Below are 57,245 nucleotides of genomic sequence, written 5' to 3' on the forward strand. Positions count from 1 at the left end.
AGGGCAGTAGGGCAGTAAGGCAGTATGTTAAGGGAATAGGGGAATAAGGGAGTAGGGGAGTATGTTTTGGTTGCGCATGACCGCGACCACCATATTCTTCACTGCCCTACTGCCCTACTGCCCTACTGCCCTACTGCCCTACTGCCCTACTGCCCTACTGCCCTACTGCCCTAATCAGCTATAGAAACCGCCCCGCAATCCCCGGCTTCCGAGCCAAACACGAGGCGGTGGCCTTCATTGTCCCAGCCCATGCTGGTGATGGCGCCCTTGCCGGGGCGGCGCAGGAGAACTTCCTTGCTGTCGGCGAAGCGTGCGATCAGGATCATGCCGTCGCTGTAGCCGATGGCCACGATGTCCTCGGCCGGATGGCAGGCAACCGATGTCACCATGCTGTCGCCGCGAAGGCCAAGCTCCAGCGGGGCCTTGCCCATCGGGCCGTCCTTGCCCGCAAAAGGCCAGACGATGGCCGCAGGCGCGCCCGACGTCGCAAGCCACTTGGCCTTGGCGCTCCACGACCAATCCTTCACCTTCGCCGGATAGCCGGTCATGCGCATGTGTTTCGCATCTTCAAGACGCCAGCCATGCAGGGCATTCTCCTGCATCGAGGTGATGAGAAAGCGGCCATCGGGCGAAAAGATCACGCCGATATGCGCGCCCTTCCATTCCAGTTCGACAGGCTTTGCCGCCGTGCCGGTCCAGATCAGCGTCGCGCCATTATAGCGCGCAATGGCAAGCCGCTGGCCCTTCGGCGCAAAGGCAATGCCCTCGACGCTGCGTTCCTGCGCAAATTCCTGCATCTTGCCGTCGCAGGTGCGCACCCAGGCCGTGCGGCCCGATGCAAAGCCGACAGTTCCGCCGGGGCCCGCCGCAACAGCCGTCATCCATTTGCGCGGGATATTGGCAAGTTCGGTCACTGTTCCGTCGGCGTCGGTACGGCACACACGGCCATCCTCGCCGCCGGTGACAAGCGATTTTCCGTCAGCCGAAACAGCCGCGCTCAACAGCCCGTCATGGGCCGCCGAGGTTTTGCTGCCATTGTTCAGCTGATGGATCGCGCCGTCAGCCATGGCGAAAAAAGGAATGCCGCCGACAAAGCGCGCATAAAGACAATGACCCTCAAGGTCGAGCGGAGCTACTGTAGGCATCGGCTTCCGGTATTTCTTGTTTTACTTGGCTGTTTTATTGGGCTGTTTTACTTGACCTGGCAGTTTTCGAAACCGGCCTTCAGGGCGGCGGGGTCGAGTTCGCGGCCAATGAAGACGAGGCGGCTTTCGCGCTTCTCATCTTCCTTCCAGGCGCGCTGGTGGTCGCCCTCGATAATCATGTGCACGCCCTGCACCACATAGCGGTCCGGGTCGTCCTTGAAAGCGATGATGCCCTTGAGGCGCAGGATATTCGGCCCCTGCGTCTGGGTGATGTTCTGTATCCACGGGAAGAATTTCGCCGGGTCGACTTCGCCGCCCCTCAGCGATACGGACTTCACCGTCACATCATGGATCGGCGAGGCATGATCGTGGTGGTGGTCATGATCGCAATCGGGGCCGCATACGTGGTCATGATCATGATGATCGTGCGCATGATGGTGGTGATGGTCATGGCCATGAGCGTGGCCATGATCGTGGTGATGATCGTGGTCGCAGTCCGGCCCGCAGACATGATCGGGATGATCATGGTCGAGGAAGTGCGGATCATTGTCCAGCACGCGCTTCAGGTCGAAGGCGCCGCGATCCAGCACGCGGTCGAGCGGGATGGAAGCGCGCTCGGTGCGATGGATGATGGCATGCGGATTGATGGCGCGCACCGTCGCCTCGATGGCCGCCAGTTCATCCGGCGTCACGAGGTCGGTCTTGTTGATGAGCACCACATCGGCAAAGGCGATCTGGTCTTCCGCCTCGCGGCTGTCCTTCAGGCGCAGCGGCAGGTGCTTGGCATCCACAAGGGCGACAACGGCGTCGAGGCCGGTCTTGGCGCGCACGTCGTCATCCATGAAGAAGGTCTGCGCCACCGGAACCGGATCGGCAAGGCCGGTGGTTTCCACGATGATGGCGTCGAAACGGCCCGGACGGCGCATCAGACCCTCCACCACGCGGATCAGGTCGCCGCGCACGGTGCAGCAGATGCAGCCATTGTTCATTTCGTAGATTTCTTCGTCCGACTCGACGATCAGGTCGTTGTCGATGCCGATCTCGCCGAATTCATTGACGATCACGGCATAACGCTTGCCGTGATTCTCGGTCAGGATACGGTTGAGAAGGGTGGTCTTGCCCGAGCCCAGATAACCGGTCAGAACGGTCACGGGAATGCGGCCAGCTTCAGTGGTCGTCTCGGTTGCAGACGCGGCTTCGTTTTGGGCTTCAGCCTGGCTCATGGTTATGCCTCTTGAAGTTGTGGCCTTTTTGAAGTCGGGGTTCAGAACGGCCAGCGCAAAGCGGCACAGCACCGAAACCCCGGATAGGACAATTCATATAAGGGAAGGGCGGCGTGAATGCCATATGCAATGCTATAATATTACATCGTTGCCTTTCACGATGACGACAGATGCGCTTGGCTTGAACCGTGGCCGCATTTGGCATATGTTTGGAATATATGTCAAAGGAGTTGGGCCAATGCCACACAAATCGCGGCTCAAATCACGGGAAGTCCGGCTTTTCCGCAATAATCGCAATCAGGCAATCCGGATTCCGGTCGAATTCGAGTTGCCGGGCGATCGGGCATTGATTACGCGCGATGGCGACCGGCTGATTGTCGAGCCGCTTCGCCAGGGCGGCTTGCTGGCCCTGCTCGATAGCTGGAAGCCTCTGGATGAAGCCCTGCCTGATGTTGCGGACCGCCCGGTCGAGCCGAAAGACATTTTCTGATGCGCTATATGCTCGACACCAACATCATCAGTGATCTGGTGAAAAATCCAGCCGGTTCTGTTGCCGGGCATATCAGGCGGGTGGGGGCGGATGCCGTTTGCACCAGCGTCATCGTTGCTGCCGAACTGCGTTATGGTGTCCTGAAAAAAGCTTCGCCTGTCCTGGCGGCGCGTGTCGAGGCTATTCTGCGGGCGATAGCTGTCCTGCCGTTCGACCTTCCAGCCGATGCAAAATACGGGGCGCTTCGGGCTGCGCTTGAGGCAAAAGGGCAGCCGATTGGCGGCAATGATCTTCTGATCGCGGCCCATGCCGCCACGCTTGGAATAACCATGGTGACGGCCAATGTTTCGGAGTTCGGACGGGTTGGCGAATTGTCGGTTGAAAACTGGCTCGACCAGCCAAGTCGTCAGCCCGCCTGATTGGCGAGGCGTTGCGACTCGAACCGGGCAAGGTCGAACCTGTCCACATCGCGCAGCAGTTCGATGAAGCCGGATACCGCATTGGCGATCAGTTTTTCGCCGGCTTCCGCCGTTGCGGCCGCCGCGTTGCCTGCAACGCCTTCCGGGTTGAGGTCGTGCATCTTCCAGCCAAAGGCGTGCGGGCCATAGGCGCGCAGGAACTTGAATTCCTCGGCATGGCGTGACTGGGCGTTGGAGAAGTTGCGCGCCTTCGACATATCCACCAGATCGGGGCGCAGCGCCAGCATCATCGATGTCTCGATAAAGCCGCCATGAATGTCGAGCGCCTTCTCCTCCGGCGTAATCAGCCCTTCCGGCAGGCCGAAGCGGGTCCAGCTTGTGGCGACCGCCAGCATGTCGAGCCTCGTGCGCAGTTCCGTCGCAACAATCGTCATCAGGGGCGAGTTTCCGCCATGCGCGTTCAGCATGACCAGTTTGCGAATGCCGCCCGCGTGAAGGTTCTCGCCGATGCCGATCCACTGGTTCACGGCCTCGGCGAAGGCGAGGCTCTGCGTTCCTTCCGTGTCCATGTGCTCGATGGAATAGCCGACCGGCTGCGCAGGCAGGAAATTGACGTTCAGCTCAGGCGGCAGCGCATCGCTGACGCGCGCGACAATGCCTTCGGCGATGATCGTATCCGTTTCAAACGGCAGGTGAGGCCCATGCTGTTCGTGTGCGCCAAGGGGCAGGACGACAATCATGTCGCTGTTCTGATCGCGCAGATCGGTCATGTTTTCCTCACTTTATTCATTTCATCGAAGCATGAACCGTAACGTCCATTGGCCGTGACAGCAACCGGAGCTTGTTGTTTCATAAGTCGGACAATATTTTACGATATAGGAATGTATGGGACTATCGATCCGGCGACAGCGAGACGTCGCATTAAAACCCTAACAAGGCCGAGGTGGCGATGAGCAAGGACAATAAGGCGGTTGTACTCTACCGGCTGCAATCCGTGGCGCGATTGTCGCGGACGGTGCTGGCCACGCGGCTTCTGGAACAGGGGCTTTATGCAGGGCAGGATGCGGTCATGCTGCAACTGGCCGCGGAAGACGGGCTGACGCCGGGCGTCCTTGCGCAGCGGCTGGGCGTGCGCCCGCCCACCATCACCAAAACCATTGCGCGGCTGCAAGGCCAGGGATTCGTCGCCAAGCGCGCCTCGGAAACCGATCAGCGCCAGTCGCATGTCTATCTGACGCAGACGGGGCTGGAGACCATCAAGGCGATCGAGAAATCCATTCGCAAGACCGAAAAGGACATGCTGAAGGGCCTCGACAAGAAAGACCGCAAGACCTTCCTCAAGATGCTGGCCCGGATGGAGAGCAATCTTGCGCTTCGCGGCGTCGCGCGCATTCCAGATGAACCCGATGCGGATGTGCTTGAAGAGGAGGAGGCGGAATAAGCCTGTCGGCCATCCGGCTCTAACTCTTTGTTTTGACGCGCATCTTGACGGGACAGCGTGAAACATTTTTCACAATGCGTGCTATCGAAAATGCTTCCAATTCAAGGTTTGCAATGGCATAACCGTTCGCAGGACGAATGGCTGCGTCTCACCTTGTCAGGTTGCGGCCGCGTCTCCGAGTGCGGCACGGACCATTTTGGGGAGGCGACTTGGCCCAGAAAATAAAGCTATCGACCATTGCTGATGCGCTTGGCGTTTCGACAGCCACAGTTTCGCTCGCTTTGCGCGACAGCCCCCTCGTTGCCGACCAGACCCGCGAGAAGATCAAGGAACATGCCCGCGCCATCGGTTATATCTATAACCGGCGCGCCGCGAGCCTGCGCACTTCGCGCTCCGGCATTGTCGGCGTCGTGGTGCATGACATCATGAACCCGTTCTTCGCGGAAATTCTCAAATCCATCGAAACGGAACTCGACCGTTCGCGCCAGACCTTCATCCTGTCCAATCATTACGACCAGCTCGAAAAGCAGCGCACCTTCATGGATACGCTGTTGCAGCTGGGCGCGGACGGGGTGATCATGTCGCCGGCCATCGGCACGCCGCCGGAAGATATCCAGCTTGCGGAAGACAACGGCCTGCCGGTCGTGCTGATCGCGCGCAGTGTCGAGGGTGTTCACGCGCCGGTTTTCCGGGGCGATGATGCCTACGGGATCGGCCTTGCCACCAATCACCTGATTTCGCTGGGGCACACGCGCATCGCCATGATCGGCGGCACGGACCAGACCTCGACGGGCCGCGACCGGTATCGCGGCTATGTGCAGGCGATGGAAAAGGCCGGGCTTGAGGTTCGTCCCGACTGGCGCATTGCCGGGCCACGCACGAAGCAGGGCGGCTTTGAGGTCGCGCCGCAGTTTCTGGCGTTAAAGGACAAGCCGACGGCTGCGGTCTGCTGGAACGACCTGACGGCCATCGGCCTGATGAACGGCATTGCGCGCGCCGGGCTGGTGCCGGGCGAGGACATTTCCGTGACCGGCTATGACGATCTTGAGGAAGCGGCGATTGCCACGCCTGCGCTCACGACCGTCTGGAACGGACAGCGTGAAGTGGGACGCCGGGCGGCCCGCGCGCTGCTCGACCAGCTGAACGGCGTCGAGGTTTCCTCGATGCAGGAACTCATCAAGCCGGAACTCCATATCCGTCAATCGACGTCCAAGCCGAAACACGGCTGATTTTCCCGCACCGGACGCCTTTCCTGCGGGCTGGTTTCTGTTCACGCATTATCCGACGCAAAGCGGCTGCGCACTTTTGCTGGAAATGTTTTACGCATGAGGAATGCCATGACAAAACGCGACGCGACAATTCTGGTGCTCGGAAACTTCAATGAATATGCCGTGCAGCGGCTTTCGGGCGAGTTTAATATCCGGCGTATCGCGCGCGGTGACACGGCACTTCTGGATGCGGCCTGGGCAAAGGAGGTGAAGGGCATTGCCAGCATGTCGAGCGTCGATGCGGCGCTGATCGACGCTTTGCCCAATCTTCAAATCATCGGCAATTTCGGTGTCGGCTACGATGCGGTGGATGCAAGACATGCTGCTAGCCGCAATGTGATGGTCACGAACACGCCGGACGTGCTGACCGAAGAAGTGGCGGACACGACCATCGGCCTCCTGATCGACACGGTGCGCGAATTGTCGAAATCGCAGGCATTCCTGCGCGCGGGCGACTGGGTGAAGGAGGGCCGCTATCCGCTGTCGCGGCTTTCGCTGCGCGGACGCAAGGTCGGCATTTTCGGGCTTGGCCGCATCGGCAAGGCGGTTGCCCATCGCATTGAGGCCTTCGGCCTGCCGATTGCCTATCACAATCGCCGTCAGGCAACCGACGTGAACTATGATTATTATCCGAGCCTCAAGGCGCTTGCCGAGGCTGTCGACACGCTCATTCTGGTCGCGCCGGGCGGGGCGGAAACCGCGAAGGCCGTCAATGCCGAAATATTGCAGGCGCTTGGGCCGGAAGGTGTGCTTATCAATATCGGGCGCGGCTCGGTGGTGGATGAAGAGGCGCTTGCCGAAGCGCTGCAAAAGGGCACGATTGCCGCTGCCGGTCTCGATGTCTTTGCAAACGAGCCGCATGTGCCGCAGGCGCTCCTCGACGCGCCGAACACGGTTCTCCTGCCGCATATCGGCTCTGCCTCGGTCCAGACCCGCCGCGCCATGGCCGATCTGGTGATCGACAATCTCATCGCGTGGTTCGACACCGGCTCGGCGCTGACGCCGGTGCCGGAGACGGTGCAGGTGAAGAAGTTAAGGCAATAAGGCAGTAGGGCAGTAAGGCAGTATGTTAAGGGAATAGGGGAATAAGGGAGTAGGGGAGTATGTTTTGGTTGCGCATGACCGCGCCCACCATATTCTTCACTGCCCTACTGCCCTACTGCCCTACTGCCCTACTGCCCTACTGCCCTACTGCCCTACTGCCCTACTGCCCTACTGCCCTACTGCCCTAAACTATGCTCCCGCACGGCATTTCCAAACGCCTCGAATATCCTGCGGGAAGGGGCATCGGAATGCACCCAATATTCCGGGTGCCACTGGACGCCGACGACAAATCCCTTTGCGTTTTTGACGGACACGGCTTCGATCGTGCCGTCTTCGGCCACGGCCTCGACTTCCAGCCGCGGGGCCAGCTTGTCGATGGCCTGACGGTGGACGGAGTTCACCCGCACGCTTTCTTCCTTCAGGATTCCGGCAAGGCATGAGTTCGGGTTGAGCTTGATCGGATGCTGGATTGCGAAGCGCTCGGCCTGGCTTTCGGATTCCGGTGCGCGGTGATCCATCCGGCCTTCGAGGTTCTGGATTTCGGTGGCGAGCGTGCCGCCCAGCGCGACGTTCAGCTCCTGTATGCCGCGGCAGATCGCCAGCACCGGAACGCCCCTTTCGATTGCCGCGCGGATCAGCGGCAGCGATGTGGCGTCACGGGCATTGTCATAAGGCTCGAAAGCAGGGCCCGGCTCGACACCGTAGAGGGCAGGATGGACATTTGATTTGGAACCCGTGACAAGAACGCCGTCCACGGCATCCAGAATGGCGTCGAGGTCCATTCTGTCGCCGAAACTCGGCACCAGCAGCGGCGTTACGCCCGCAACATCGATTGCCGCCGACAGATATTGCTGGGGTGCGGCGTGCCAGGTGTAGTTTTCAAACGGCTTCACATCGGTCGGCACGGCGACGAGAGGGCGAGAGATCTTGGGCATACTGTTCGTTTCCACCAGTCGGATAATGCGCTTGTCTGCGTTGACACTTACTTCTCCGCAATGGGCCGCGCAATCACGAACAGGTGTCGTCTTTCGGTCCGGTTTGTCTTCCTTCTGTGTATTGTGTCGATTTGAACCGATTTTTGCGTTCCGGCATGGTTCAAATGCTGCTTCCGATAATCTAGCAATGACAAAGACGGATTGGCAGTTGGGGGGGTAAATGACTGACGATCAGCTTTTCTCCGTCAGGGGCAAGGTTATTGCCGTGACGGGCGGGTCTTCGGGGTTGGGGCTCAGAATGGTTCATGTGCTGGCCCGGCATGGCGCGCGGGTGATTTCAATCTCGCGCACACATGCGGGCGACAGCCTTTGTCCATCCGGCGGCGAAGTGCTGGAAATCATGGCCGATGTCACCGAGCCCGATGCAATCACAAGCGCTTTCGACGAGGCGGAAGCGCGCTTCGGGCCGATAACGACATTGTTCAACAATGCCGGCGTCGCCCGCATGGCGCGCGCGCTCGACACGACGCGCGACATGCTGGAACATATATTCGAGGTCAATGTCGCGGGCGCCTTTTTCGTGGCGCAGGAGGCCGCGCGCCGCATGATCGGGCGCGGCAGGGGCGGCTCCATCGTCAATACGACCAGCATTCTGGGCGAGCGTCCGCAGAAGGGTGCGGCCGCCTATTCCATGTCCAAGGCCTGCATGACTCAGATGACCAAGGCGCTGGCGCTGGAATGGGCCGCGCACGATATTCGCGTCAATGCAATCTCGCCGGGGTGGTTTCCGACCCGAATCAACGAGGAACATCTGCAAGGCCCGGCTGGCGGCTATTTCAGGGGGCGAAACCCGATGCGGCGCCTCGGCGAGCCGCAGGATCTCGACGGGATCGTGCTGATGCTGGCATCCGATGCAAGCCGCTACATGACCGGTTCCATCATCACCGTCGATGGGGGGCATCAACTCTGACCGTTAATTTCCGTGGGCCGGGCTGGCAGAACAGGGGTTTCCTCCGGCAGGAGAGGGGGCTGGCGGGGGAATGTCCATTTCGGCTGATCCGGATCAATTCTCCAGGCCGCAAAAACTAACCTGCCTCTGTTCTGCGTCTGACGCAATTTCACTAATATTGGGGCGCTTGCGCCATGTATGTCCGTGGCTTTCATTGCATTTCGGGGGGATGTATCTGTGGTTTTCCTTGAAAATTATCTGAACAATTCTTGCGCTGGTCGTCATCACAGCTTGCGGGACGATGGGCCTTCCGGTCTGATCGAATCGGATTGGTGCATCTCAACCTTTTGTTTTTACGCGCATCTTATCCGAAAACCGTTTCGCACTTTTCGAGATATGCTCTCATATCCCGAAAGATATTTTTAAATCATTAGTGCGATAGTGCCTCCCCATATAAGGGATGAATGCATCGAATGTGGCAAAGCCGTAAACCTGAGATACCTGCGGATGTGCGGCTATCTTTTCTCAGAGCGCTGTATGGCAATCGTACGACGCTCTGGTTCGGTTTGCTTGCGCATGTCGTCGCCTGCGTCGTCATCTATGTGAAAACCGAAAACTGGTGTTATCTGGCCTTTGCCGGTGTCTTCACGGTCATCGCGGTCGTGCGCATTTTCGACATGCACAAGTTCGATCAGGCAAGGCAGCAGTCGCTTTCCCATGCCGATCTGGCCCGCTGGGAAACGCGCTATCTGATCGGCGCTTCCGCCGTCTGCCTGACGCTCGGCATGCTGTGCTTCTTTTCAAGCTTCGTGCTTCGGGATTCCTTCGCCGAACTTGCCAGCCTGACCGTGCTGCTTGCTTCGGTCGTCTCCATCGTGGGCCGCAACTATGCATCGGCAAAAGCCGTCATCCTGATGTCGGCCTGCACGCTCATCCCGGTTCTGGCCGGGCTCATTCTGGCGGGCACGCCGTTCCATGTCATCATCGGCCTGCTGCTGATCCCGTATTTCCTGTCCAATATCCAGATGGCCAACGGCCTGCGCGAGTTCCTCTTTGCCGCGGTCATGGGCAAGCGGCGCCTGTCCATCGTGGCCGGGCGTTTCGATGCGGCGCTCAACAACATGCCGCAGGGCCTTTTGATGTTCGACAGCCAGCAGCGCATCGCGGTCATCAACAACAAGGCCAAGGCGATGCTCAAGATCGCCGAGCATACCAAGCTGCATGGCCGCAAGCTCGATGTGCTGCTGCGCTATTGCGCCAAGAAGGGCCTGTTTCCGCAGAACGACCTGAAAAGCGTGCATGTGCGCATGCAGGATCTTCTGCTCGGCAAACGCACCCGCGATATTTTCCATCTCGCCAATCACCGTTACATCGAATGTATCGGCAACCAGACCCTCAATGAGGGCGCGGTGCTGATGTTCGAGGATGTGACGCAGCGCGTGGAAGCGGAAGCCCGCATCCAGCACATGGCGCGCTATGACGGCCTGACCGGCCTGCCGAACCGCACCTATTTCGAGACGATGGTGCGCTCCATCCGGGCCCAGCAGGAAAAGAACACGCTGGCCGCGCTCATCGTCATCGACATCAACCATTTCAAGCATGTCAACGACACGCTCGGCCACCATACCGGCGACGTGCTGCTGCGCCTGTTTGCGGAGCGGCTCAGCTCGATCGAGCCGCAGCGCTTCATCGCATCGCGCTTCGGCGGCGACGAGTTCGTGGTGTTTGTGTTCAACCTGGCGAGCGAGGCCGATATTGCCGGCGTCATGGACCATATCATCGCCGTTGCGACCGGCGTTTACGATCTCGACGGCGATCAGGTGCATATCGATATCAGCGCGGGCGTCGCGATTGAAAATATCGAAAAATGCGATGTCGGCAGCATGCATATCAAGGCCGACCTGGCGCTCTACGAAGCCAAGATGAGGGAGGACCAGCCCTGGTCCGTCTTCGTCGATGCGATGGACACCCGTTATCGCGGACGCCAGAAGCTCAAGGCCGATTTGCGCCTTGCCATCAGGCATGGCGAGATCAAGGTCGTCTATCAGCCCATCGTCAGCGCGCAGTCGCTGCGGGTCGTCGCCTGTGAGGCGCTGGCGCGGTGGGAGCATCCCGAGCTCGGTTTCGTGCCGCCGGCCGAGTTCATTCCGCTCGCGGAAGAAATGGGCATCATCACCGATATCACCCGCTTCATGCTGGACAAGGCCTGCGCCGACTGCCTGTCATGGGGCGACCGGATCGGGGTTTCCGTCAATCTGTCGGCCATCGATCTGAAGAGCAATGACATTGCCCGCGACATTGCCAATGCCTTGCAGAAATCGGGACTTCCGGCTCACCGCCTGGAAGTGGAGGTGACGGAAAGCGCGATCATCTCCGACCGCAACAAGACGTCCATGGTCTTGCAGCGGCTGAAAAATGCCGGGATCAATATCGCTCTCGACGATTTCGGAACCGGCTATTCCAGCCTCAGCTATCTCAACACCCTGCCGCTGACCAAGGTGAAGGTGGATCGCTCCTTCGTGCGGGATATCACCAGCGACCGGCGCTCGCTGATGCTGCTACGCGGCGTCACCCAGCTTTCGCACGAGCTTGGGCTGGGCGTCACGGTCGAGGGCGTCGAAACCGAGGAACAGCTTGCGCTGATCCGCGTGGCGGCGGGCGCCGATCTGGTTCAGGGTTTTCTGCTGGGCATGCCGGTGCCGGTCGAGGCGATCTGCGCCCTGACCGCGAAATCCGCGCCGCGCCGCGATGCCGGGCGAACCGTGGCCTGAATTTTCAGCCCCCGGCATCCTTTCTCTTTGCGATCCATGGGTCTTGCGGGGCCGTCGCCAGCCGTCGCAGCCAAAGCGGGGCAGCGCTGTCGTGCCTGCGGCGCCTGATGTCGCGATGATGCTTATGGCGCTCACCGAAATTTGAATATAAGCAAAATAATAGGGGTATTTTATGATATGAATATCGTGCTCTTATCGCTTCAGGAGGAGGTATATAAGTATTCGATAATATCAATATGAGAAATGACTTAAATTTAAGTTACTAACTAAAAGGGGAGGCGATGAAGCAATTTTATCGTTATGGCATGTATACTTTGATCGGACTTGTCCTTATTGCCGGTGCGGGCACTGCCGTATTCTGGAAAAAGATCCATCAAACATGGGCGGTCTATCAATATGCGCAGGTGTTCAAGCCCGCGCACATTTTTGAAAACTTCCGCAGTCTTTATAAAATGTATCCGTCCGTGCGCATCCCGCATGAGGGCGCGGTCAGCGAGCTTGCCGTGGCGGAGCGGCCCTTGCCGGAAACTTTCGTCTACAAGGGCGAAACCCGCAAGCTTTCCGACTGGCTCAAGCGCGGCGGCACAACCGGCTTCATCGTCCTGAAGGACGGGGTGATCGTGCACGAGGAATATGACCACGGCAACAGCGCGGCCACGCAGGCAATCGCTTTTTCCCTGTCGAAATCCTTTGTGTCCTTTCTGATCGGCAATGCCGTCAACGACGGCCTGATCGACATCAACCAGCCGGTGGATCGCTATGCGCCCGTGCTGGCCGAGGGCGGCTATAAGGGCGTCACGGTGAAGAATGTGATGCAGATGGCGTCCGGCATCGGCTTCAACGAAGATTATGGCGATCTCAATTCCGATATCGTGCGCTATGCGGCCGAACTCCTGACGGGTTCGATCGCCAAATTCACGGCGCATCTCAAGAATGAACGCCCGCAGGGCGCCGACAGCCATTATGTTTCGGCGGATACGCAGGTGCTCGGCCTGGTGCTGGAGGGCGCGACCGGCATTCCGCTGCAGGATTATTTCGAGGACCGGCTGTGGTCGAAGCTCGGCGCCGAGGCGGATGCCTATTGGCTGGTCGATCCGACCGGGGAAGTCGCGGCGGCGGCGGGCCTGAATGCCGTGCTTAGAGATTATGCGCGTTTCGGCCAGCTCTATCTCGATGAGGGCCGCAACTTCAAGGGCGAGCAGCTTGTGCCGGCCAAATGGGTGCATGATTCGGTGACGCCGGATGCGCCTTACCTGATGCCGGGCCGCAAGAATGACGCCTTTGGCAAGATCCCCTTCGGCTATGGCTATCAATGGTGGACGCCGGTTGACTGGCAGGGCGACTATTGCGCGGTCGGCATCTATGGGCAGTTCATTTATGTCAATCCGGCAAGGCGCGTGGTGATCGCCAAGACCTCCGCGCAAGCCAGCTATAATGTCGACGGGCAGGCGATGAAGGACGAATCCATGCACGCATTTCAGGCCATCGCCAATGCGCTTTGAAACCCCGTTTCCAAATTGAGGCGAAATGGTGAAATGGCCCTTAAAGCGGGCCATTTTGCATTTCCGGCCGGTTCAATGCGCAAAAGGGCGCGGTCAATTGTGTCGACGCCATGTCGATTGTCGGGCAATAAGATGGCGAGGCCCGAAGTTATATCTTTACACGCTGTTAAAGGCGCATATTCTGCGCACTGATTTGTGGGGTGCGGAAATCAATTACATGACGAATACGGCTGTTACAGGCGATAGACCGCCATTGTCCAATTTCGCGCGGCAGCTGTTGCAATTTCTCGACCGGGTGGAATATCGCCGCATCGTTCATGCGGAGGATCTGGAGGAAATCGGCCGTCTGCGCTACCGTTCCTATCGCACGCGCAATGTGATGCACGAGGCGGAAGTGCCGTCCATCGTGGATGATATCGACCGCGACAGCCACGCCTTCGTCTATGGCGTGCATGTGGATGGGCAACTGGTCAGCACACTGCGCATCCATCACATCACGCCGGATCATCGTCGCGGCACGAGCTATGCGCTTTTCCCGGATATTCTCGACCCGCTGCTCAACAGCGGCATGCGTTTTGTCGATCCGACCCGCTTTGCCGCCGATCCGGAACTGTTGAGCGAATATCCGGCCATTCCCTATATCACCTTGCGCATCGCGGCGATGGCGTCGGAGTTTTTCGCGGCGGATCAATGCCTTGCCTCGGTCAAGCCGGAACATATGGCGTTCTACAAGCGCATTTTCGGCACCTCCGTCATGGCGGATGCGCGCGAACATGAGGGCTATGGGATCAGGGTCGGGCTTGGCGCCGCGCCCATCCGCAATATCCGCGATGCGGTGGCCGTGCGCTTTCCCTTCTTCAAGTCGCAGCCGCATGAGCGCCGCGCCATGTTTACCGACATGCATGGCAGCACCGTGCCGCTGACAATCCTGCCGACCGCGAAATATACCGGTCTCGGCGTATGAGTTTAAACAATTAAATATAGCCAGAAGGGTGGTTTGGCTTTACGAAGATTGCGCAACCGCCTTGTGCGGAGAGAGGGAAGCTGCGACGAAAAGCCTTGCTTTCGAGGCTCGGGTTTATTCGGTCGCACATTGAAGATTGCAGGCATTTTCGCTTAGACTGACGGTCTATGGGCGGAAATTCCGAATGGGTGGAACAAAAATGGCAGAACATCATACAACGGCTCCGGCTGAACTTGGCGCACCGATGGACTATGCCGAGCATGAGAAAACTTATGCCGGTTTTGCGGGTCTGGTTAAATGGGCCACGGTGGCGCTTGTTGCCCTTATGATTGCCATGGCGTTCGGCTTTTTTGCTGGTGGTTTTTTCTCCGCGACCGTTCTTTTCATTCTCGTCTGCGTCGCTGCCTGGTTCATTCTTTCGTGACCGCCGCCGCCGGATGGAGCCATCCGGCGCGGTATCGCTGAACTGAAGCGCGAACCGGGATCAAACCGCACGATTTGATCGAATGCCTTGGCATGGAGTACCGTGCCGGGGGTTTATGCATGTCTGTAGTTCAGTCATTTTAAAATTGCTTCTTCCCGGAAGCTCGCATTGTGCATGACCGGGATCGACCCCGGAAGACCACCACGAAAGGGAAACCAGCTTGGCCCAGACGTTATATATCCCGAAAGAAAGTGACCCCAGCGAGACCCGCGTTGCGGCATCGGCGGAGACGGTGAAGAAATTCATCGCGCTCGGTTTCGATGTCGTGGTGGAAAAAGGCGCTGGCGAGAAATCGCGCATTCCCGATGCCGAATTTGCGGCAGCCGGTGCCCGCATCGGCACGGCGGCGGATGCCAAAACGGCGGATGTCATCCTCAAGGTGCGCCGTCCGGGCGATGCGGAACTGAAAGGGTATAAATCGGGCGCCGCACTTTTCGCCATGCTGGACCCCTATGGCCATGAGGATGCGGTGGCGGCGCTTGCCAAGGCTGGCATTTCGGCTTTCACGATGGAGTTCATGCCGCGCATCACCCGCGCGCAGGTGATGGACGTTCTGTCTTCGCAGGCCAATCTCGCCGGTTATCAGGCGGTGATCGACGCGGCGGAGGTCTATGACCGCGCCATGCCGATGATGATGACGGCAGCGGGCACGGTGCCCGCCGCCAAGGTTTTTGTCATGGGGGCGGGCGTTGCCGGTCTTCAGGCGATTGCGACCGCGCGCCGTCTCGGCGCTGTCGTGACGGCCACCGATGTTCGCCCGGCGGCGAAGGAACAGGTCGCCTCGCTCGGCGCGAAGTTCATCGCGGTCGAGGATGAGGAGTTCAAGGCGGCGGAAACCTCCGGCGGCTATGCCAAGGAAATGTCGAAGGAATATCAGGCGAAACAGGCCGCACTGGTTGCCGACCATATCGCCAAGCAGGATATCGTCATCACCACGGCGCTTATTCCGGGGCGTCCGGCCCCGCGACTGGTGTCGAAGGAAATGGTTGCTTCCATGCGTCCGGGTTCGGTGCTGGTCGATCTCGCGGTCGAGCGCGGCGGCAATGTCGAGGGTGCGATCGCCGGGCAGATTGCTGACGTGAACGGCGTCAAGATCGTCGGCTATCTCAATGTGCCGGGCCGCATCGCGGCCAGCGCCTCGCAGCTTTATGCGCGCAACCTGATCGCCTTCCTCGAAACGCTGGTCGACAAGGAAGCCAAGGTCCTGAAGATCGACCCGGAAGAGGAACTGGTGAAGGCAACGCTTCTCACCCATCAGGGCAAAATCCTTCACCCGGCTTTCGCCAAGGCCGAAACAGCGCCCGCTGCTGCGGCCGAAAAGCCAAAGGCCGCGCCGAAACCGAAAGCGGAGAAACCGGCGGCAAAGGCGGCTGCACCCAAGGCAGTCGCACCCAAGGCTGCTGGCAAGCCAGCGAAAAAAGCCCCAGCAAAAGCGGCGAAGACCCCGTCTTCCCCCAAAACTCCAGCTGATGGAGGAGAGGCATAATGGCCGATACAAATATTGAAAAAGCTCTCGAAAGCCTGAACCAGGCCGCAGATGCCGTGCGTCAGGCGGCGGAAAATGCTGGTGGTTTGGGTGACGCGGCGGCTGCTGCGGCTCATGCCGCATCGGGCGGCGCGATTGATCCCTTCATCTTTCGCTTTGCGATTTTCATCCTGTCGATCTTCGTCGGCTATTATGTCGTCTGGTCGGTCACGCCCGCGCTGCACACGCCGCTGATGGCTGTCACCAACGCCATTTCCTCGGTGATCGTGGTGGGCGCGCTTCTGGCCGTCGGCCTTTCGCTTTCCGGCTGGGCAACCGGCTTCGGTTTCATCGCGCTCATTCTGGCGAGCGTCAACATTTTCGGCGGCTTTCTGGTCACCCAGCGCATGCTTGCCATGTACAAGAAAAAAGAAAAGTGAGGCTGAACCATTATGAGCGTTAATCTCGCAGCCTTCCTTTATCTCGTCTCCGGCGTTCTTTTCATTCTGGCGCTGCGCGGCCTGTCGCATCCCACGACCAGCCGTCAGGGCAATATGTACGGCATGATCGGCATGGCGATTTCCATCGTCACCACGCTTCTGCTGGTGCGTCCGAGCTTCGGCGGTCTGGTGCTGATTATCGTCGGCATCGCCATTGGCGGCGGCATCGGCGCCGTCATTGCGCGCCGCATCGCCATGACGGCGATGCCGCAGCTTGTCGCCGCCTTCCACTCGCTGATCGGCCTTGCCGCCGTTCTGGTGGCCGCAGCCGCACTCTACTCGCCGCATTCCTTCGGGATTGGCGAAGTGGGCCAGATCCACGGTCAGGCGTTGATCGAAATGTCGCTGGGCGTGGCCATTGGCGCGATCACCTTCACCGGCTCGATCATCGCCTTTCTGAAACTCGATGGCCGCATGTCGGGCAAGCCGATCATGCTGCCGGGCCGCCATGTCATCAATGCGGCTCTGGCCGCGGCAATCGTGCTGCTGATCGTCGTGCTCACCAACACCGAAAGTCATTTCGTGTTCTGGCTGATCGTGCTTCTGGCGCTTGCCTTCGGCGTGCTCATCATCATCCCGATTGGCGGCGCGGACATGCCGGTGGTCGTTTCGATGCTGAACTCCTATTCGGGCTGGGCTGCGGCAGGCATCGGCTTCACGCTTGGCAATCTGGCGCTGATCATCACCGGCGCTTTGGTCGGGTCTTCGGGTGCGATCCTGTCCTACATCATGTGCAAGGGCATGAACCGCTCGTTCATCTCGGTCATTCTCGGCGGCTTTGGCGGCGATACGTCCGGCGGTCCGGCTGGCGAGGTCGAGCAGCGCCCGGTCAAGCAGGGTTCTGCCGACGATGCGGCCTTCATCATGAAGAACGCTTCCAAGGTCATCATCGTGCCGGGCTATGGCATGGCGGTGGCGCAGGCGCAGCATGCGCTGCGTGAAATGGCCGACAAGCTGAAGGCGGAAGGCGTGGAAGTGAAATATGCCATCCATCCTGTCGCGGGCCGTATGCCGGGGCATATGAACGTGCTTCTGGCCGAGGCAAACGTGCCTTACGACGAAGTTTTCGAGCTGGAAGACATCAATTCGGAATTCGCGACCGCCGATGTGGCCTTCGTGATTGGCGCCAACGACGTCACCAATCCGGCGGCGAAGACCGATCCGAAGTCACCGATCTTCGGCATGCCGATCCTCGATGTCGACAAGGCCGGAACGGTCCTCTTCATCAAGCGCGGCATGGGTTCCGGCTATGCGGGCGTGGAGAACGAACTCTTCTTCCGCGACAACACCATGATGCTCTTCGCCGACGCGAAGAAGATGGTCGAGAGCATTGTGAAGGCGCTGGATCACTAAGGGAAGGCAATAGGGCAGTAAGGCAGTAGGGCAGTATGTTTGACTTGCAAACATGCTCCCCCTATTCGCCTTACTCCCTTACTCCCTTACTCCCTTACTCCCTTACTCCCTTACTCCCTTACTCCCTTAATCTCTAAACATACTGCCCTACTGCCTTACTGCCCTACTGCCCTAACATGGCATCCTGCAACGCCCGCAGTTCCGCGATCCTGGAGCCGGGCTGCGGCGCGGCATTGGCATAGGTGATGAGTTCGCCCTTCCTGATCGGCGCGATGACCGTGCCGTTCTGCAGCAGGCCGCAGGGGATGGCCTTCGCGGCGCGCGCTTCCGGCACCGTCATGATCCATGAGCGGTAGCAATATTGGCCGATGGCATCGAGCCGGTCGCCGGGCTGCATGTCCTTTTTGGCCACAGCGCAGACTTCCGCCACCGGCTTCGGCAGCGGCACCATGTCGGTCTTGCCGTGCAGGACCACACGGGCAACCGTCAGCGGCACCTCAAGCGATGTGAGATGATAGGGCCGGTGGAAGGTGAAATAGGGGCCCTTGCCGATTTTCAGATCTTCCAGCCGCTCATTGAGGCGAGGGTGGTCCATCTTGGCCACGACGAAAACCCCCGGCGAAACGCCCTTGCCGATGGAATAATCAACCACGCCGCTTTTGCCGAGAACGCCGCCGTCAGCCTGCGGGATCAGCGTCTGGCTCAGCTGGTCGATGCTGGCGCGGGGGCCGTGCATGCCCGCAATGTCCGGCACAAGGCCCGTGGCATTGGCAATCGCCGCCATTTCGACCATTGTTTTCGAGCCGTCGATGAATTCGACCAGCAGGCGCACATTCATGTTCCGGCGGTCGGCTTCTTCTTGATAATCGTCGGGGATCGCATCGAAATTGAGCGGGTTGTTCTTGCCCTTGCCAGCCGAGACAACTTCATAGCCAAGCGCCGAAACGAATTCGATCAGCTCCATGCACGATGAAGGCTCGTCGCCCGCGCCCAGCGAATAGATCACGCCCTGCCTGTCGGCCTCGGCCTTGAGGTACGGGCCGATGGTGACATCCGCCTCGACATTCATCATGACAAGGTGCTTGCCGTTGCGGATCGCCTTGATGCCGGTGTCCGCACCCACTTCCGGAATGCCGGTCGCGTCGATGATGACATCGATGAGCGGGTTGGAAAGGATCAGGTCGTTGTCGTCGGTGACGGCGATCCGCCCCGCTTCGATGGCGCTCGTCATCGCGGTTTCGGTGTTGGCTTCGCGCGCGTTGTCGTCGTCGCCATAGGCGGTGCGGACGGCTTTGAATGTGTTGGGAAGCCTGCGGGCGGAAAGTGCGCCGACTTCGATGCCCTGCATCCGCGCCACCTGCGTGACGATGTCCGTGCCCATTTCGCCCGCGCCGATCAGACCGATGCGGATCGGCTTGCCGGTTTCAGCCCGCGCCGCGAGATCGCGCGCCAGTCCAACCAGTGCCACATTTGTCGTCATGAAACTCTCCGCAAAATGTCAGAACCGCGCAGGCGGGATAAATTTGTCACGCTTGTGTTGATATAGATGCGTATTGGATCAACAGTCTCTATATCAACACCGAGGGACGCGCACCTCCAAACTGCGCGACAAAATAGGCATGTCACTGGAGCCAAAATGAGCAGCGTATCCCCCTTCGATCTCGTGATCTTCGATTGCGACGGTGTGCTTGTCGATAGCGAGCCGCTTTCCTGTCTTGCATTCGAAAAGGTCTATGCCGATCACGGCATGAAGCTGCCGGAAGGCACGGTCGCGAAGGGTATCGGCATGAAGCAGGCCGATATCATGAAGATGATCGAGGACATGACCGGGCATCGCCTGCCGGAGGAGGCGACGAGCCAGTTTTGGCCCGCGACCAAAATCCTGTTCGCGCAAGCGCTGCAACCGACCGTCGGTATTGCCGACTTCCTGCGCGAGCTGCCGCAAAAGCGCTGCGTGGCCTCGTCGTCGCAGCCCGAGCGCATCGCGTTCAGCCTGGAAAAGACCGGCATCAGCCATTATTTCGGCGATGCGGTCTATTCGTCCAGCATGGTCAAGCGCGGCAAGCCCGCGCCGGACCTGTTCCTGTTTGCGGCGGAGAAGATGGGCGTCGATCCGGCGCGCTGCGTGGTGATCGAGGATTCGCCCTTTGGCGTCGAAGGGGCCATCGCTGCGGGGATGACCGCGTTTGGCTATACAGGCGGCGGACACACTTATGAGGGCCATGCCGAGCGGCTTTCGGCCAAAGGCGCGCATCAGGTTTTCTCCCACTGGAATGATATTGCACGGGAAATTCTGGTTGCCGACTAGGTGTCTGATCTAAAAGCCGCCATGCCGGACTGCAAATGGCAATTTCTGCGCTTCCGGTGCTCATGTACATTTAAGTACATTGCGCTCCGGTTCTCGAAATCACCATTTTCGCCACGGCCTGCCACTTTTTGATTCAGACACCAGGCTTTATTGGTTAAACACAAGGCAAATCACATCAGCAGGAATAGCCACCGAATGAAAGACGCAATCACGCTCGACCAGTTGCGCGAGGCCATCGGCACGGAAATCGGATGTTCCGAATGGCGCGAAGTCACGCAGGAAATGATCAACCAGTTCGCGGATGCAACCGACGATCATCAGTTCATTCATGTCGATCCGGAACGCGCCGCCAGGGAGACGCCGTTTGGCGGCACCATCGCGCATGGCTTCCTGACGCTGTCGCTGCTCTCGACGCTGGCCTATGAGGCGCTGCCGATGCTGGAAGGGGCCACGATGGGCATCAATTACGGCTTCGACAAGCTGCGCTTCCTGTCGCCGGTCAAGACGGGTTCGCGCGTGCGCGCGCGCTTCAAGCTGGCGGATGCAGATATTCGCCCGTCAGGCCGCGTGGTCAATCACTATGATGTGACGCTCGAAATCGAAAATTCGCTGAAGCCCGCGCTGACGGCAACCTGGCTGACGATTGCTGTGGTAGCGCCGCCGGAAGGTTAGGCAATCGGGGTTCAAGCCGCTTCGCGATACGAAGCCGGAAGCCGTCCTTCTTCATCGAGAGAGGCGGCTTTTCCTTTGTGCTCCGTCATCAGTTCGCGGAACAAGAACGGGCCGTGCAGGAACATGCCGAAATCGTAGAAATTCTTCTTTTCCGCCCCGCGCATATAAAGCAGATGCATCACGAAGAAATTGCCCTTGGAGCGCTTGTAGCGGTTATCGCTGTGCACATTCTTGAAGCGGATGCGGTGGATGAGCGGCGGATGGACGGTCTTTATCTTCAGGGCCCTGACCGGGTCCGAGCCGTAGAAGTGGATGATGTCGGTCAGCACCTGAAATTCCGACCACAGGACCGGGCTTTCATCGATCACCACACGAACATCTTCGCGCAATGATTTCGCCCTGGGGTGCAGTGCGATCATCATCAGGCATGAGCCGATGGCCAGCAGCGATACGGGCTGTTTTGTCAGAAGATCGGGCCGCTCGCGTTGCAGGTCGGCAAGCGCCTCGACAGCGGGGACGGTGCCCAGACTATGCGCAACGATGATGACTTCATCGGCCTGGCTTTCCTCGATCTTCCGTTTCAGCGCTTCGGCGAAGGCCCTGCGGCGCTGGTTCAGCTTCTCGTTGCGGCCATGGATGCGGTCATAGGCCGCCGACCAGTCATCCAGCAGATAGGACATGAAAAACCTGTCGCCGGGCTTGCGCACGAGCAGCGTTGCGACGACGGCGGCAAGCGGCACCGACCAGAAGAGATGCAGGGCCGAAAAGCCTGCCGCCAGCGGTGCGAAGGCGATGAGGGCGGCAATGGCCAGAATCGCCAGCGACAGCAGGAAAGGCCACAGGAAAAACAGGACAAAGCGCCAGCTTGTCGTCAGATAGCGCCACAGCGTTCCGGTGAAGAGGATGTTCATGAAGGCGTGAAAGCCGGTCAGCATGCGCTTCGGTGTCGGACGCGCGGCGTAATCGTCGAAAATATCCGCCGTGCCGAACTGGCAGAATTCCGTCTCCGTCTGCCAGCCATTGCCTGTGGTGGTGGCGGTCAGCGTGCCGCAATCGTGTGGCTCTTCCGTCATGGGCGGCAGTTTTGTCTTTGCCTTCCACAGGCGGTCGAAATCCTTCAGCGCCTGCGCATGGCGCACGCGAACGGCCTTGGGGTGCAGACCTTCATAGCCTGTGAACTGGATGACGAGTCGTTTGCGGAGAAGCATCAGGAGAATCGGATAAAATGAGAGGAGGCACTATCGGTTTGCTGGCAAAATGCTATGGGCAGCCATTGAGGCCGAATTATGCGGGAAACAGGGGGCAATTAACCTATTCGCCGGGCCGCGGCCATAGTAAATCGTGCGCAAGCCGCTATTTCGCGCAAGGCGGTGGGCAAAGTTGCATCTTGAGGTGGACAGGCTGGGCTCTTTCTGGTAATAGCCACGACCAATTTGCAGCGTATCCGTTGCGAAGCTTGGGAGCCTTTGGGCGTTGATCGGCCGGTCAGACCGGCTGAAATCGTTAAAAGACCCCCTAACGGCCTCAGGCTTAACCGAAATTCTAACCGATACGGGAATACACGTGCAGGTACTCGTCCGCGATAATAATGTTGATCAGGCTCTCCGCGCTCTCAAGAAAAAGATGCAGCGCGAAGGTATCTTCCGCGAAATGAAGATGCGCGGCCACTATGAAAAGCCGTCCGAAAAGCGCGCCCGCGAAAAGGCGGAAGCCGTTCGCCGCGCCCGCAAGCTGGCCCGCAAGCGCGCACAGCGCGAAGGCCTCATCGGCGGTCGTTCGGGCGCACGCTGATCGACGGTCATACAGGCGCTGCGGTTGCGGCGCCTTTTTGCTTTCCGGTGCGGCTTCGGGCCTGTGCCGGATTTTGCACGTTTTGATGTCAGATATTAAGAGCATTTTCGGGCCAAAGTGCGAAGCGCCTATGCGGGGAATTCAGTCCGCCGGGTTGATTTCCGATCCCGCTTCGATGCGTCGGATAATGCGTGAAAACAAATAGATAGAGCGTCGATATCCTTCAATCGGATCGAATGCGTTTCAGGATCGTTTCCGTCGCCGTGGGAAGCGGTTTATGGCGGCGGGCTATAGTTTCATTTATGCCGCTTCGATTTTTAATGCGGCGTTACGAAAAGTTTATGGACTTCGCGTGCGCTATTATGTGTAAAAGCAAATAATTGGGATATCCAACTTTCGATCCGGATATCCGCAGGCGGACCAATCTCGGGAACCGCGGCTTTTTGCTGTTTTTATCTGGTGGTTGAGGCCAGTATAGTGCTGTAGAGCATTTCCAAGCCAAAAGTGCGAAGCGGTTTTGCGTGAGGAAAATGCGGCGAAACAAACAGTTAGAGCGGTTCGAGCGATTCCGTTTTAACCGGAGCCGCTCTAACAGATAGGATAGTCCGGCGGAAGCAAGGCCCATGAACCGGGTCCGGCACGGGATGGAGAACAAGCAGGAGGGCCGTGCGCCCCATTGCGAGCTGAAAGGAATGCAGTCGTTGCCCACGCGCTTAAAGGTGATGCAATCGTCTGGAACCAGGGTTTCAGGAATTGAGGCATTGGGTGGAGCAGGCCGAAACGGCCTCATTCTTGCCACCGCACTTCTGGCTTTGACCGTCGCGGGCTGCCAAAGCTCCACGACGACGGCGCTCAGCACGGTTGACCGTGCGCAGGGGTCGAGCGAGAACATCAGCTCGCTGACGAGCGTGATTCAAGGCAATCCACGCGATCCGGAAGGCTATAATGTGCGCGGCTCCGCCTATGGCAAGGCCGGGCGCTACAAGGAGGCGCTGCGCGATTTCGATCAGGCGATAGCGCTCAATCCGAATTTCTATCAGGCCTATGCCAATCGCGCGCTGGTCTATCGCTATATGGGCGACAGCGCCAAGGCCGCGCAGGATTACAGCAAGGCCATCCAGCTCAATCCGCAATATGACGCCGCCTATATCGGCCGCGGCAATGTCTACCGTCAGGCGGGCCGTCTCGATCAGGCGCTCAGCGACTTCAACCAGGCCATTGCGCTACAGACGACGGATGGCCGCGCCTATCACAATCGCGGCCTGATCTATCAGGCCAAGGGCCAGCACAAGCAGGCCATCGAGGATTTCTCCAAGGCGATTTCGCTCAATTCCACGGCGCCGGAGCCCTATAATGGCCGCGGCATTTCCTATGTGGCGCTGGGCGACTACGACAACGCCTTCGATGATTTCAACACGGCCATCACGCTCGACCAGAATGTGGCGGAAAGCTGGGCCAACCAGGCGCTTGTCTACGAGCACAATGGCGACAAGGCGAAGGCCGCCAATTCCTACGCCCGCGCGGTGCAGCTCGATCCGAAGTACCAGCCCGCAAAGGACGGACTGGCCCGCACGCGGGGATAGGCTTCCACATAGACGGCACGGTAAGGGCGGCGCTTCCCAAATTGGGCGAGCACCGCTTTTCTTTATAATTGGCCGCGATATATTGAATGCCATGTCGCTCTTCGATCACATCGGATTCAAGGCCCGCAACGTCAATCGCAGCCTTTCGTTCTACGAAAGCTGCATGCCGGAGCTTGGCCTGGAAGTCATTGCCCGGTCGGGCAGCGGCTTCTTCGTCAGCGGGGGAGAGCGGGCGCCGGTCCCGTTCCTGTGGATTCACGGCAGCCACGATGAGGCAGACGACGGCGCGGACAGGCCGGGCGACCGCCTGCACCTGATGTTCACCGCCGGAAGCCGCGAGGCGGTGGAGGCTTTTCATCAGGCCGCACTCAAGGCAGGCGGCAGGGATAGCGGCGGCCCCGGCTATCAGGGACCGGAAGAGATGGGCTATTACGCGGCGCTGGTCTTCGATCCCGACGGAAACACGCTGGAAGCGGGTTTCCGCGAGAGGAAGCGATAATTCTCGATTAGAGCGACGATCAGATTCAATCAGATTGTCGCTCTAACTGTTTGTTTTTCACGCACATCTTATCCCAAAACCGGTTCCCACTTTTCGGGATGTGCTCTAGGCGCGCAGATTGCGCTTGTCGAGACGGTTGACCAGCCGGTCGCCGATCCACTGGATGCCGCAGACCATGATGATGAGAATAATCACCACGGCGACCATGATCTGCGTTTCAAAGCGCTGATAGCCGTAGCGGATGGCAAGATCGCCAAGACCGCCCGCGCCGATGGCGCCCGCCATGGCCGAAGCGCCGACAAGCGTGATGATGGTCACGGTAAAACCGGCGATGATGCCGGGCAGGGCTTCGGGAACCAGCACTTCACGCACGATGGTCCAGCGGTTGGCGCCCATGGAGCGCGCGGCTTCGATGAGGCCATGGTCCACTTCGCGCAGCGACACTTCCGCAATGCGCGCATAATAGGGGATGGCGGCAATCGACAGCGGCACGATGGAGGCCCATGTGCCGATGGAGGTGCCGACGATGAAGCGCGTGACGGGAATGAGCGCCACCAGCAGGATGATGAACGGAACCGAGCGGAAGCCGTTGATGATCGCGCCGAGAATGGTGTTGACCGTCAGGTTCTGGGCAAGGCCGCCGCGCTCGGTCAGGATCATGATGAGGGCGAGCGGCAGACCGACGACGAGCGAGATCAGGCTCGAAAAGCCGGTCATGATGATGGTCTCCCAGAAGGAGCGCCAGAGAAGATCAAGCATTGCCTGAGACATAGCCGAGAACCTCCGTGGCGTCTGCATGGGTGTCGAGATAGGTGATGGCGGCGTCGAGCTTCGCCTTGTCGTCGGCAGGCAGGCCGATGAAGAGCGTGCCGACCGGCTCGCCCTGGATCGTATCCATGCCGCCATGGATCAATTGCGGCGCAAGGCCGGTGGCCGCAGCCACGTCGTTGAAGAATGCGCCCCTGGCGGCAGCACCCGACAGTTTGACTTTCAGCACGGCCAGATTGCCGGATTTTTCCAGCCGGTCACGCCAGATGGCGGGCAGTTCCGGCGTCAGCACCTGCAACATGCTCTGCGTGACGGGCGATTGCGGATTGGCGAAGACCTTCCAGACCGGGCCTTCCTCGGCAATCCCGCCATGGTCGAGCACGATCACGCGGTCGGCGATGCGGCGGATCACCTCCATCTCATGCGTGATGAGCAGGATGGTCAGGCCAAGCTTGGTGTTGATGTCTTTCAGGAGCGCCAGAATGGACTGCGTGGTTTCCGGGTCGAGCGCGGATGTGGCCTCATCCGAAAGCAGCACGGCCGGTTCGGCGGCAAGCGCGCGGGCAATGCCGACGCGCTGTTTCTGGCCGCCGGAAAGCTGGGCCGGATAATGCCTTGCCTTGTCGGAAAGGCCGACCAGGTCCAGAAGTTCGGCGACGCGCCTGATCCGCTCGGCCTTCGGCTTGCCCGCGATCTTCAGCGGCAGGGCGATGTTTTCGGCAACCGTCTTGGCCGACAGCAGGTTGAAATGCTGGAACACCATGCCGATGCGGCGGCGCACCGGGCGCAGCGCATCTTCGCCAAGGCCGGTGATTTCGCGCCCCTCGATCAGGATCGAGCCCGCATCCGGCTTTTCAAGGCCGTTGACGCAGCGGATCAGCGTGGACTTGCCCGCGCCGCTGCGGCCGATGATGCCGAGGATTTCGCCGCGCGCGACGGAAAGCGAAACGCCGTTGATGGCTGCCGTTTCACCGAACATTCGGCGCACGTCTTTCATCTCGACGATGGGCGCTGATGTGGCGGGTGGCGAGTTAAGGGTCACGGTCGTTTCTTCTATGTCTGTAGAGGCCGCGTTGAATAGCGGCCTGTTCTATTAAGGCTTCAAGGAAAGGATGATGCCCGGTTTGAGCCATCGGCTTTAGCTGTGGCGATGCTTTAGGGCAATTTTTGTCGCTACGTCAATAAAAGCCGCGCCGGAAACAGTTCCGGCGCGGCCTTTCAGGCGTCAAAAGCTATTAATTCCAGGCCGGGATGCCGGTGCCCTTGTAGGCGCGGTCGAGTTCGGCCTTCACGGCATCGTTCTGGAACGAAGCAACCAGATCCTTGACCCAGGGCTGGTCGAGATCGGCGGTGCGCACCGCGATGAAGTTGTTGTAGGGATTGTTTTCCTTCGATTCCCAGCCGATGGCTTCTTCCTTCTTCAACCCGGCTTTCGCGGCCCAGTCATTGTTGACGATCGCCGCGTCAAGATCGTCGATGGAACGGCCGACGACACCGGCGTCGAGTTCCTTGATCTCGATCTTCTTGGGGTTTTCCACAATGTCGAGCGGCGTTGCCAGAACGCCCGCATCCGGCTTCAGCTTGATGAGGCCGTGGGCTTCCAGAACGCGCAGCGCGCGGCCTTCATTGGTCGGGTCGTTCGGCACGCCGACGGTGGCGCCGTCCTTCAGTTCCTCAAGGCTCTTCACCTTGCGCGAATAGATGCCGATCGGCCAGACGGCGGTGTAACCGGCAACCGAAATCTTATAGCCGTGCTGCTTGATCTGCTCGTCCAGATAAGGCTTGTGCTGGAAAGCGTTGGCGTCGATTTCCTTGCGTTCCAGGGCTTCGTTCGGCTGGTTGTAGTCGTTGAAGGTCACGCGCTCGATGTTGAGGCCGTGCTTCTTGCCTTCCTCGGCAACGACTTTCCAGACGTCTTCGTCCTCGCCGCCCATGATGCCGACCTTGATGGTCTTGTCTTCCGCATGGCTTGGCGCGGAAGCAAAGCCGACGGTCAATGCGGCTGCGGTGAAGAGAAGGGCTTTCAGACCGGCGCGGCGGGTCAAAGCATAACGGGAAAGGGCTGACGACATTGTTGTTTTCCTTAGCTGAACATTGTGGAGAGCCGGTCCCGGAAAGCGATCTTTTGAGATGATCTTTCTCCCCCTGCCCACCTTGTTGCCGATAATTCCCTTTTACCGGGCAATAAACAAGGAAAATTATTTCAGAAATTGGCGAGGCCGCAATGGCGAAATTGCGTTCGCGCGAGGGCGGGCGGATTGCCATTTCCGCCCGCTCTCTTCACAGGAATCCGGTCTATCGATTGTCGGCAATAATCATCTGCGCGGCCTTTTCGGCGATCATCAGCGTCGGCGAGTTGGTGTTGCCCGACGTGATGGCCGGCATGACGGAGGCGTCGGCCACGCGCAGGCCCGCAATGCCGTTGAAGCGCAGGCGCGGATCGACGATTGCCTCCGCGTCCTGCCCCATGCGGCAAGTGCCGACCGGGTGGAAGATCGTGGTGCCGATATCGCCAGCCGCCTTTTCCAGTTGCGCTTGCGTTTCGTAAGCAGGGCCGGGCTTGAACTCCTCCGGGCGGAATTTCTGCAAGGGCGCCTGCGCCACGATATGGCGGGTGAGGCGGATCGCGTCGGCGGCCACGCGGCGGTCGCTTTCGGTCGCCAGATAATTCGGCCTGATCGCCGGTTGGGTCCGGTGATCCGGCGATTTGATATGGATCGAGCCGCGGCTGTCGGGGCGCAGATTGCACACGCTGGCCGTAAAGGCGGGGAAGGGGTGCACGGCCTCGCCGAATTTTTCGAGGCTGAGCGGCTGCACGTGATATTGCAGATTGGCGGTTTCATAGGACGGGTCGGAGCGGGTGAAGACGCCAAGCTGGCTTGGTGCCATCGACATCGGCCCGGACCGGCGCAGCAGATATTCCAGCCCGATCATCGCCTTGCCGACAAGCCTGCTTGCCTTCTCGTTCAGCGTCGGAATGCCGCTGACCTTATAGGCGCAGCGCAATTGCAGATGGTCCTGAAGGTTTTCGCCAAGCTGCCTGCGTTCCAGTTTGAGCGGGATGCCCGCCTGTTGCAGCACGTCGCCGCGCCCGACGCCCGACAATTCGAGGATTTGCGGTGAGCCGACAGCACCGGCGGCGAGAATGACCTCGCGCCTTGCCTTCACCGTGCGGGTGGTGCCGTTCTGGTCGAAGGTGACGCCGGTGGCGCGCAGCTCCTCGATCTCGATGCGGCGCACATGCGCGCCGGTTTCGACCGTCAGGTTTTTGCGATCCAGCGCCGGGCGCAGAAACGCCTTGGCCGTGTTCCAGCGTATGCCGCGCTTCTGGTTGACCTTGAAATAGGATACGCCTTCATTGTCGCCGCGATTGAAATCGTCGGTGGCGGGAATGCCTGCGGCAACTGCGGCATCACGAAATGCATCGAGGATATCCCAGTGCAGGCGCGCGTTTTCCACCCGCCATTCGCCGCCCGCGCCATGCAGATCGCTCGCGCCTGCAAAATAATCCTCCGATTTCCTGAACAGCGGCAGCACGTCGTCCCAGCCCCAGCCTTCGCAACCGGCCTGACGCCACAGGTCGTAGTCGCGCGCCTGGCCGCGCATATAGATCATGCCGTTGATGGAGGAGCAGCCGCCAAGCACCTTGCCGCGCGGATAGCCCAATGAGCGGCCGTTCAGCCCCGGTTCGGCCTCGGTGGTGAAACACCAGTCGGTGCGCGGATTGCCGATGCAGTAAAGATAGCCGACGGGGATGTGAATCCAGGCGTAATTGTCCTTTCCGCCAGCCTCCAGCAGCAGCACGGAACGGTTCTGGTCGGCGGAAAGGCGGTTCGCAAGCGCGCAACCAGCCGTGCCCGCGCCAACCACGATGTAATCGTAGGTGTCGGTCATGATGTCATATCCAGTCAATTGGCGGGGTTTTCAGCCACCCCGCAGGCCAGTTTTAACCGAAGAGTTTCTTTCCAATCCGCGATGCGTAGATCTCGCCGACGATCCCTTTCCGGAAGAGAAGAACGCAGGCCATGAAGATGAGGCCCGTGACGATGGTGACGGGGAAGTCGGAGGTTGCGAGCCAGTTTTGCAGCGCGACGACGAAGGCAGCACCCACGATGGGGCCGATCAGCGTGCCGATGCCGCCGAGCAGCGTCATCAGGATCACTTCGCCCGACATCTGCCAGCCGACATCGGTGAGCGTCGCGAACTGGAAGACGAGCGCTTTCAGCCCGCCTGCAAGACCGGCAAGCGCTGCCGACATGACAAAGGCTGCAAGCTTGTAGCGGTTGACGGAATAGCCCAGCGACACGGCGCGGTTTTCATTTTCGCGCACCGATTTCAGGATCATGCCGAAGGGCGAATTGATGATGCGCCAGATGACGAAGACGCCGAGCACGAACACAGCCAGCACGAAATAATACATGTTCATCGGCTGGTTGAGGTCGATGAGGCCGAAGAGATATCCGCGCGGCACGCCCTGCAATCCGTCCTCGCCATGGGTGAAGGCGGCTTGCAGGCAGAAGAAGAAGAACATCTGCGCCAATGCCAGCGTGATCATCGTCGAATAGATGCCCTGACGGCGGATGGCGAGATAGCCGATGACGAGGCCAAGGGCGGCAGCGGCAAGGATGCCGAGCACGAGCCCAAGCTCCGGCGTGACGCCCCAGACCTTGACCGTATGGGCGGTGATATAGGCCGCCCCGCCGAAGAAGGCGGCATGGCCGAAGGACAAGATGCCGGTATAGCCCAGCAGAAGATTGAAGGCGGAGGCGAATAGCGCAAAGCACAGCATCTTCATCAGGAAGATCGGATAGACCATGAAGGGCGCGGCCAGCAGCCCGACAAGGGCAATGCCGAGGATGACGGCGGAGAGGCTGTTGACGGCAGGGGCCTTGGCGTGGGCGGCGGTGGCCTTGAGAGCGGTATCAGCCATGTCAGGCCTCCTTCCCGAACAGTCCGGCGGGGCGCACCAGAAGAACGATAGCCATGATGACGAAGATGACGATGCTGGAGGCTTCCGGATAGAAGACCTTGGTAAGCCCTTCCGCCAGCCCCAGCACATAGCCGGTGATGATGGCACCGAGGATCGAGCCCATGCCGCCGACCACCACCACGGCAAAGACCACGATGATGATGTTGGAGCCCATCAGCGGGCTGACCTGATAGATCGGCGCGGCCATGATGCCCGCAAGACCGGCAAGGGCGGCACCGAGCGCATAGGTGAAGGTCAAAAGCAGCGGCACATTGATGCCGAAGGCTTTTACCAGCGTCGGGTTTTCCGTCGCGGCGCGCAAGTAAGCGCCGAGCTTGGTCTTTTCGATCAGAAGCCAGGTGCCGAGGCAGACGAAGAGCGAGGCGACGACCACCCAGGCGCGATAGTTCGGCAGGAACATGAAGCCCAGATTATGCCCGCCCGCAAGGGATGACGGCACCGCATAGGGCTGACCGGCAGCGCCGTAATAATAGCGGAATGTGCCTTCGATCACCAGTGCAAGGCCGAAGGTGAAGAGCAGGCCATAGAGCGGATCGAGATTATAAAGCCGCGACAGCGCCACGCGCTCGATGATGGCCCCGCCCAGCCCGACGATGAGCGGGGCGAGGATCAGCGCCGGCCAGTAACCGATGCCGAGCCAGCTCAACAGCAGATAGCCGACGAAGGCGCCCAGCATATATTGCGCGCCATGGGCGAAGTTGATGATGCGCAGGAGCCCGAAGATGATGGCAAGGCCGAGGCTCAGCATGGCATAGAACGAGCCATTGATGAGGCCGACCAGCAATTGCCCGAGAAGGGCCTGCAAGGGTATTCCAAAAATCATTGTCATTCAGACCCCCAGCGCGTGCGTGAGCGCCGCCATGCGGGCGGGCAGTTCGGCGGTGGGGAAATTTTCCGTCACCACGCCATGATCCATGAGGTAGAAGCGGTCGGCGACCTTGGCGGCAAAACGGAAATTCTGCTCGACCAGAAGCACGGTCATGCCGCGTTTCTTCAGTTCCACCAGCACATCGCCGATGCGCTGCACGATGACGGGCGCCAAGCCTTCCGTCGGCTCGTCCAGCAGCAGCACCTTGACCCCGGTGCGCAGGATGCGGGCAATGGCCAGCATCTGCTGTTCGCCGCCCGAAAGCTTGGTGCCGGGGCTGTTACGGCGCTCATGCAGGTTGGGAAAGAGTTCGTAGATCTCATCCAGAGACATGGTGCTTTGGCCGCTTTTGGCGACGACCGGCGGCAAAAGCAGGTTTTCGTGCACGCTGAGCGTGGCGAAGATGCCGCGCTCCTCCGGCACGAAGCCCAGGCCCGCATGGGCGATGCGGTGCAGCGGCACGCGCATGATATCCTTGCCGTCGAGGGTGATGGTGCCGGTGCGCTTGCGGATGATGCCCATGATGGCGCGCAGCGTCGTCGTCTTGCCGACGCCGTTGCGGCCCAGAAGCGTGATCGTTTCGCCGGGCCAGATGTCGAGGTCGACGCCGTGCAGGGCATGGCTTTCGCCATACCAGGCATTGAGCCCGCGCACGGACAGGAGCGGTTGGCCTCTATTCATGTTCGGTTCCCATATAGGCGGTGCGCACGCGCTCGTCCCTGGAGACGGCGGCATAATTGCCGGAGGCGAGAATTTCGCCGCGCTGCAGCACCGTGACGTGGTGGGCAATGTCGGCCACCACCTTGAGATTGTGTTCCACCATCAGCACCGCGCGGTCCTTCGCCACATCGGCAATGAGGGCGGCAATGATGTGGACGTCTTCATGACCCATGCCGGCCATCGGCTCATCGAGCAGCAGCACCTTGGGATCGAGCGCCAGCGTGGTGGCGATCTCAAGCGCGCGCTTGCGGCCATAGGACAGATCGGCGGCCAGCGCATGGCGGGCATCGGCCAGGCCGACGCGCTCCAGAAGCGAAATCGCCTGCGCATCGAGCCGGTCCAGCGCCGACAGCGGACGCCAGAACTGCGTGGCAAGCCCGTTGGGGCGTTGCAGCGCGACCTTGACGTTTTCCAAGACGGTGAGATGCGGAAAGGTGGCCGAAATCTGGAACGAGCGCACCAGCCCCATGCGGGCCACCCTGGCCGGATCGGTCCTGGTGATGGTCTCGCCCAGAAGCGTGATCTCGCCGCTCGATGGCTGCAGGAACTTGGTCAGGAGGTTGAACACGGTCGTCTTGCCCGCGCCGTTCGGGCCGATCAGCGCGTGCACGCGGGCATGTTCCACATCGAGATCGACATTCCTGACCGCATGAAAGCCGCCAAACGACTTGCCCAGTCCGCGCGCCGAAAGAACCGTCCGGCCACCGGAGGCGCCGCCATCCTTCGGCCCTGCCTCATGCAGGGCCGCCCTATTGCCAGTTGCTGCGTTCATTCAACCAGCCTCTTACTGCGTTACCAGCGGGCAGCCGCTTTCTTCCGGCTTCATGTAAGCCTGGTCGCCCGGAATGGTCGCAAGAACCTTATAATAATCCCAGGGCGCCTTGCTTTCATCCGGCTTCTTCACTTCCATCAGATACATGTCGTAGATCATGCGTCCGTTGGGGCCGACCTTGCCATGACGGGCAAAGACATCTTCGACCGGCATTTCATGCAGCTTCTTGGCAACGGCCTCGGTTTCGTCGGTGCCTGCCTCCTTGATCGCCTTCAGATATTGAAGGACGGCGGAGTAGGTGCCCGCCTGAACCATGTTCGGCATACGGCCCGTGCGCTCGAAGAAGCGCTTGCCGAAGGCACGCGATTCATCGTCGCGATCCCAGTAGAAGCCTTCCGTCAGCGTCAACCCTTGAGCGGCTTCAAGGCCGAGGCCGTGCACTTCCGCAAGCGTGAAGAGCAATGCAGCAAGACGCTGACCACCGGCGACGATGCCGAATTCAGCCGCCTGCTTGATCGCATTCGATGTGTCGAGACCGGCATTGGCAAGGCCGACCACTTTCGCGCCGGAAGCCTGTGCCTGCAACAGGAAGGAGGAATAGTCGGTGGTTGCCAGCGGATGACGCACGGAACCCAGCACCTTGCCGCCCTTGGATTCGACGAACTTGCTGGTCTGGTCTTCCAGCGAATAGCCGAAGGCATAATCGGCGGTGAGGAAATACCATGTATCGCCGCCCTGCTGCACAAGCGAGCCGCCGGTGCCGACGGCCAGCGCATGGGTGTCATAGGCCCAGTGGAAGCCATAGGGCGTGCACTGCTTGCCGGTCAGTTCCGATGTGGCGGCGCCGGTGTTGATGGTGATCTTCTTCTTGTCTTTCGACAGGGCCTGTACCGCAAGGCCGACCGACGAGGTCGTCAGTTCCATGATGGAATCGACCTGCTCGGTGTCGTACCACTGGCGCGCAATGTTCGAGGCCACGTCCGGTTTGTTCTGGTGATCGGCGGTGATGATCTCGATCGGCGCATCAAGCACCTTGCCGCCAAAATCCTCGGCTGCCATCTTGGCCGCCTCGAACGACCATTTGCCGCCGAAATCGGCATAAACGCCGGACTGGTCGTTCAAAATGCCGATCTTGACCTTGCCGTCGGAAATTTCCGCCGCCGCCGAGATGGCCGTGGCGGCGAAAAGCGCTGCCGTTGCAAGTGCGAGACATTTCATGAAGTGCTCCTCCCAATAACACCATAAACCGTCACGGAAAGCCGCACGGTATCCTCCTTGTGAAGCAGTCCTTTTCAGATAGGCGGGCCGTCTTCCTCGTGACGGGCTGCCCCTGCTTCCACCCGGTTTTTTCCTCGGTCCGGGCTTTGAACTGGAACGGTAGCATTGACAAATGCGTACACGAACAACAATTTTTGAACAATGTCTGTGCAAAAACGTACAGACAGGATGGCGAAGACAATCGCTACCGTTTGGGAGAGGCACATGCGGCAGTTCACATGGGACGATCTGCAATATTTTCTGGCGGTCGCGCGCACCGGCCAGCTTTCCACCGCGGCGCGGCAGTTGCGCACCAGCCATGTCACCGTCCTGCGCCGGATCGACCGGCTGGAACAGGCCCTTTCGACCAAGCTTTTCGAGCGCAATCCGCGCGGCTATCTGCTGACGCCGATCGGCGAGCGGCTGGTGACATCCGCCGAGGTGATGGAACGCGAGGCGATGAAGTTCCAGACCGAGGCCACGGGCAATCTGGCCGCACTGTCGGGCGTGGTGCGCCTTTCGACGCTGGAAGGCTTCGGCAATTTCTTTCTTGCCGACCGCCTGCCGGTGCTGGCGCAATCCTATCCAAGCCTGTTCGTGGAAGTGGTGACGATCCAGCAGATCATGTCGCTGTCACGCCGCGAGGCGGAATTGTCGATCACGCTGCATATGCCCCGCACCGGGCCTTATCACAGCGAAAAACTGACGCCCTATCGCCTTTTCATCTACGGCCATCGCGATTATCTGGCGCGGCATCCGCCGATCAGGACGCGCGAGGACATGGCCCGGCATCCCTTCATCGGCTATATCGACGACATGGTGTTCACGCCCGGCCTCGACTATATGCGCGAAATCCTGCCGGGGCAGCGCTGCACCTATCAAAGCTCCAGCATCCATGCGCAGCTTATCGCCACGCAGATCGGCTATGGGCTGTGCGTGCTGCCCTATTTCATCGCCAGCCGCCATCCGGAACTGGTGCCCGTCCTGCCGCGCGAGATGCATCTGGTGCGCGAATACTGGATGAGCTGTCACATCGATGTGGTGGCCGCGCCGCGCATCCGGGTGCTGCGCGAATTCATGCTGCGCGCCGTGCGCGAATCGTCGGCGAGCTTCCTGGGGGAAACCCTGCTGCGCCCGTGATGGTTGTGTTGCGTCGCGTCAGATCGTGCCGCCGCGCATGGCAAAAATGCAGGTGATGACGAGTGCGGTAAAGCCGAACCCTATAATAAAGAGATTAAGCGTCTTCATGTCCCCTCCCTTTCAACCCCGGGGCGTTATGTTCGACTTGGCGCGGAATGTCTACCTTAAATTGCAACGATCCAAACTAAAGTTGTATAGCTGAATTTCAGGCGGTTTCACGCTCGATATCACGGCGAAGCACGATTGCCGTAGTGAGATCCTCTACAGTTTCATGGGTGGCGATGAGATCACGCAGGCGGTTGAGCCGATCTATGGAGGGAACTTCAAGCTCGACGATCAGGTCGAGCTGGCCGCTCACCGACGATACACGGCGCACTTCGGCGTGCCTGGCCAGTTCATCGAGAAGGCCGAGGGCCGGCGTGCGCTTGAGGCTGACAAGGATCATGGCGCGGATCACATTGCTGTCGATCTGGCCGATATCGGCCCGATAGCCGCGAATGACGCCGTTCCTTTCCAGATTGGCGACACGCTCGCCGGTTGCGCTGCGCGACAGACCGATGCGCCCCGCCAGCGTCTTCAGCGGTATGCGCGCTTCCTTGGAGAGAATGGCCAGTATCTCGCGATCCTTCGTGTCGAGTTCCCGCATGTGCCGATCCTTTGCCCTGCCGTAAATGTGCCGGTCCATTCCGGCAAAGTGCCGGTCTGACCGGCGCCTTGTCTGATGCCTGAAATTTATTCGCGTGCCAAGCTTCCATCTCAACCCCACCCCCTCTGCACGCAATCGATGAAGCGCCGCCCATGACCGATATTTCGCATCCCGCCCCCGATTTTTCCGCGCAAGAGGCCGAAGTGCTGGCCCAGCTTCATTTCGGCGTGACGGCGAGTGCGTCGCCGCTCGACAGCGAGCGCGACCGCAATTTTCGGCTGACGACGGGCAATGGATCGGCGGACTGGATCTTGAAGATCGTCAATGCCAGCGAGCCGCGGGTGGAAAGCGAGTTCCAGACCGCGCTGCTGCAACATCTGGCCATGGCCGATCCGGCGCTCGCCGTGCCGCATCTGAAGCCGAGCCTGTCGGGCGCGGTGCTGGCTTCTGTCGATAAAGATGGGGGCAAGCCGCATGCGCTGCGGGTGGCAAGCTGGCTGCCGGGCACGCCGCTGGCGGAAGCCCCGCGCACCAGGGCGCTGATGCACAATCTGGGCGGTGCGCTGGGCGAACTGGATCGTGCCTTGCAGGGCTTCATCCATCCGGGCGCGCTTCGCGATTTCGACTGGGACCTGCGCCATGCGGGCCGGGCGCGCGACCGGCTGCACTTCATCGACAAGGCGGAAGACCGTGCTGTCGTGGAGCGTTTCCTGACCCGTTTCGAGCGCGATGTTGCACCGAAACTGCCGCTTTTGCGCGCGCAGGTGATCCACAATGACGCCAATGACTGGAATGTGCTGGTCGATCCGGAGGACAAGGAACGCATTGCCGGGCTGATCGATTTCGGCGATGCGGTGCACACCGTTCTGGTCGCCGAAGTGGCGATTGCGGCGGCCTATTCCATTCTCGACATGGACGATCCGATCGGGGCGGCTGCCGCCCTTGCTGCCGGTTTCCACGAAAAATATCCGCTGCTGCCGCAGGAAGTCGATCTCCTGTTCGACCTGATCGCGATGCGGCTCGTCACAAGCGTCACGCTGTCGGCGTCGCGCCGCGACAGGACCGGCGACAATCCCTATCTTGCGATCAGCGAAGCGCCGGCATGGCGGCTTCTGCACAGGCTCGATGCCATGAACCCGCGCTTTGCCACCGCGATCCTGCGCAAAGCCTGCGGTTTCGATGCGGTCGAGGGCGCCGGTGTGGTGCGCGGCTGGATCAGCGCCAACCGAAAGAACCTCGCTCCCATCGTTCGCCCGCATCCGGCGACGCTGACCAAGGCGCTGGTGCCCTATGGCGATCCGTCCCATGTGATGACGGTCGATTCCGCCGGGCAGCGCCCGCAGGAAGCCACCGCCTGGTGGGACGATTTCTGCGCCCGCAATCGTGTGGAACTGGGCATCGGCCCATGGGGAGAAAAGCGTACTGTCTATACCGATGAGGCGTTCCGTTCCCGCTTCGTCGAAGGCGAGCGGCGTGTCCACCATCTGGGCCTCGACCTGTTCATGCCGGCAGGCACGCCCGTCTACACGCCGCTTGCAGCAATCGTGAAAAGCGTCGAGATCGAGACCGCGCCGCTCGGCTATGGCGGGTTGATCGCGCTCGAACATCAGCCGGAAGGTTGCCCGCCCTTCATCACGCTCTGGGGCCATATGGCGCATGAGGCCGTTGCCCGCCTGAAGCCGGGGCAAAGGCTTGCCGCCGGTGATCTCGTCGGAACCATGGGCGACATGCATGAGAATGGCGGCTGGACGCCGCATCTCCATTTCCAGATTTCGACCGATACCGGCCTTGCGGCGGCGGAAATTCTGGGCGTGGGCGAGAGCGCCTATCTCGATGTCTGGGCCGATATTTTCCCCGATGCCGCAGTCCTTGCCGATATTCCGGCGGAAGCCTTCCACCAGAGCGGACGCACCCGCGCCGAAATCGTCAGCGCCCGCAAGGATATTCTGCTGCCGAACCTCTCCATTTCCTATTCCGAGCCGATCAAATTCGTGCGCGGCGAGGGCGCCTGGCTGATCGACAATCGGGGCCGCGCCTATCTCGATTGCTTCAACAATGTTTGCCATCTTGGTCACGCGCATCCGGATGTGGTGGAGGCGATTGCCAAGCAGGCTGCGATCCTCAACACCAATACGCGCTATCTGCACGACAATATCGTTTCCTATGCCGAGCGCCTGACCGCGACCTTGCCGGAAGGCTTGACGGTGGCCTCCTTTGCCTGCTCGGGCAGCGAGGCGAACAGCCTGGCGCTGCGCATGGCGCGCGCGCATTCCGGCCAGCGCGATGCGCTGGTGCTCGACTGGGCCTATCACGGCACGACGCAGGAACTGATCGACCTCAGCCCCTATAAATACAAGCGCAAGGGCGGCAAGGGACGCCCGGACCACGTGTTCGAGGCGACTATCCCCGACAGCTATCGCGCGCCGGAAGACTGGCCGCTTGCGGAACATGGCAAGCGCTTTGCCGAAAGCATTGCCGAACAGATCGAGGCCATCAAGAGCCTTGGACGCGGGCCTGCCTATTTCATTGCCGAGTCGATCCCGAGCGTTGCCGGTCAGGTCTTCCTGCCGGAGGGCTATCTGCGCGAAGTCTACAGGATGGTGCGGGCGGCCGGCGGCGTTTGCATCGCGGATGAGGTGCAGGTCGGCTTCGGCCGGGTCGGAAGCCACTGGTGGGCGTTTGAAATGCAGGACGTGGTGCCGGATATCGTCACCATGGGCAAGCCCATCGGCAACGGCCATCCCATGTCGGCGGTTGTCACCACCCGCGAAGTGGCCGACAGCTTCAACAATGGCATGGAATATTTCAACACATTCGGCGGCAATCCGGTGTCCTGTGCGGCGGGGCTTGCGGTGCTGGATGTGATCGAGCGCGACGACCTGCGCCGTAACGCGCTTGCGATCGGCAATTATCTCATCGACGGTTTCCGTTCGATGCAGGAGCGGTTCGATATTATCGGCGATGTGCGCGGGCAGGGGCTGTTCCTCGGCATCGAACTGGTGACGGATCGCAAGGCCAAGGAACCGGCAACGGCGCTGGCCAAGAAGATCAATGACGGCGCGCGCGAACGCGGCATTTTGATGGGGACCGAAGGGCCGTTCGACAATGTTTTGAAAATGCGCCCGCCGATGATCTTCACACGCGCCAATGCCGATCATCTCTTGAGCGTTCTGGAGGACAGTTTCGCGGCTGCGTTGAAGTAGCCGGTAGTCGGATAATGGAACAAACAACAAGCCCGGCGGCATGTCGCCGGGCAACGGATCGGCTTGTGCCGAAACTCTGGGAGGAGGAACAATGAAAAAGACAGTTTTGGGTGCGTTGCTGGCGGCGGGCTTTGCCCTGTCGGCGCAAAGCGGGGCTGCGGCGGACACGCTTTCGACGGTCAAGGAACGCGGCAAGATCAATTGCGGCGTCAGCCAGGGCGTCGCGGGTTTTTCGTCGCCGGACGATCAGGGCAAATGGACCGGCTTCGACATCGATTTCTGCCGCGCGGTGTCGGCGGCGGTCTTTGGCGATCCCGACAAGGTGAGCTTCATTCCGCTTTCGACCAAGGAGCGCTTTACCGCGCTGCAATCCGGCACGGTTGATCTGCTTTCGCGCCAGACCACCTGGACACTCTCGCGCGATGCGGGCATGGGCATTCTTTTCGTCGGCACGGCCTATTATGACGGACAGGGTTTTATGATCCGCAAGGATCTGGGCGTCGATAGCGCGACGAAGCTCGACGGCGCGTCGGTCTGCACCGAACAGGGCACGACCACGGAACAGAACGTCGCCGATTATTTCAGCGCCAACAATATCAAATATGAGCCGGTGGTGATCGATTCCGCCGATGGTATTTTGAAGGCGTTCGAGACCGGCCGCTGCGATGTCTACACGACCGATGCTTCCGCGCTTTATGCGCAGCGCCTCAAGCTTGCCGAACCTGACGCCTTCACCGTTCTGCCGGAAGTGATTTCCAAGGAGCCGCTCGGGCCAGCCGTTCGCCAGGGCGACGACAAATGGTTCAACATCGTCCGCTGGACCCTGTTTGCGATGCTTGAGGCAGAGGAACTGGGCGTTACGCAGGCTTCCGCCGAAGCGGACCTCAACTCCAAAAAGCCGGATGTGCGCCGTTTCCTTGGCTCGGAAGGCGACAACGGCCAGCAGCTCGGCCTTGAGCCGAAATGGGCCTATAATATCGTCTCCAAGATTGGCAATTATGGTGAAATGTTCGAGCGCACCGTCGGCAAAGGCAGCCTGCTCAAGATCGACCGCGGCATCAATGCGCTGTGGAACAAGGGCGGGCTGATGTACGCGCCGCCCGTCAAGTAAAGGCAATCAAATTGGTGATGGCGGAGCCCCGGTTTTCCGGGGCTCTGCTGTTTTTACTTCTGCTTGGCGAGGCCCTGTTCGCGCATCTGGCTGAGGCTCATCTTTGGTGAAAGCGCTTCGGGATCGATGCGGATTTCGATGAGGCCCGGCTTGCCGGATTTTTCGCATGCCTCGAACGCAGGCGCGAAATCAGCGGTCTTTTCCACCACTTCGCCATGCAGGCCATAGGCACGGGCAAGTGCCGCGAAGTCAGGATTGGCAAGGCCTGTGCCCGAAACACGGCCCGGATAGGTGCGCTCCTGATGCATGCGGATCGTGCCATACATGCCATTGTTCACAACGATGAAAATGGCATTGGCGCCATATTGCGCGGCTGTCGCCAGTTCCTGCCCGTTCATGAGGAAACAGCCGTCGCCCGCAAAGGCAACCACCGTGCGTTCCGGCGCGGTGAGCTTGGCCGCGACCGCAGCCGGTACGCCATAGCCCATGGAGCCGTTGGTGGGCGCCAACTGGCTGCGATAGGTGCGGTACTGGTAGAAGCGATGCGGCCAGGCGGAATAATTGCCCGCGCCATTGGTGATGATGGCATCGGCTGGCAAATGCGCGCGCAGCCATTCCATCACTTCACCCATCTGCACATCGCCGGGAATGACCGGCGATTGGATATTGTCGCGGTAATCGGCATTGGCGCTGTCGGTCCATGCCTTCCAGCGCGGGCTGGCGACCGGCGCAAGCTTGGCCGCCGCCGCACAGAAGGCAGGCATGGAGGCATTGACCGGAACATCGGCATGGTAGACGCGGCCCAGTTCCTCCGCGCCCGGATGGATATGGACGAGCTTTTGCTGCGGCACCGGAATGGAGACGAGTTCATAGCCCTGCGTCGTCATTTCACCGAGGCGCGCGCCAATCACGATCAGAAGATCGGCATCGCGTACGCGCTGCGCCAGCTTCGGGCTGATCGAGGTTCCCATTTCGCCCGCATAAAGCGGGTGGGTGTTGTCGAACATGTCCTGACAGCGGAAGGATGCGGCGACCGGCAGATGCATGTTCTCGGCAAATTTGCGCAGGTCGCTGACGGCATCGCCATTCCAGCCGCCGCCGCCGACGATCACCAGAGGCCGCTCGGCCTTTGAAAGCAGCGCCTGCATGTCCTGCAACTGGTCGGCACCCGGATGCATCTGCACCTGCCTGTAAGCCGGTGCGTCGCTGACGGCGGCATGGGAGGTCAGCATGTCTTCCGGCAGCGCGATCACCACCGGGCCGGGGCGTCCGTTGACGGCGCGATGAAAAGCCTGGCTGACGAGTTCGGGAATGCGGGCGGCATCGTCGATCTGCACGACCCATTTGGCCATCTGGCCGTACATGCGGCGATAGTCGATTTCCTGAAATGCCTCGCGCTCGACCTGATCGCTGGCGACCTGACCGATGAAGAGCAGCATCGGCGTCGAATCCTGAAAGGCCGTATGCACGCCGACCGAGGCATTGGTCGCGCCGGGGCCGCGTGTGACGAAGCAGATGCCGGGCTTGCCGGTCAGCTTGCCATAGGCTTCCGCCATATAGGCCGCGCCGCCCTCCTGCCGGCATACAACCAGATCGATCGCGTCGCTGGCATCGTGGAAGGCGTCAAGTGCGGCGAGATAGCTCTCGCCGGGCACGCAGAAGACCCGGTCGGCCCCATGGATGCGCAGCGCATCCACCAAAATCTGGCCTCCGGTACGGGCATTGGGTTTGCTCGTCATGTGATGCATTTCCTCAATCTCACCATATCTGGCTTGGTCAGGACAGTTCTTTCGCCGCCGCTCCAGCCAGCCGTGGTTGATATGAACATAGCCAGCGGTGCGAATACAGATTAAACATCATGACCAAACAGTATGAACTCATGATGCACCGGTATGGAGGAAAGGCGATGGGGAGCGAAAAGACGGGCAAGATCCGCATCGGGATCGGCGGGTGGGCCTATGAGCCGTGGGACAAGAGCTTCTATCCCGAAAAACTGCCGAAGAAGCGCCAGCTTGAATATGCCTCCGGCAAGCTCACATCCATCGAGATCAACAGCACCTATTACGGGCCGCAGAAGCCCGCCACCTTCGCCAAATGGCATGACGAGACACCGGACGGTTTCACGTTTTCGCTGAAGGCGCCGCGCTTTTCCACCAATCGCCGCGTGCTGGCGGAAGCGGGCGAGAGCATCGAGCGGTTCATGACCGGCGGCATGATGGAGCTGAAGGACAAGCTCGGCGTGGTCAACTGGCAGTTCATGGGCACGAAAAAATTCGACCCCGTGGATTTCGAGGCGTTCCTGAAGCTTTTGCCGAAGCGTGTCGACGGGCGCGATGTGCGCCATGCGGTCGAGGTGCGCCACGACAGTTTCAATTCGCCCGACTTCATCGCCTTGTTGCGCGATTATGGGGTGGCCGTGGTGATTGCCGGCGACAGCGCCTTTCCGCAATTTGCCGATATGACCGCGCCTTTCGCCTATCTTCGCATCATGGGCACAGAAGAAAGCGAGCCGCTTGGCTATAGCGAAAGCCATCTCGATCAGTGGGCGGCCCGCGCCAGGGCGATTGCCGAAGGAGCGCTTGCCGAAGGATTGAAGACCGTTACGCCGCCTGTCGCCGATCACCTTGCCCGCAATGTCTATCTCTATGTCATCAGCGGCTATAAGGCACATAATCCGCATGCGGCCATGGCCTTGATCGAACGGACAAAATGATGCCTCGTGGTCGCTGTTGATTTTCATCTGAGTCGCCTGAGCTACCATGTCAAAATTCGATCTTTCCGCGCTTGAAGCCTTCGTTTCCACCATTCCGCAGCATTATAAGGGGCCTGGCGGTGCGGTTGCGGTGGTGAAGGACGGCAAGGTTGTGCTGCGCCATGCATGGGGTTTTGCCGATCTTGCCGCGCGCAAGGCGATGACGCCCGGAACGCGCATGCCGGTCTGCTCGGTCAGCAAGCAGTTCACCTGCGCCGTGCTGCTCGACAGTGTGGGCGAGCCGGAAGTTCTGGACGATGCGCTGGCCGCCTATCTCGACAAGTTTACGCAAGAACGCCCAAGCGTGCGCGATCTGTGCAACAACCAGTCGGGCCTGCGCGATTACTGGGCGCTGACGGTTCTGTGCGGGGCCGATCCGGAAGGCGTCTTTCTGCCCGTACAGGCGCGAAGCCTGCTGCGCCGCCTCAAGACCACGCATTTTGCACCCGGCACGCATTATTCCTATTGCAACGGCAATTTCCGCATTCTGGCCGATCTCATCGAGCGCCATACAGGCCGGACATTGATCGACCTCCTGTCGGAGCGTATTTTCCGGCCTGCCGGCATGAAGACGGCGGAGCTTATCCCCGATACCGCGCTGTTTGACGAATGCACCGGCTATGAGGGGGACACGGTGCGCGGTTTCCTGCCCGCCGTCAATCGCATCCACTGGATGGGCGATGCGGGCATTTGCGCATCGCTCGACGACATGATCGCCTGGGAGCAGTTCATCGACGCGACCCGCGATGACGAAAACGGCCTCTATCGCCGCCTGAGCGGCCCGCAGACTTTCAGCGACGGTGCGCCGGCGCCTTACGGTCTCGGCCTCAAATTCGAGGAGGCGGGCGGCAGGCGGCTGACCGGCCATGGCGGCGCCCTGCGCGGCTGGCGCTGCCAGCGCTGGCATTGCGCCGAAGAGCGGCTTTCGACAATCGCCATGTTCAATTTTGAAGGCGGGGCATCCGAGGCGGCCTTCAGGCTGATGAATATCGCGCTTGGGGTTTCCACCGCGGAACCGGCTCGGGTGGAAGCCGATGCCGCATGGTTCGGCTCATGGCTCGACCGTGAAACCGGCCTGGTCCTGAGCCTCGAAGATGCAGGGCACGGGCGCATGAAGGCGCGTTTCGGCACCGGCCCGGAAATCATGGATGTGGTGGGGAAGAAGGAAGCCTGTTCATCGATGACCACGATCCGCCGCGACGGCGACACGATCCATCTTGTGCGTGAGGATGAAAATCTGTGCCTGACGATGCAGCGCCTGAAAGGGGCGACAAGGCAGGATATTGCCGGGCGTTACCGCAGCGGCGAACTGGGGGCCGATCTTCTGATCGTCAATGAGGGCGGCGCGTTCTATGGCGCTTTTGAAGGCTGTCTCGGCAAGAGCGACATGTATCCGCTCTATGCGGCGGGGCCGGATGTGTGGCTTTTGCCGGTGCAGCGCTCGATGGATGCGCCAGCGCCCGGCGAATGGAAACTTGTCTTCCGGCGTGACGCAAAAGGCGGGATAACGGGCATGACCGTCGGCTGCTGGCTGGCGCGCCATGTGGACTACAGGAGAATTCAGGAATGAGCGAACTGAAGGTCAGAACCCGCGAGACGGGCGCCGTGGCGGACATGCCGCACGGCAAGCTGCCCGTCATCACCACACCGACCGGCGGCATGGTTGAAATCGTCACCAGTGTCAGTCAGGCCGGGTTCAATCCGCTCGATCTTATCTATTCCTCGGTTGCGGCCTGCATGGCGCTCAGCGCGCGCATTGCTGCGACCAAGCTCGACCTGAAGGAAAAGCTGACCGATGTTCGCGTGGAGGTGAAGGGCGACAAGGCGCATGAAGGGCCGTCGCGTATCGAGCGGTTCGACATCGCCTTTCATTTCGACGGCGATCTGACGGAGGATGAAAAGCACCGTCTTGCCGAAATGGCCGAGGCAATCTGCACCGTCAGCAATACGCTGCGCGGCGAACCGCAGTTTGATCTGAACGTGTTGTAGCGTTCAGATCACATCCCGGATGCGCTCGACCCCAAGCTTGATGACGCTTTCCATGGCCAGACGGGCTTTCTGCGGATCGCGTGAGGCGATGGCATGGGCAATACGAAGGTGATTGGCCGCGCATTCGGCAATACCCTCCCGCGATGAGGCGGGGGAGGAAAGCTGGAAGGAAACGGCAAGTGCCGCCTCGATCAGGCCGCTGACCGACCGCATGAACGGGTTGCCGGACATGCGGGCAATGGCCAGATGAAATTCCAGATCGACCTTGGCGATGGATTCCGGCGTGTGTTCGGGATTGTCGAATTTGGCGGCGAGTGCGTAAAGCTCCACGATCTCGTCGCTGGTGGCGCGTTCGGCTGCGGCTGCGGCGGCTGCCGGTTCCAGCGCCATGCGCATTTCTGCCAGATGATCGACGAAGACTTCATCGAAGCCCGCTTCGAAGCGCCATGTCAGCACATCGGGATCGAAGAAATTCCAGCTGGCATGGCCCAGAACGCGAGTGCCGACCTTGGCTTTGGGTTCGATCAGGCGCTTGGCGGCAAGCGTCTTCATCGCCTCGCGCAGAACGGTGCGGGATACGCCGAAGCGCAGCGACAATTCATGATCGCCCGGAAGGATGGACCCTTCGGGAATGGTTCCCGCGACGATGCCGCGCCCGAGTTCCCCCACGACAACCGCGTGGCTGTTGTGGCGCTTGCGTCCGGTTATGGCCGTTTCCAGCAATCCCAATTCAGGCCTCCTTCATGCGTTGTCGCGCGTGTTTTATATTGGAAAACCACAAGAGTCCCCGTTGCAGGGCAATGAACAGGAACAGCAATATACCGATTGCTATTTTCGTCCACCAGGAAGACAGCGTGCCGTCGAAAACAATATAGGTCTGGATCAGCCCCTGTATGAGAATGCCGACGAAGGTTCCGGCCACAAGGCCCGCGCCACCCGTCAGCAGTGTCCCGCCGATCACCACCGAAGCGATGGCGTCGAGTTCCACGCCCACCGTCGCCAGCGAATAGCCGGACGAGGTGTAGAGCGTATAGACGATCCCGGCGAGGCCGGAAAGGATGCCCGACATCGTATAGATGCCGATTGTGGTGCGGGCAATCGGAACGCCCATCAGTTCCGCCGATTGCTGGTTGCCGCCGAGCGCATAGATATTGGCGCCGAAGCGCGTGCGATGGGCGATGATGCCGCCGATGATGAAGACCGCGAGCATCACCATGGCGATGAAGGTCAGCCTGCCACCGCCGGGCAGGCGGAAATAGAGCCCCTGCAATGTGTCGAGGAAAGGATGTGCGATCGGCACCGATTGCGTCGAGATGAGGAAGGCCGCGCCGCGCGCCAGAAACATGCCCGCAAGCGTTGCCACGAAGGGCGGTATCCGCAAGAAATGGATCATCGCGCCCATCCACGCTCCGAACAGGGCGGCGATCACCAGAATGAGCGCGAAAGCCAGAAGCGGATGCACGCCAAGCTGTCCGACCATCACGGCCACGAAAACGCTGGTGAAGGCGATGACCGAGCCGACCGACAGGTCGATGCCGCCTGAAAGGATCACGAATGTCATGCCGACTGCGGCGATGCCCAGAAAGGCGTTGTCGGTCAGGAGATTGCCGATCACCCGCGTCGACAGCATGTTTGGAAACTGCGCGACGCACAGCGCATAGGCGAGGAGAAAGATTGCCACCGTGGTCAGGAAAGGCAGATTGCGCAATGCCCTCATTGCCGTGCTCCCTGCTGGCTCCGGCGGATCGCTTCGGCTCCGTTGCCCTTGCGCTCCGACCGCAGGAAGGCGATCAGCTGGACAATGGCCGGTGACTGGAAGGTGAGCACGATCACGATGATGACCGCCTTGATGATGAGGTTGAATTCCGGCGGGAAGCCCGCCATCAGGATGCCGGTATTGATCGACTGGATGATGAGCGCGCCGAGCAGCGAGGCCATGATCGAGAAGCGCCCGCCATTGAGCGACGTGCCGCCGATGACGACCGCCAGAATGGCGTCGAGTTCCAGCCACAGGCCCGCATTGTTGGCATCCGCGCCGCGAATGTCGGCGGTGGCGATCAGCCCGGCAAGGGCGGCGCCGACGCCGGAAACCGCATAGACGCTGAACAGGAGAAAGCGCGCCTTGACCCCTGCCAGCATCGCCGCGCGGCGGTTGATGCCGGTCGCCTCGATCAGGAAGCCGAGCGCGCTGGAGCGCACCGCGATGCCCACCACCAGACCGGCCAGAATCCAGATCAGCACCGGGATCGGAATGCCGAGAAAGGAGCCGGAGCCAAGGGCTGCAAAGGAATCATTGTTGAAGGTGAGGATTGCGCCTTCGGTGACAAGCTGCGCGATGCCGCGCCCTGCCACCATGAGGATAAGCGTTGCGATGATCGGCTGGAGGTCGAAGACGGCGACCAGAAAGCCGTTCCACAGGCCGCAGAGCAGGCCGACGCCAAGTGCCGCCGGAATGACGATTGCAAGCGGATAGCCCGCCACGATGAGCGACGCGGCAAAAGCCCCGCTGATCGCCATGACCGCGCCGACCGACAGGTCGATGCCGCGTGTGGCGATCACCAGCGTCATGCCGACGGCCAGAATGGCAACGGGGGCGGCGCGCACCAGAATATCGATCAGGCTGCCGTAGAGCCGCGCGTTCTGGAACGAAATGTCGAGAAAGCCGGGCGCGATGATGGTGTTCGCGGCCAGAATGAGCACAAGGGCGGCCAGTTGGGGCGCCAGTCTTTTGAGTTTTCTGGTCATGCGGGCAATCATGCGGCGGCTTCCTTTTCGCTTCCGGTCTCCGCGATGGCGCGCACAATATTGTCGGCGTTGATTTCCCCGCCCTTCAGCTCCGCCACATGGCGGCGGTCGGACAGGACGATCACGCGGTTGGCGACGGCGGCAAGCTCCTCGAATTCGGACGAGATGATGACGAGCGACATGCCTTCCGCGCAAAGTTCGCCGATGAGCTTGAGGATTTCCGCATGGGCGCCGATATCGATGCCGCGCGTCGGCTCGTCGAGGATCAGCAGGCGCGGATCGGTGGCGAGCCAGCGCGCCAGAATGGCCTTTTGCTGGTTGCCGCCGGACAGGAATTTGATCGGCTTGTCCGTATCGGGCGGGCGGATATCGAGCGCCTTGACATAACGCCGGGCAAGCGCCGTTTTCTCACGCGATGAAAGCGGTCTCGACCAGCCGCGTTTGGCCTGTACGGCGAGCGCGATATTTTCGGCCACCGAAAAATCGCCGATGATGCCATCGGTCTTGCGTTCTTCCGGGCAGAAGGCGAAGCGCTCGGCAATGGCCGCGACGGGCGAGGAAAGCCTGATTTCCCTTCCATCGACGGTCAGCCGACCGCTATCGGCCTCATCGACGCCGAACATCAGGAGCGCGGTTTCCGTGCGGCCGGAACCGAGCAGACCCGCAATGCCGACGGCTTCGCCGGGCTTGATCGAAAGGTCGAAGGGCGCAACGCTGCCCTTTTTGCCGAAACCGGAAAAGCGGATCGGCGCGACCGTGTCGCGGTCGACTTCCTCGGTCAACTGGCGGCGCACGGTTTCCTGCAACTGGTGGCCGAGCATCATGGAAATGAGGTCGGTTCGCGGCAGGTCCGACAGGTTGCGGCTGCCGACCAGCCGCCCGTTGCGCAGCACCGTGGCGCAATCGGCAATGGCATAGACCTGATCGAGAAAATGGGTGATGACGACGATGCCGAGGCCGTCCGCCTTCAACTGGCGCAGCACGCCGAACAGCATGTCGACTTCACGCGCGTCGAGGCTGGCGGTCGGCTCGTCGAGCACCAGCACCTTGCCGGAAAGGTCGACAGCGCGGGCAATGGCGATGATCTGGCGGATGGCGACCGAATAGGCGGACAAGGGCGCGCCGACATCGATGGCAAGCCCGTAGCGGGCAAGGAGTTTCGCTGCATCCTTTTCCATCCGCGCCCGGTCCACCAGCCCGAAACGCTTTGGCTGGCGCCCCAGAAACAGGTTTTCCGCGACCGTCAGGTTTTCGAGCAGGTTGACCTCCTGATAGACCGTGCCGATGCCGAGCGCCTGCGCCTCCGCCACGGATGCGGGCGCAATCGGTTGGCCTTCAAGCAGGATCGATCCGTCGAAACCGTGATAGGCGCCGGTCAATATCTTGATGAGCGTGGATTTGCCCGCGCCGTTTTCGCCGAGCAGAGCGTGAATTTCCCCGCGGTTGAGCGTGAAATCGACATGATCGAGCGCGGTCACGCCCAGAAAGGATTTGGTGATCGAGCGGGCTTCAAGAAGCGGTGGTGCAGCCATGGCATTCTTCCGTTTGCGCTTCGCAAAAGGGATATCCGGGCCGAGACCGGCCCGGATGAAGCGGATCAGTAGCCGAGGCCCTTCTTGGCTTCATAGACGGCTTTCGGATCGTCAGCCTGCGTGTAGAGCTTCGATTCCGTCTGGATCCATTTCGGCGGTACGGTGCCCTTGTCCTTGAAGGCTTCAATGGCGTCGAAGGCCGGGCCTGCCATGTTCGGCGTCAGTTCGACGGTCGCATTGGCTTCGCCATTGGCCATGGCCTGGAAGATATCCGGCACGGAATCGATCGATACGATCTTGATTTCCGTACCCGGCTTCAATCCGGCTTCCTTGATGGCCTGAATGGCCCCGACGGCCATGTCGTCATTATGCGCATAGACGGCGCAGATATTCTTGCCGCCGCCTTCGGCCTTGATGAAGCTTTCCATGACTTCCTTGCCCTTGGTGCGGGTGAAGTCGCCGGTCTGCGAACGGGTGATCTTGATATTGTCGTGGCCCTTGATCGCGTCCTCAAAACCTTTCTTGCGGTTGATGGCGGGCGAGGAGCCGGTGGTGCCCTGAAGCTCGACCACATTGCAGGGCTTGTCGCCCACATCCTTCACCAGCCAGTCACCGGCGACCTTGCCCTCATGCACCTGATCGGAGGTCACGGCGGTCAGATAAAGGTCTTCGGGCGAATCGATCTGGCGGTCGAGCAGAACGACCGGAATTTCCGCTTCCTTGGCTTCCTTCAAGACGGCGTCCCAGCCGGTGGAGACGACCGGCGCAATCAGGATCGCATCGACCCCTTGCGCGATGAAGCCGCGCACGGCCTTGATCTGGTTTTCCTGCTTCTGCTGGGCGTCGGCGAATTTCAGCGTATAGCCGCGCTTTTCGGCTTCCTGCTTGGTCAGCGCCGTTTCCGCGGCGCGCCAGCCCGATTCCGAGCCGATCTGCGAAAAGCCGACCGTCAGCGATGCGGCGGATGCGCTGGAAACCAGCGCGAGCGATAGGGCGGCCGTCAGGGCCGTCAAACTCAGTTTCATGATTGTTCCTCCCAATAAGGCTCTCCCAGCCTCGTTGCTATGAAGCATATAATATTACTTTATGGCAAGCGTCTTTCGCCTGTAATAATGAAAATTTGGATATGAAGACGCGATGGAAATTCTGATCGTTAAGCGAAAACAAAGGCTTGTTCCGTCCTTCCCCATGTAAGTCACATTGGTGTGACAACCGGGCATTCATGCTTGCTTGACAAAGCCGTCTCCGGCGAAATAGTCATATTAATAAGGAAGCTGCGATCAATGCCGGACCGGCATTCACACGCAGTCGGAGTGAAGTCCGCGGCCCGGCTGCGGAAAATGGGAGGTTTGATGTTGCGTCTGGTCCAGTTCCGCGATGAGCGCGGAGAAATGCGTGTGGCGGCCTGCGATGACGCGGGCGCGGCGCATGTCGTCAAGGGCGTGGCGACGACCTATGAGCTGGCCTCGGCGGCGATTGCCGCAGGCATCGGCCTTGCAGAACAGGTGGAGCGCAGCGGCAGGGGCGAAGCGGTCGATATCGATGCCGCCCTGGCCACGGGCCGCGTGGGATTGCCGATCACGCATGGCGATCCGGCGCATCTGATCGTTGCGGGCACCGGCCTCACGCATCTCGGCTCCGCCGATGGGCGCGACAAGATGCACAAGGCGGCACAGGCCGCAGAAAAGCCGACCGATTCCATGCGCATGTTCCTGATGGGCGTCGAAGGCGGCAAGCCGAAGCCGGGCGAGACGGGCGTGCAGCCGGAATGGTTCTACAAGGGCGACGGCTCGGCGCTGGTCGCAACCGGCGGTGAACTGGTGTCGCCCGCCTTCGCCGAAGATGGCGGCGAGGAGCCGGAACTGGCGGGCATTTACCTGATCGGCCCGGACGGCACGCCTTTCCGTCTCGGTTTCTGCCTCGCCAATGAATTTTCCGATCATGTGACGGAAAAGCAGAATTATCTCTGGCTCGCCCATTCCAAGCTGCGCCAGGCGGCGCTTGGGCCGGAGCTTTATGTGGGCGCGCTGCCGGATCATGTGGAAGGCGTTTCGCGCATTCGCCGTGGCAGCGAAGTCATCTTCGAAAAGCCGTTCCTGTCCGGTGAAGCGAACATGTCGCACACGATTGCCAATCTGGAACACCATCATTTCAAATATGAACTGTTCCGCCGTCCCGGCGATATTCACGTGCACTTCTTCGGCACGGCGACGCTGTCGTTTTCGCATGGCGTGAAGACGCAGGCCGGCGACCGGTTCGAGATTTCGGCAAAGCCGTTCCGCTATCCGCTGGTCAACAGGCTGGCTCAGGCTGCGGCGGAAAAAGTCGCCGTGAGGGCGCTGTGAACATGGCCGCACAATCCAACATCGCGCTTGCAATCGTCGGTCTCGGCAAGATCGCGCGCGACCAGCATTTGCCGTCCATCGAAGCCGTCGATGGCATTGAACTGAAAGCCGTTGCCAGCCGCAATGCCGGGCTGGAGGGCCTGCCGTCTTTTCACGATATCGATGAATTGCTGGGCAGTGACGTCGCCATCGATGCCGTGTCGCTCTGCACGCCGCCGCAAGGGCGCTTCGCGCAGGCCTATGCGGCGTTGAAAGCGCGCAAGCATGTGATGCTGGAAAAGCCTCCCGGTGCGACGATTTCGGAAGTGCAGGCGCTGGAGCGGCTCGCTGAAGCGCAAGGCGTGACGCTCCATGCCACATGGCATTCACGCGAGGCGGCGGCGGTGGAACCGGCGCGGGAATTTTTGAAAGACGCGGAAATCCGCTCGGTTTCGGTCATGTGGAAGGAAGATGTGCGCCACTGGCATCCCGGCCAGCAATGGATCTGGGAGCCGGGTGGGCTTGGCGTGTTCGATCCGGGCATCAATGCGCTCTCCATCGTCACGCATATCCTGCCGGAGCGCTTTTTCCTGACGCAATCCGATCTCTCTTTTCCTGAAAACCGCGCGGCACCGATTGCCGCTGATCTCCGGTTCCGGACGGAAAGCGGCATTCCGGTTTCGTTCGAACTGGACTGGCGCCAGACCGGCCCGCAGACCTGGGACATTCGCGTCGAGACCGGCAAGGGCACGGTTCTGCTCAGCCATGGCGGCAGCCGCCTGACCATCGCCGGGGCGGAGAAGATGGCCGAGCCGGACCGCGAATATCAGCGCTTTTACAGGCGTTTCGTGCAATTGATCGGGGCGGGGCGTTCGGATGTCGATCTCGCTCCGCTGACCCATGTGGCCGATGCTTTCCTGCTCGGAAAGCGCCATGTGGTGGAAGCTTTTGAAGATTAAAGCGCATCCCGAAAAGTGTGAAACGGTTTTCGGGATGCGCGATGGACCAAACATTTGGAATGTCGATCTGATTTCAAGGATCGGCGTCGAAGGAATCGGGACCGCTTTCCGGTCTCTTACCCACGCAGGACAGTGAAATGAACAAGCCCGTCTCTCCGAAAACACCCAAGCTCCGCTCGCGCGCCTGGTTCGACAATCCCGATAATGTCGATATGACGGCGCTCTATCTGGAGCGCTACATGAATTACGGCCTGAGCCAGGAAGAGCTGCAATCGGGCCGTCCGATCATCGGTATCGCGCAGACGGGTTCCGACCTTTCGCCCTGCAACCGGCATCATCTGGAGCTGGCCAAGCGCGTGCGCGAAGGTGTTCGCGAGGCAGGCGGCATCGTTATCGAATTTCCGGTGCACCCCATTCAGGAAACCGGCAAGCGCCCGACGGCGGGGCTTGACCGCAATCTGGCCTATCTTGGCCTCGTGGAAGTGCTTTACGGCTATCCGCTCGACGGCGTGGTGCTGACGATCGGCTGCGACAAGACCACGCCCGCCTGCCTGATGGCGGCGGCAACCGTCAATATTCCGGCCATCGCGCTGTCGGTCGGGCCGATGCTCAATGGCTGGTTCCGGGGCGAGCGCACGGGTTCGGGCACCATCGTCTGGAAGGCGCGCGAATTGCTTGCCAAGGGCGAGATCGACTATCAGGGCTTTGTGAAGCTGGTGGCTTCCTCGGCTCCATCGACCGGTTATTGCAACACGATGGGCACGGCCACGACCATGAACTCGCTTGCCGAAGCGCTCGGCATGCAGCTTCCCGGTTCCGCCGCTATTCCCGCGCCGTACCGTGACCGCCAGGAAGTGGCATATCTTACCGGACGCCGCATCGTTGACATGGTGCATGAAGATTTGAAGCCGTCGGACATTCTGACCAAGGATGCCTTCATCAATGCAATCCGCGTCAATTCCGCCATTGGCGGCTCGACCAATGCGCCGATCCATCTGAATGCGCTGGCGCGTCATGTCGGCGTGGAGCTGACGGTGGACGACTGGCAGAAATATGGCGAGGAAATCCCGCTTCTGGTCAATCTCCAGCCTGCCGGCGAATATCTGGGCGAAGATTATTACCATGCGGGCGGCGTGCCTGCGGTCGTCAACCAGCTGATGGGGCAGGGTCTCATCCATGAGGACGCGATCACGGTCAATGGCAAGACCATTGGCGAGAATTGCAGGAGCGCGACCATCGAAGACGGCAATGTCATCAAGCCCTATGATCAGCCGCTCAAGAAACATGCCGGGTTCCGCGTGCTGCGCGGCAATCTGTTCTCGTCGGCCATCATGAAGCTCAGCGTCATTTCGGACGAGTTCCGCAATCGTTACCTTTCCGACGACAAGGATCCCAATGCCTTCGAGGGCAAGGCGGTCGTGTTCGACGGACCGGAGGATTACCATCACCGCATCGACGATCCGGCGCTGGAAATCGACGAGCATACGGTGCTGTTCATGCGCGGTGCCGGTCCCGTCGGCTATCCGGGCGCGGCGGAAGTCGTCAACATGCGCGCGCCGGATTATCTCTTGAAGAAGGGCATCACTTCGCTGCCCTGCATCGGCGATGGCCGCCAGTCGGGTACGTCGGGTTCACCTTCGATCCTCAACGCCTCGCCGGAAGCGGCGGCGGGCGGCGGTCTGGCCATTCTGAAAACCGGCGACCGCGTGCGCATCGATCTTGGTCGCGGGACGGCGGATATCCTGATTTCCGATGAGGAACTGGCCGAACGCCGCAAGGCGCTGGAAGCCGCCGGCGGCTACAAATATCCCGAAAGCCAGACGCCGTGGCAGGAAATCCAGCGCGCCGTTGTCGGCCAGATGGAAACCGGCGCGGTGCTGGAAAATGCGGTCAAGTATCAGGACATCGCACATACGCGCGGCCTGCCGCGAGACAATCATTGAGGCCGGCGCGGATGGCTCTCGATAAAAAGCCATTTGCCGCCGTTGCGGACTGGGGCACCACCCGGTTCCGCCTCTGGATGCTGGATGCCGATGGCACTGTGCTGGGCGAAAGCCGGGGCGATGACGGCCTGTTGCAGGCGAAGGAGGCCGGTTTCGAGCCGACGCTCGAACGGCACCTTGCCGCCGTTGACGCGCCGGATGATCTGCCGGTCGTGATCTGCGGCATGGCCGGGTCGCGCACCGGCTGGATCGAAGCGCCCTATATGAGCCTGCCCGCCGGGCTGGATGGCATCGTGAAGGCTGCGGTGCGTGTGCCTGCGCGCCGTCATGTCATCATGCTGCCGGGTGTCGCCCGGCAGGACGCGGCGTCGCCCGATGTGATGCGCGGCGAGGAGACTAAACTGCTCGGCCTTGTGCATCGCGGCACACGGGATGCGGTGGTGGTCATGCCCGGCACCCATGCCAAATGGGTGCGGATTGCCGATGGCGGGCTTGCCGATTACCGGACCTTCATGACGGGTGAGATGTTCGCTCTCCTGAAGGACAGGTCGGTGCTGGCCGGTGCGCTGGAGGGCGCAGGCCCTGTCGATCCGCAGGGCGCCGCCTTTGCCGCCGGTGTCCGGGCGTCGCTCGAAAGCCCGGCGCTGATTTCCAACGCGCTTTTTTCCATTCGCGCAGGCTGGCTGGTGCATGATCGCCAGCCGACCGACCAGCTTGCCCGTTTGTCCGGCCTGCTGATCGGGCTGGAGGTTGCGGGCGGGCGCACGCTTTACGGCGGACCCGGAGAAGTGTTGCTCCTTTCGGATGACACGATGGGCGCGCTCTATGCCAGCGCGCTTGCGATAGCCGGGCTGCGGGTCGTGCGCGTTGCGGCGGATGAACTGGTGCGTGACGGTCTTTCCATGGCTGCACGGCACGCCTTTGGAGGAGCCGCATCATGAATGACCGCATTGCATGGCCAAAGCTGCGCTATCCGCTGGTGGCAATCCTGCGCGGCATTCGCCCGGAGGAGGCCGAAGCGATTGTCGGCGGCCTGATCGAGACGGGCTTTGAAGCGATCGAAATCCCGCTCAATTCGCCGGACCCCTTCGCCTCCATCGAAAAGGCGGCGAAGCTTGCACCGGAGAATGTGCTGATCGGCGCGGGAACGGTGCTCTCCGTCGCGGATGTGGACCGGCTCAACGATGCGGGCGGCAGGCTTCTGGTCAGCCCCAATGTCGAGCCGGACGTCATCCGCCGCGCGGGCAGTCATGGCATGGTGACGATGCCGGGTGTCTTCACCCCGACGGAAGCCTTTTCCGCAATCCGCGCAGGCGCTTCGGCGCTGAAATTCTTTCCGGCGAGCGTGCTGGGTGCCGACGGCATCAAGGCCATATGCGCCGTGTTGCCGAAGCATATTCCGGTCGGTGCCGTGGGCGGCGTATCGGAGAGCGACTTTGCGACTTATGCCGCGGCAGGCGTGACCTGTTTCGGCCTGGGCTCCAGCCTTTACAGGGCCGGGTTCAGCGCAGCCGACGTGCGCGAACGCGCTGAACGGGCGGTTGCCGCATGGGACAGGATCGCGGGCTGAGGAGGCTCGCGATCCGATGCCGCGCATTTCATGACGGGAAATGCGCGTGGAGAATTCCGCAATCTGCTGGCGAAGAAACTTTTGGGCGGGCAGCGGAAATTTGGGAGAACGGCAGGCGCGAAGCCTGTTTCAATTTGGGAGTGAAACAATGGCAGGCATGAAATCTCTAACACTGGCGGTCGCGATGGCGGCGCTTGCCTTTAGCGGGCTGGCGCATGCGGAGGACAAGGGCCTCGTCGCGGTTGCCATGCCGACAAAGTCTTCGGCGCGCTGGATCGCCGATGGCGACAATATGGTCAAGGTGCTGAAGGAACGCGGCTACCAGACCGACCTGCAATATGCCGAGGACGATGTGCCGAACCAGCTGGCGCAGATCGAAAACATGGTGACAAAGGGGGCCAAGGTTCTTGTCGTGGCATCCATCGACGGCACGACGCTTTCCGACGTTCTGGCCAAGGCGCATGATGCGGGCATCAAGGTCATCGCCTATGACCGCCTGATCCGCGATACGCCGAATGTCGATTATTATGCGACCTTCGACAATTTCCAGGTCGGCGTGCTGCAGGCGCAGTCGATTGAAAAGGCGCTGGACCTGAAGAACAAGCCCGGCCCGTTCAATATCGAGCTTTTCGGCGGTTCGCCGGACGATAACAACGCCTATTTCTTCTACAATGGTGCGATGTCGGTGCTTCAGCCCTATATCGACAGCGGCAAGCTCGTCGTCGGCAGCGGCCAGACCGGCATGGACAAGGTGGCGACGCTGCGCTGGGACGGTGCAACCGCCCAGGCGCGCATGGATTCGATCCTGTCGGCCTATTATTCCGACAAGAAGCTCGATGCCGTGCTCTCGCCCTATGACGGCATTTCAATCGGTATCCTGTCGTCGCTCAAGGGTGTAGGCTATGGCAGCGGCGATATGCCGATGCCGATCGTCTCCGGTCAGGATGCGGAAGTGCCTTCGGTGAAGTCGATCCTCGCCGGTGAGCAGAACTCGACCATCTTCAAGGACACGCGTGAACTCGCGAAAGTCACGGTCGATATGGTCGATGCGCTGATGAGCGGCAAGGAGCCGGAAGTCAACGACACCAAGACCTATGACAATGGCGTCAAGGTCGTGCCGTCCTACCTGCTCAAGCCGGTGATCGTCGAC

General features: G+C 60.5%; 52 protein-coding genes (1 of these 52 cut by a window edge). 30 read left to right on the forward strand and 22 right to left on the reverse strand.

All coding sequences use genetic code 11. The features are described from left to right. Nucleotides 1-170: 170 nt before the first annotated feature. On the reverse strand, nt 171-1,145 hold the full coding sequence (locus AVM02_RS18810) for a WD40 repeat domain-containing protein (protein WP_411508425.1): 975 nt from the start codon (nt 1,143-1,145) through the stop codon (nt 171-173). A 47-nt stretch (nt 1,146-1,192) separates the two neighbouring features. Further along, nucleotides 1,193-2,368: a CobW family GTP-binding protein gene (locus AVM02_RS18815; RefSeq protein ID WP_411508426.1), complete on the reverse strand. Its 1,176-nt coding sequence runs from the start codon at nt 2,366-2,368 to the stop codon at nt 1,193-1,195. 238 nt (nt 2,369-2,606) lie between these two features. Here AVM02_RS18815 and AVM02_RS18820 point away from each other — a divergent pair, with 238 nt between their 5' ends. Together AVM02_RS18820 and AVM02_RS18825 are read left to right on the forward strand one after the other, a co-directional pair. After that, nucleotides 2,607-2,858, forward strand: coding sequence for an antitoxin (locus tag AVM02_RS18820; RefSeq protein WP_411508427.1), 252 nt, complete (start codon nt 2,607-2,609; stop codon nt 2,856-2,858). After that, a complete protein-coding gene (locus AVM02_RS18825; RefSeq protein ID WP_411508428.1) occupies nt 2,858-3,277 on the forward strand; it encodes a type II toxin-antitoxin system VapC family toxin in 420 nt (139 codons plus the stop codon). The genes AVM02_RS18820 and AVM02_RS18825 overlap by 1 nt, the downstream gene beginning before the upstream one ends. On the opposite strand, the gene AVM02_RS18830 is transcribed toward AVM02_RS18825, so the two are convergent. Beyond that, entirely contained in the window at nt 3,265-4,047 is a 783-nt protein-coding gene (locus AVM02_RS18830; RefSeq protein ID WP_411508429.1) for a creatininase family protein, read from the reverse strand. The genes AVM02_RS18825 and AVM02_RS18830 overlap by 13 nt on opposite strands. Nucleotides 4,048-4,226: 179 nt before the next feature. On the opposite strand from AVM02_RS18830, the gene AVM02_RS18835 reads away from it, so the two are divergent. The 3 genes from AVM02_RS18835 (at nt 4,227) to AVM02_RS18845 (ending at nt 7,030) form a co-directional block, all read left to right on the forward strand. Then, a complete protein-coding gene (locus tag AVM02_RS18835) occupies nt 4,227-4,718 on the forward strand; it encodes a MarR family winged helix-turn-helix transcriptional regulator (protein ID WP_411508430.1) in 492 nt (163 codons plus the stop codon). A 209-nt stretch (nt 4,719-4,927) separates the two neighbouring features. Then, nucleotides 4,928-5,947 carry a LacI family DNA-binding transcriptional regulator gene (locus tag AVM02_RS18840; RefSeq protein ID WP_006471199.1) on the forward strand — a complete coding sequence of 340 codons (1,020 nt, stop codon included), beginning with the start codon at nt 4,928-4,930 and terminating at the stop codon, nt 5,945-5,947. 108 nt (nt 5,948-6,055) lie between these two features. Next, nucleotides 6,056-7,030 carry a 2-hydroxyacid dehydrogenase gene (locus AVM02_RS18845; protein WP_411508431.1) on the forward strand — a complete coding sequence of 325 codons (975 nt, stop codon included), beginning with the start codon at nt 6,056-6,058 and terminating at the stop codon, nt 7,028-7,030. A 176-nt stretch (nt 7,031-7,206) separates the two neighbouring features. Here AVM02_RS18845 and AVM02_RS18850 read toward each other — a convergent pair whose 3' ends face one another. After that, nucleotides 7,207-7,965 (reverse strand): gamma-glutamyl-gamma-aminobutyrate hydrolase family protein, encoded by a 759-nt coding sequence (locus tag AVM02_RS18850; protein ID WP_411508432.1) that lies wholly within the window; start codon nt 7,963-7,965, stop codon nt 7,207-7,209. Between the two features lie 220 nt (nt 7,966-8,185). Here AVM02_RS18850 and AVM02_RS18855 point away from each other — a divergent pair, with 220 nt between their 5' ends. From AVM02_RS18855 to AVM02_RS18890, 8 genes are all read left to right on the forward strand, one after another. After that, on the forward strand, nt 8,186-8,935 hold the full coding sequence (locus AVM02_RS18855; RefSeq protein WP_411508433.1) for an SDR family NAD(P)-dependent oxidoreductase: 750 nt from the start codon (nt 8,186-8,188) through the stop codon (nt 8,933-8,935). Nucleotides 8,936-9,387: 452 nt separating this feature from the next. Next, a complete protein-coding gene (locus tag AVM02_RS18860; RefSeq protein ID WP_411508434.1) occupies nt 9,388-11,685 on the forward strand; it encodes a putative bifunctional diguanylate cyclase/phosphodiesterase in 2,298 nt (765 codons plus the stop codon). Between the two features lie 281 nt (nt 11,686-11,966). Then, the gene (locus AVM02_RS18865) at nt 11,967-13,187 is read left to right on the forward strand and encodes a serine hydrolase domain-containing protein (RefSeq protein ID WP_411508435.1); all 1,221 of its coding nucleotides are present in this window, start codon (nt 11,967-11,969) and stop codon (nt 13,185-13,187) included. 217 nt (nt 13,188-13,404) lie between these two features. Continuing rightward, nucleotides 13,405-14,151: an N-acyl amino acid synthase FeeM domain-containing protein gene (locus tag AVM02_RS18870; RefSeq protein ID WP_411508436.1), complete on the forward strand. Its 747-nt coding sequence runs from the start codon at nt 13,405-13,407 to the stop codon at nt 14,149-14,151. Nucleotides 14,152-14,350: 199 nt separating this feature from the next. After that, entirely contained in the window at nt 14,351-14,575 is a 225-nt protein-coding gene (locus AVM02_RS18875; protein ID WP_411508437.1) for an aa3-type cytochrome c oxidase subunit IV, read from the forward strand. A 220-nt stretch (nt 14,576-14,795) separates the two neighbouring features. After that, entirely contained in the window at nt 14,796-16,121 is a 1,326-nt protein-coding gene (locus tag AVM02_RS18880; protein WP_411508438.1) for a Re/Si-specific NAD(P)(+) transhydrogenase subunit alpha, read from the forward strand. After that, a complete protein-coding gene (locus AVM02_RS18885; RefSeq protein ID WP_411508439.1) occupies nt 16,121-16,540 on the forward strand; it encodes a proton-translocating transhydrogenase family protein in 420 nt (139 codons plus the stop codon). Before AVM02_RS18880 ends, AVM02_RS18885 begins: the two co-directional genes overlap by 1 nt. Nucleotides 16,541-16,552: 12 nt before the next feature. Continuing rightward, nucleotides 16,553-17,953 carry an NAD(P)(+) transhydrogenase (Re/Si-specific) subunit beta gene (locus AVM02_RS18890; protein WP_411508440.1) on the forward strand — a complete coding sequence of 467 codons (1,401 nt, stop codon included), beginning with the start codon at nt 16,553-16,555 and terminating at the stop codon, nt 17,951-17,953. Nucleotides 17,954-18,116: 163 nt separating this feature from the next. On the opposite strand, the gene AVM02_RS18895 is transcribed toward AVM02_RS18890, so the two are convergent. Further along, the gene (locus AVM02_RS18895; RefSeq protein ID WP_411508441.1) at nt 18,117-19,433 is read right to left on the reverse strand and encodes a 1-deoxy-D-ribulose 5-phosphate reductoisomerase; all 1,317 of its coding nucleotides are present in this window, start codon (nt 19,431-19,433) and stop codon (nt 18,117-18,119) included. 156 nt (nt 19,434-19,589) lie between these two features. On the opposite strand from AVM02_RS18895, the gene AVM02_RS18900 reads away from it, so the two are divergent. Both AVM02_RS18900 and AVM02_RS18905 read left to right on the forward strand, forming a co-directional pair. Beyond that, nucleotides 19,590-20,261, forward strand: a complete 672-nt coding sequence (locus AVM02_RS18900; protein WP_411508442.1) for an HAD family hydrolase — start codon at nt 19,590-19,592, stop codon at nt 20,259-20,261. A 195-nt stretch (nt 20,262-20,456) separates the two neighbouring features. Next, complete coding sequence (locus AVM02_RS18905) at nt 20,457-20,933, forward strand: MaoC family dehydratase (protein ID WP_411508443.1); 477 nt, start codon at nt 20,457-20,459, stop codon at nt 20,931-20,933. An 11-nt stretch (nt 20,934-20,944) separates the two neighbouring features. Here AVM02_RS18905 and AVM02_RS18910 read toward each other — a convergent pair whose 3' ends face one another. Further along, nucleotides 20,945-22,141, reverse strand: a complete 1,197-nt coding sequence (locus AVM02_RS18910) for an alpha/beta hydrolase (protein WP_411508444.1) — start codon at nt 22,139-22,141, stop codon at nt 20,945-20,947. A 355-nt stretch (nt 22,142-22,496) separates the two neighbouring features. Between AVM02_RS18910 and rpsU the strand changes: the two genes are divergently transcribed. The 3 genes from rpsU (at nt 22,497) to AVM02_RS18925 (ending at nt 24,806) form a co-directional block, all read left to right on the forward strand. Further along, entirely contained in the window at nt 22,497-22,724 is a 228-nt protein-coding gene (rpsU, locus tag AVM02_RS18915) for a 30S ribosomal protein S21 (protein ID WP_185919214.1), read from the forward strand. A 692-nt stretch (nt 22,725-23,416) separates the two neighbouring features. After that, nucleotides 23,417-24,307 carry a tetratricopeptide repeat protein gene (locus AVM02_RS18920; RefSeq protein ID WP_411508445.1) on the forward strand — a complete coding sequence of 297 codons (891 nt, stop codon included), beginning with the start codon at nt 23,417-23,419 and terminating at the stop codon, nt 24,305-24,307. A gap of 91 nt (nt 24,308-24,398) precedes the next feature. After that, nucleotides 24,399-24,806 carry a VOC family protein gene (locus AVM02_RS18925; protein WP_411508446.1) on the forward strand — a complete coding sequence of 136 codons (408 nt, stop codon included), beginning with the start codon at nt 24,399-24,401 and terminating at the stop codon, nt 24,804-24,806. 105 nt (nt 24,807-24,911) lie between these two features. Here AVM02_RS18925 and AVM02_RS18930 read toward each other — a convergent pair whose 3' ends face one another. The 9 genes from AVM02_RS18930 to AVM02_RS18970 form a co-directional block, all read right to left on the reverse strand. After that, nucleotides 24,912-25,577: a methionine ABC transporter permease gene (locus AVM02_RS18930; protein WP_411508447.1), complete on the reverse strand. Its 666-nt coding sequence runs from the start codon at nt 25,575-25,577 to the stop codon at nt 24,912-24,914. Next, nucleotides 25,558-26,616 carry a methionine ABC transporter ATP-binding protein gene (locus AVM02_RS18935; protein WP_411508448.1) on the reverse strand — a complete coding sequence of 353 codons (1,059 nt, stop codon included), beginning with the start codon at nt 26,614-26,616 and terminating at the stop codon, nt 25,558-25,560. Before AVM02_RS18935 ends, AVM02_RS18930 begins: the two co-directional genes overlap by 20 nt. A gap of 193 nt (nt 26,617-26,809) precedes the next feature. Next, nucleotides 26,810-27,646 carry a MetQ/NlpA family ABC transporter substrate-binding protein gene (locus AVM02_RS18940; protein WP_411508449.1) on the reverse strand — a complete coding sequence of 279 codons (837 nt, stop codon included), beginning with the start codon at nt 27,644-27,646 and terminating at the stop codon, nt 26,810-26,812. Nucleotides 27,647-27,869: 223 nt separating this feature from the next. After that, entirely contained in the window at nt 27,870-29,468 is a 1,599-nt protein-coding gene (locus tag AVM02_RS18945) for a GMC family oxidoreductase (RefSeq protein ID WP_411508450.1), read from the reverse strand. 52 nt (nt 29,469-29,520) lie between these two features. Further along, the gene (locus tag AVM02_RS18950) at nt 29,521-30,504 is read right to left on the reverse strand and encodes a branched-chain amino acid ABC transporter permease (protein WP_411508451.1); all 984 of its coding nucleotides are present in this window, start codon (nt 30,502-30,504) and stop codon (nt 29,521-29,523) included. A 1-nt stretch (nt 30,505) separates the two neighbouring features. Continuing rightward, entirely contained in the window at nt 30,506-31,393 is an 888-nt protein-coding gene (locus tag AVM02_RS18955; RefSeq protein ID WP_411508452.1) for a branched-chain amino acid ABC transporter permease, read from the reverse strand. Beyond that, nucleotides 31,394-32,113: an ABC transporter ATP-binding protein gene (locus tag AVM02_RS18960; protein ID WP_411508453.1), complete on the reverse strand. Its 720-nt coding sequence runs from the start codon at nt 32,111-32,113 to the stop codon at nt 31,394-31,396. Further along, nucleotides 32,106-32,924, reverse strand: coding sequence for an ABC transporter ATP-binding protein (locus AVM02_RS18965; RefSeq protein ID WP_411508454.1), 819 nt, complete (start codon nt 32,922-32,924; stop codon nt 32,106-32,108). The genes AVM02_RS18960 and AVM02_RS18965 overlap by 8 nt, the downstream gene beginning before the upstream one ends. 12 nt (nt 32,925-32,936) lie before the next feature. After that, entirely contained in the window at nt 32,937-34,142 is a 1,206-nt protein-coding gene (locus AVM02_RS18970) for an ABC transporter substrate-binding protein (protein WP_411508455.1), read from the reverse strand. A 264-nt stretch (nt 34,143-34,406) separates the two neighbouring features. Here AVM02_RS18970 and AVM02_RS18975 point away from each other — a divergent pair, with 264 nt between their 5' ends. Next, nucleotides 34,407-35,321: a LysR family transcriptional regulator gene (locus AVM02_RS18975; protein ID WP_411508456.1), complete on the forward strand. Its 915-nt coding sequence runs from the start codon at nt 34,407-34,409 to the stop codon at nt 35,319-35,321. Between the two features lie 205 nt (nt 35,322-35,526). Here the strand turns inward: AVM02_RS18975 and AVM02_RS18980 are convergent, their stop codons facing one another. After that, nucleotides 35,527-35,967, reverse strand: coding sequence for an Lrp/AsnC family transcriptional regulator (locus AVM02_RS18980; RefSeq protein WP_411508457.1), 441 nt, complete (start codon nt 35,965-35,967; stop codon nt 35,527-35,529). Between the two features lie 152 nt (nt 35,968-36,119). Between AVM02_RS18980 and AVM02_RS18985 the strand changes: the two genes are divergently transcribed. Beyond that, nucleotides 36,120-39,170, forward strand: a complete 3,051-nt coding sequence (locus AVM02_RS18985; RefSeq protein WP_411508458.1) for an aminotransferase class III-fold pyridoxal phosphate-dependent enzyme — start codon at nt 36,120-36,122, stop codon at nt 39,168-39,170. A gap of 91 nt (nt 39,171-39,261) precedes the next feature. Beyond that, the gene (locus AVM02_RS18990; RefSeq protein WP_411508459.1) at nt 39,262-40,281 is read left to right on the forward strand and encodes an amino acid ABC transporter substrate-binding protein; all 1,020 of its coding nucleotides are present in this window, start codon (nt 39,262-39,264) and stop codon (nt 40,279-40,281) included. A gap of 53 nt (nt 40,282-40,334) precedes the next feature. Here AVM02_RS18990 and AVM02_RS18995 read toward each other — a convergent pair whose 3' ends face one another. Further along, nucleotides 40,335-42,020 (reverse strand): thiamine pyrophosphate-binding protein, encoded by a 1,686-nt coding sequence (locus AVM02_RS18995; RefSeq protein ID WP_411508460.1) that lies wholly within the window; start codon nt 42,018-42,020, stop codon nt 40,335-40,337. Nucleotides 42,021-42,187: 167 nt separating this feature from the next. Here AVM02_RS18995 and AVM02_RS19000 point away from each other — a divergent pair, with 167 nt between their 5' ends. Genes AVM02_RS19000 through AVM02_RS19010 form a run of 3 tightly spaced genes read left to right on the forward strand, consistent with a single transcriptional unit; the run spans nt 42,188 to nt 45,022 of the window. Next, nucleotides 42,188-42,994 carry a DUF72 domain-containing protein gene (locus AVM02_RS19000; RefSeq protein ID WP_411508461.1) on the forward strand — a complete coding sequence of 269 codons (807 nt, stop codon included), beginning with the start codon at nt 42,188-42,190 and terminating at the stop codon, nt 42,992-42,994. A gap of 46 nt (nt 42,995-43,040) precedes the next feature. Then, the gene (locus AVM02_RS19005; protein ID WP_411508462.1) at nt 43,041-44,603 is read left to right on the forward strand and encodes a D-aminopeptidase; all 1,563 of its coding nucleotides are present in this window, start codon (nt 43,041-43,043) and stop codon (nt 44,601-44,603) included. Continuing rightward, nucleotides 44,600-45,022, forward strand: coding sequence for an OsmC family protein (locus AVM02_RS19010; protein ID WP_411508463.1), 423 nt, complete (start codon nt 44,600-44,602; stop codon nt 45,020-45,022). Before AVM02_RS19005 ends, AVM02_RS19010 begins: the two co-directional genes overlap by 4 nt. Nucleotides 45,023-45,025: 3 nt before the next feature. On the opposite strand, the gene AVM02_RS19015 is transcribed toward AVM02_RS19010, so the two are convergent. From AVM02_RS19015 to ytfQ, 5 genes are all read right to left on the reverse strand, one after another. Then, complete coding sequence (locus tag AVM02_RS19015) at nt 45,026-45,751, reverse strand: FadR/GntR family transcriptional regulator (RefSeq protein WP_411508464.1); 726 nt, start codon at nt 45,749-45,751, stop codon at nt 45,026-45,028. A 1-nt stretch (nt 45,752) separates the two neighbouring features. Further along, a complete protein-coding gene (gene yjfF, locus AVM02_RS19020) occupies nt 45,753-46,739 on the reverse strand; it encodes a galactofuranose ABC transporter, permease protein YjfF (protein ID WP_411508465.1) in 987 nt (328 codons plus the stop codon). Next, nucleotides 46,736-47,779 (reverse strand): ABC transporter permease, encoded by a 1,044-nt coding sequence (locus AVM02_RS19025; RefSeq protein WP_411508466.1) that lies wholly within the window; start codon nt 47,777-47,779, stop codon nt 46,736-46,738. The genes yjfF and AVM02_RS19025 overlap by 4 nt, the downstream gene beginning before the upstream one ends. Beyond that, complete coding sequence (locus tag AVM02_RS19030) at nt 47,776-49,299, reverse strand: sugar ABC transporter ATP-binding protein (RefSeq protein WP_411508467.1); 1,524 nt, start codon at nt 49,297-49,299, stop codon at nt 47,776-47,778. Before AVM02_RS19030 ends, AVM02_RS19025 begins: the two co-directional genes overlap by 4 nt. 65 nt (nt 49,300-49,364) lie before the next feature. Further along, nucleotides 49,365-50,324: a galactofuranose ABC transporter, galactofuranose-binding protein YtfQ gene (gene ytfQ / locus AVM02_RS19035; RefSeq protein ID WP_411508468.1), complete on the reverse strand. Its 960-nt coding sequence runs from the start codon at nt 50,322-50,324 to the stop codon at nt 49,365-49,367. Between the two features lie 327 nt (nt 50,325-50,651). On the opposite strand from ytfQ, the gene araD1 reads away from it, so the two are divergent. The 6 genes from araD1 to chvE form a co-directional block, all read left to right on the forward strand. Further along, nucleotides 50,652-51,644, forward strand: a complete 993-nt coding sequence (araD1, locus tag AVM02_RS19040) for an AraD1 family protein (RefSeq protein ID WP_411508469.1) — start codon at nt 50,652-50,654, stop codon at nt 51,642-51,644. 2 nt (nt 51,645-51,646) lie between these two features. Continuing rightward, a complete protein-coding gene (locus AVM02_RS19045; RefSeq protein ID WP_411508470.1) occupies nt 51,647-52,582 on the forward strand; it encodes a Gfo/Idh/MocA family protein in 936 nt (311 codons plus the stop codon). A 137-nt stretch (nt 52,583-52,719) separates the two neighbouring features. Next, nucleotides 52,720-54,525 carry an IlvD/Edd family dehydratase gene (locus tag AVM02_RS19050; RefSeq protein WP_411508471.1) on the forward strand — a complete coding sequence of 602 codons (1,806 nt, stop codon included), beginning with the start codon at nt 52,720-52,722 and terminating at the stop codon, nt 54,523-54,525. 11 nt (nt 54,526-54,536) lie between these two features. Continuing rightward, a complete protein-coding gene (locus tag AVM02_RS19055) occupies nt 54,537-55,466 on the forward strand; it encodes a 2-dehydro-3-deoxygalactonokinase (RefSeq protein ID WP_411508472.1) in 930 nt (309 codons plus the stop codon). Continuing rightward, the gene (locus tag AVM02_RS19060) at nt 55,463-56,095 is read left to right on the forward strand and encodes a 2-dehydro-3-deoxy-6-phosphogalactonate aldolase (protein ID WP_411508473.1); all 633 of its coding nucleotides are present in this window, start codon (nt 55,463-55,465) and stop codon (nt 56,093-56,095) included. Before AVM02_RS19055 ends, AVM02_RS19060 begins: the two co-directional genes overlap by 4 nt. Before the next feature lie 148 nt (nt 56,096-56,243). Next, nucleotides 56,244-57,245, forward strand: partial view of a multiple monosaccharide ABC transporter substrate-binding protein gene (gene chvE, locus AVM02_RS19065; RefSeq protein WP_411508474.1) — the 5' portion only. Its footprint extends 63 nt past the window's final position; the window shows 1,002 of its 1,065 coding nt (coding positions 1-1,002); its start codon is at nt 56,244-56,246; its stop codon lies beyond the right edge, outside the window.

Source organism: Brucella anthropi (assembly GCF_046630315.1).
Taxonomy (GTDB): Bacteria; Pseudomonadota; Alphaproteobacteria; order Rhizobiales; family Rhizobiaceae; genus Brucella; species Brucella anthropi_A.

Bases quoted from the DNA above. Each gene is read 5' to 3' on its own strand.
- AVM02_RS19030 (WP_411508467.1), bottom strand. From the start codon at position 49,299: ATGGCTGCACCACCGCTTCTTGAAGCCCGCTCGATCACCAAATCCTTT.
- AVM02_RS18965 (WP_411508454.1), bottom strand. From the start codon at position 32,924: ATGAACGCAGCAACTGGCAATAGGGCGGCCCTGCATGAGGCAGGGCCG.
- AVM02_RS18910 (WP_411508444.1), bottom strand. From the start codon at position 22,141: ATGCTTCTCCGCAAACGACTCGTCATCCAGTTCACAGGCTATGAAGGT.
- AVM02_RS19000 (WP_411508461.1), top strand. From the start codon at position 42,188: ATGGGGAGCGAAAAGACGGGCAAGATCCGCATCGGGATCGGCGGGTGG.
- araD1 (WP_411508469.1), top strand. From the start codon at position 50,652: ATGTTGCGTCTGGTCCAGTTCCGCGATGAGCGCGGAGAAATGCGTGTG.
- AVM02_RS18960 (WP_411508453.1), bottom strand. From the start codon at position 32,113: ATGAATAGAGGCCAACCGCTCCTGTCCGTGCGCGGGCTCAATGCCTGG.
- AVM02_RS18985 (WP_411508458.1), top strand. From the start codon at position 36,120: ATGACCGATATTTCGCATCCCGCCCCCGATTTTTCCGCGCAAGAGGCC.
- AVM02_RS19050 (WP_411508471.1), top strand. From the start codon at position 52,720: ATGAACAAGCCCGTCTCTCCGAAAACACCCAAGCTCCGCTCGCGCGCC.
- AVM02_RS18830 (WP_411508429.1), bottom strand. From the start codon at position 4,047: ATGACCGATCTGCGCGATCAGAACAGCGACATGATTGTCGTCCTGCCC.
- AVM02_RS18975 (WP_411508456.1), top strand. From the start codon at position 34,407: ATGCGGCAGTTCACATGGGACGATCTGCAATATTTTCTGGCGGTCGCG.
- AVM02_RS18945 (WP_411508450.1), bottom strand. From the start codon at position 29,468: ATGACCGACACCTACGATTACATCGTGGTTGGCGCGGGCACGGCTGGT.
- AVM02_RS18860 (WP_411508434.1), top strand. From the start codon at position 9,388: ATGTGGCAAAGCCGTAAACCTGAGATACCTGCGGATGTGCGGCTATCT.
- AVM02_RS18815 (WP_411508426.1), bottom strand. From the start codon at position 2,368: ATGAGCCAGGCTGAAGCCCAAAACGAAGCCGCGTCTGCAACCGAGACG.
- AVM02_RS18955 (WP_411508452.1), bottom strand. From the start codon at position 31,393: ATGACAATGATTTTTGGAATACCCTTGCAGGCCCTTCTCGGGCAATTG.
- AVM02_RS18905 (WP_411508443.1), top strand. From the start codon at position 20,457: ATGAAAGACGCAATCACGCTCGACCAGTTGCGCGAGGCCATCGGCACG.
- AVM02_RS18870 (WP_411508436.1), top strand. From the start codon at position 13,405: ATGACGAATACGGCTGTTACAGGCGATAGACCGCCATTGTCCAATTTC.
- AVM02_RS18890 (WP_411508440.1), top strand. From the start codon at position 16,553: ATGAGCGTTAATCTCGCAGCCTTCCTTTATCTCGTCTCCGGCGTTCTT.
- AVM02_RS19005 (WP_411508462.1), top strand. From the start codon at position 43,041: ATGTCAAAATTCGATCTTTCCGCGCTTGAAGCCTTCGTTTCCACCATT.
- AVM02_RS18855 (WP_411508433.1), top strand. From the start codon at position 8,186: ATGACTGACGATCAGCTTTTCTCCGTCAGGGGCAAGGTTATTGCCGTG.
- AVM02_RS18810 (WP_411508425.1), bottom strand. From the start codon at position 1,145: ATGCCTACAGTAGCTCCGCTCGACCTTGAGGGTCATTGTCTTTATGCG.
- AVM02_RS18835 (WP_411508430.1), top strand. From the start codon at position 4,227: ATGAGCAAGGACAATAAGGCGGTTGTACTCTACCGGCTGCAATCCGTG.
- AVM02_RS18990 (WP_411508459.1), top strand. From the start codon at position 39,262: ATGAAAAAGACAGTTTTGGGTGCGTTGCTGGCGGCGGGCTTTGCCCTG.
- AVM02_RS19060 (WP_411508473.1), top strand. From the start codon at position 55,463: ATGAATGACCGCATTGCATGGCCAAAGCTGCGCTATCCGCTGGTGGCA.
- ytfQ (WP_411508468.1), bottom strand. From the start codon at position 50,324: ATGAAACTGAGTTTGACGGCCCTGACGGCCGCCCTATCGCTCGCGCTG.
- AVM02_RS18930 (WP_411508447.1), bottom strand. From the start codon at position 25,577: ATGTCTCAGGCAATGCTTGATCTTCTCTGGCGCTCCTTCTGGGAGACC.
- AVM02_RS18925 (WP_411508446.1), top strand. From the start codon at position 24,399: ATGTCGCTCTTCGATCACATCGGATTCAAGGCCCGCAACGTCAATCGC.
- AVM02_RS18995 (WP_411508460.1), bottom strand. From the start codon at position 42,020: ATGACGAGCAAACCCAATGCCCGTACCGGAGGCCAGATTTTGGTGGAT.
- AVM02_RS18980 (WP_411508457.1), bottom strand. From the start codon at position 35,967: ATGCGGGAACTCGACACGAAGGATCGCGAGATACTGGCCATTCTCTCC.
- yjfF (WP_411508465.1), bottom strand. From the start codon at position 46,739: ATGAGGGCATTGCGCAATCTGCCTTTCCTGACCACGGTGGCAATCTTT.
- AVM02_RS18970 (WP_411508455.1), bottom strand. From the start codon at position 34,142: ATGAAATGTCTCGCACTTGCAACGGCAGCGCTTTTCGCCGCCACGGCC.
- AVM02_RS18900 (WP_411508442.1), top strand. From the start codon at position 19,590: ATGAGCAGCGTATCCCCCTTCGATCTCGTGATCTTCGATTGCGACGGT.
- AVM02_RS18895 (WP_411508441.1), bottom strand. From the start codon at position 19,433: ATGACGACAAATGTGGCACTGGTTGGACTGGCGCGCGATCTCGCGGCG.
- AVM02_RS18920 (WP_411508445.1), top strand. From the start codon at position 23,417: ATGCAGTCGTTGCCCACGCGCTTAAAGGTGATGCAATCGTCTGGAACC.
- AVM02_RS18885 (WP_411508439.1), top strand. From the start codon at position 16,121: ATGGCCGATACAAATATTGAAAAAGCTCTCGAAAGCCTGAACCAGGCC.
- AVM02_RS19055 (WP_411508472.1), top strand. From the start codon at position 54,537: ATGGCTCTCGATAAAAAGCCATTTGCCGCCGTTGCGGACTGGGGCACC.
- AVM02_RS18865 (WP_411508435.1), top strand. From the start codon at position 11,967: ATGAAGCAATTTTATCGTTATGGCATGTATACTTTGATCGGACTTGTC.
- AVM02_RS18940 (WP_411508449.1), bottom strand. From the start codon at position 27,646: ATGTCGTCAGCCCTTTCCCGTTATGCTTTGACCCGCCGCGCCGGTCTG.
- AVM02_RS18845 (WP_411508431.1), top strand. From the start codon at position 6,056: ATGACAAAACGCGACGCGACAATTCTGGTGCTCGGAAACTTCAATGAA.
- AVM02_RS19010 (WP_411508463.1), top strand. From the start codon at position 44,600: ATGAGCGAACTGAAGGTCAGAACCCGCGAGACGGGCGCCGTGGCGGAC.
- AVM02_RS18950 (WP_411508451.1), bottom strand. From the start codon at position 30,504: ATGGCTGATACCGCTCTCAAGGCCACCGCCGCCCACGCCAAGGCCCCT.
- AVM02_RS19045 (WP_411508470.1), top strand. From the start codon at position 51,647: ATGGCCGCACAATCCAACATCGCGCTTGCAATCGTCGGTCTCGGCAAG.
- AVM02_RS18825 (WP_411508428.1), top strand. From the start codon at position 2,858: ATGCGCTATATGCTCGACACCAACATCATCAGTGATCTGGTGAAAAAT.
- AVM02_RS19025 (WP_411508466.1), bottom strand. From the start codon at position 47,779: ATGATTGCCCGCATGACCAGAAAACTCAAAAGACTGGCGCCCCAACTG.
- AVM02_RS18850 (WP_411508432.1), bottom strand. From the start codon at position 7,965: ATGCCCAAGATCTCTCGCCCTCTCGTCGCCGTGCCGACCGATGTGAAG.
- AVM02_RS18875 (WP_411508437.1), top strand. From the start codon at position 14,351: ATGGCAGAACATCATACAACGGCTCCGGCTGAACTTGGCGCACCGATG.
- AVM02_RS18820 (WP_411508427.1), top strand. From the start codon at position 2,607: ATGCCACACAAATCGCGGCTCAAATCACGGGAAGTCCGGCTTTTCCGC.